Genomic DNA, 57671 nt, shown 5'->3' with positions numbered 1-57671 from the left:
TGTCCTTATTGCCTTCTTCCCAGACTTCATACTGGACATCATTTGCGTCGCTTACTTTCTCATCGCCAAATGTCACTAGCGCCTTAAACGGAACGGCATCTCCCGCATCTGCTTGTTCAGCAACCTCAAGTTTTACTTCAAGGATTTGAAGAGCCTCTTCATCGTCCTTTTTTTCATTATTTCCACAAGCTGCAGCGAATACAACTACAAACATAAAAACAAATAATGATTTGATCGTTTTTTTCAAATAACTCTCTCCCTAAAAATTTTTCATGCACTACCAGCCAGTTATAGTGTAATACAAAATTGTGTGAGAAGTATGAAATAATGGGTACTATTTTTCGTCATCATCTATTGAGATAACTGGAAAGCAGAAAAAAGATTGCCTTACATACCCTCCATCAGGCAGAAGAATAAAGAAAACATTTAGAAACTGGCTAATCTTACATCAAATTTCCCTGTGAAATTCATTCGTCATTCTATAAAATATCGCAATTTTTCAAGGCTGCAAACAACTCAAGCATTGCAACAAATGCTTCACATTTGCTCCTGAATAGATGTTCTCCATCAAAATACAATCGTCTTATTTTGATGGACAATAATACGATCTTCTAAATGCCATTTAACAGCGCGGGCTAGTACGCTTCGTTCAATCGAGCGGCCTATTTTTTTTAGCTCATCGACGCTGTTGCGGTGGTCAACCCGCATTATATCCTGCTCAATGATCGGCCCTTCATCCAGGTCGTTTGTCACGAAGTGGGAGGTGGCTCCGATTAATTTTACTCCGCGTTCATATGCTCGTTCGTACGGACGCGCCCCTACAAATGCCGGCAAAAAGGAATGATGGATATTAATGATTCGATTCGGATGTGCTGCTACAAAATGAGGCGTCAATATTTGCATATATCGTGCCAGTACAATAACATCAATATCATATTCCTTTAAAAGCTGGAGCTGCTTTGCTTCTACTTCTGCTCGATTTTCTTTGCTGGCAGGAAGATAATAAAATGGGATTTGAAGTGATTCGACCACCTCTTTCGTATCTTCATGATTGCTAATCACTAAAGCAATATCTGTCATTAGGTCGCCGCTTTGCCATTCCCATAGAAGCTCCAACAAACAATGCTGCTCCTTCGATACTAAGATCGCTGTTTTTTTCACATTTGGTACATAAGTCATTTTCCAGTCCATATTAAATGTGTCTGCAATAGATTCAAATTGTTGCTTTAACTGCGGAAACGATGTTTTCAATTCCGGACATTCAAATTCAATCCGAATAAAAAAGTCCCCTCCTTCTGGGTCAAGGGAATATTGACTAGATTCAATAATATTTGCCCGGTGTTCTAGTAAAAATTGCGACACACTTGCGACAATTCCTGGTTGATCTGGACAGTTTATTAGTAGTCTTCCTCTATTTTTCTTTTTTTCTTGAAATGCTTGAATTGCTTGAATTGCTTCCATATATTTTTTCATTTGTGTAATACCCCTTCAACTGTGTAATTTATTTATTATACTGCAACAGTGCAAAAATGAAAATAAAGTGAACTAGTTTGCTAGAAGAGACAAAGAAAAAACAGAAAAAGAGCATGCACTTCTCTGGATGTTGTTCATCCAAGATGATGCATGCTATTAAGCCTTAAAAGCGAGGGGGAAGGGGTTTTCTACAGTCAAATCAATTTTTAATCAATTTATAGTGACAATAGAATAAAAAAATCGTATCAGATTAAATCTGATACGATTTTTTTAAGAAAGAATAGTTATACAACTGACATATAATGATCCAAAAATACTTCTCCTAATTGTGTGATCGTTGTACCAGCCCTTCCTTGGCGAACGTGTAAAAGTCCAAGTGTTTGCAGGACTTCCATCCGAATCCGAAGCTGCTGTTCTGATAACATAATCCCCTGTTTATCTAAAATTTTTTTCAATGTCATTCTTCCAAATGACATGCGTTCTTTTTTTCCTTTTTTAAAAGCTTCTAGGATTTTGATGCTTTCTACTAAAAACCCATGTTCCTCGATTTTTGCAATAATATCCTCCGCTTCTTGTTCCGACAGGAGTTGATTATTTTTATCTGGTGCTGGAATTCGCATATATGGAGGCAAAGCATCCAAATCTATGACATTTTTATTTAAACACGATAAATACGTAATCGCATTATAAAGCTCTTTTACATTTCCAGTCCAACGATAGTTTTTTAACACTTGCAATGCGTTAGGTAAAATGGTTAGATGGTTTCTATGCAAACGTTTTTTGATCGCTTCGATGAGCGGCTCGAAATCCTCTTGTCTCTCTTTCAATGATGGCAGACGAATAGAGAATGAGGCAAGCTGATAGAAAAATGAACGAAGCAGCAGTCCTTTATCCACCAGATGCTCTAATGGCTGCAAGCCGCTTGTAATAAGCATGAACTGGTTTCTTTCAGATCCATTCTCTTTTGCAATGTTTTGCTTCTCAATCCATTGGCTAAGCCGTTTCTGGACAGAATGAGGCATTTCTTCAATCTCTTCCAAATAGATTGTACCATGCTGTGCTTGCTCGATTAATCCGATTGTAATGATGTCCTCATTTTCTTCTCCGAATAATTCTGTTTCTAGTTGAAGAGGCGGCAAAACAGAACAATTCAGGCTCATAAACGGCGCACCACTTTGGTTTGCTTCACGATGAATGGCATGTGCCAACATTCTTTTTCCAGTGCCGATTTCTCCTTGCAAATGGATGACATGCTGAGTATGGGCAAAATTTTTTGCCAACTGAATGACTTGTTTCATCGCTTTGCTCTCGGCGACCATCTTAGAAAAACTATATTCCGCATTTTCATTAATTGTCTTCACTTGAATCGTTCTTTTTGTCGTCAGATTGTAGGAAATCTGAGACAATGATACTTGCGATTTCATAAACCGTTTAAACAAACTATTATGGTCCACTTCACAGTGAATAAACTCGGCAAGCTGAATAAACGTATCAATATCCAAAAGGCGCGGGCCAATATCAATTACTTTTTTAAAGTATTGCGGCACTAAATGACTTTCGCCAGGTGTAATAATGCAATCAACATCTTCTGGAATCGGATGGACTAAATCATAAATATCATATTTGTGTTCAAAAAAAGTAGACCGCAGCGATTGTACGGTTTCTTCAGCGTTCGTCCTCGTATCGTTAATCACCAAAATCTTTTGTCCCGGCGGCATATCCATAAGCGCTTTCGTATTGGCAAAGTTAATATCACGCTTCGCAACAATCGATGGGCAGGACGCTGGGATAAAATGAGATGCGATGCCTTTAATCATTTCATTTGATAAAATGACAATTTCCCCAGGTTTAATGAGATCCATCTCTAAGTCTTTCATCGTTAAAGGGGAGACGATAATCAAGTCCCCCATTACTTCTTTCACTTGTTTTGAAATAATTGTTAAATATTCTTCCTGGATAGAAATAATATGAACCTTTTTCTTCAAAATTCACGTCTCACCTCTACTCTCACCTTACTCCGTTTCGACTAGATGGCAAGCAACAAAATGCTGTTCTTTCACCTCTCTGAACACAGGCGCAGTTTGCTTGCATATGTCTGTTGCATATGGACACCGTGTATGAAAGGTGCAGCCGCTCGGAGGATTAGCTGGGCTCGGAATATCACCCTTCAACAAGATTCTCTCTCTTTTCACTCTTGGATCGGGAATCGGAACAGCAGAAATTAACGCTTTTGTATACGGATGCATCGGTTCAGCATAGAGCGCATCACGGCCAGCTAATTCTACCATTCTGCCAAGATACATCACCCCGACCCGATCTGAGATGTGCTCAACAACACTTAAATCATGGGCGATAAATAAATAGGTCAAGCCGAACTTTTTTTGCAAATCCTTCAATAAATTTAAAATTTGCGACTGAATAGAGACATCGAGTGCTGATACAGGCTCATCGGCAATAATAAGCTGAGGATTGACAGCAAGTGCTCTCGCAATGCCTATTCTTTGCCGCTGCCCGCCGCTAAATTCATGAGGAAATCGCTCAGCATGATAAGGATCAAGTCCGACGATCTCTAATAACTCATGAATTCTTTCGAGCCTTTTATGTTGCGCCATTTCATGGACAATCAAAGGCTCTCCGACAATATCTTTCACTTTCATCCGCGGATTTAGCGACGCATATGGATCTTGAAAGACCATTTGGAATTGCTTTCGCAGCGGTCTAATTTCATCTTCGCGAAGATGGGTTGTTTCTTGTCCTTGAAAAAAAATTTGTCCCTCCGTTGGCTCCATCAGCCTCATCAACATCCTTCCTGTTGTTGACTTGCCACAGCCGCTTTCGCCGACAAGACCGAACGTTTCCCCTTTATCAATATGAAAAGAAACACCGTCCACTGCTTTCACATATTGCTGCTCTTTACTAAATAATTTCTTTTTAATAGGGAAATATTTTTTTAACTGCTTAACTTCCAGCAACGGTTGGTTCATGCGCTTCTTCCTCCTCATACAGCCAACATCTACAAGTATGCTGATCATTCAAATGCTTCAGCTCTGGCTCTTTCGTCCAACAAATATCTTTCGCTGCTGAACACCTAGGGGCAAACCTACATCCCTTTGGCATTTTACTTGGGATTGGAACATTGCCAGGGATCGATGTTAAGCGTGATACTCTTTGGCCTAGCTTCGGAGTCGATCCTAACAGCCCTTTAGTATAAGGATGCTTCGGATTCTCAAAAAGCGTGAACACATCCGTCTCCTCTACAGCTTTTCCAGCGTACATGACAACGACACGGTCACACATTTCGGCCACTACACCAAGGTCGTGGGTAATAAGCAAGATCGCTGTTTCTCCAGTATCTCGCAAATTGCGCATTAAATCTAATATTTGTGCCTGAATGGTGACATCAAGTGCTGTCGTTGGTTCATCGGCAATTAATAGCTTCGGATTGCAAGCCATTGCCATCGCAATCATGACACGCTGTCTCATCCCGCCTGATAATTGGTGGGGAAATTCATCCACAATCTCATCTGGACGCGGAATCCCTACTAAACTTAACATGTGAATTGCATGGTCTCTCGCTTCCTTTTTATCATAGCGAAGATGCAAACGAATCGCTTCTTCCAATTGCTTTCCGATTCGGTAAACAGGATTTAACGATGTCATCGGCTCCTGAAAGATCATTGCAATATCATTGCCTCTGATTTTGCGCATTTCCTTTTCACTTAGTTGCACGAGATTACTTCCCTCAAATAAAATGTCGCCCCCGACAATTTTACCAGGAGTATCTTTCAATAATCTCATAATCGATAAAGAAGTAACACTTTTCCCACAACCTGATTCTCCAACTACACCCAATGTCTCGCCTTTTTTTACAGAAAGAGTTACTCCATCAACGGCCTTTACGACACCTGAGTCACTATAAAAATATGTTTTCAAGTCGTTCACTTCTAATAGATTGCTACTCATAAAAGCACCCCTTTCTGAAGTTATCAATCTTTCATTTTTGGATCGAGTGCATCTCTTAAACCGTCCCCCAGCAAATTAAATGCTAACACTGTCACAAAAATCGCAAGCCCAGGGAAAAGCGTTACATGTGGGGCTGTATTCAAATAATCTCTGCCGCCGCTTAGCATCGCACCCCATTCTGGTGATGGCGGCTGAGCACCTAAACCTAAAAAACTCAAGCTGGCCGCTGTTAAAATCGCTGTGCCAATACGCATCGTGAAATAAACGATAATACTAGAAACTGTTCCTGGAAAAATATGCTTCCATATAATCCTTCTATGTTTTGCTCCAATCGAACGCGTTGCTTCCACATAAAGCGTAGATTTCACTGTCAACGTCGTGCTTCGGACAATTCTCGCAAAGATTGGAACACTGAAAATCGACACCGCAATAATGACGTTGCCGAGACCTGGCCCCAAAATAGCAATAATCCCAATAGCAAGAAGAATACCAGGAAAGGCGAATAATACATCGCACATTCTCATAATCAAACTATCAATCCATTTGCCATAGTAGCCGCTGATGACGCCGAGGATCGTGCCGATAGAAGCTCCAATGAAGACGGAGACAAGACCGACAAATAAAGAAATCCGCGTTCCTTCAATAATGCGGCTAAAGATATCGCGGCCATATGCATCTGTTCCAGCCCAATGGGCAAGACTAGGCCCAGAAAGCACATTGCTATAATCAGGCTCTGATGAATGATAAGGAACAATGTAAGGTCCAATAATAGCTAAAACGATTAAGAGCAAAATAAAGAAAAAAGATGCCAAGGCAAGCTTTTGCTTTTTAAATTTACGCCAAAACTCTGAAAGAGGTGTTTTATTCTTCTCTGGTTTTTCGCTTAATACAAGTGTTTCATCTTTGTTCATTTGTATTTCTGTCATCACTTCGACCTCCCTACTCGTAGCGTATTTGAGGATTTAAGACACCGTAAAGTAAATCAACAATTAAATTGATTAAAATAAATTCCAAAGCAAACAGAAGCATTTCTGCTTGAATAATTGGATAGTCCCGATAAGCAACAGAATCAATCAATAGTTTACCGAGGCCCGGCCAACTAAAAACCGTTTCAATCACAACAGAACCGCCTAACAGAAAACCAAATTGCAGACCAGTCATCGTTACGACTGGAATCAGCGCATTTCGCAATGCATGTCCCCAAACAACTTTGTTCTCTGCAAGTCCTTTTGAACGTCCTGTCCTAATATAATCCTCATTCAATACATCCATTAATGACGAGCGGGCAAATCTAGCAATAACTGCCGCTACACCAGACCCTAATGTGATAGATGGAAGAATGTAACTTTTCCAAGAATCGAGGCCTCCGGTTGGAAACCAGCCAAGCGTAACTGCAAATAATTGAATCAACATCAATCCAAGCCAGAAGGAAGGCAAAGAAATACCGGAAACGGCTCCAAACATTCCTACATAATCTTGCCATTTGTTGCGTTTTGTCGCGGAAACAACCCCAATGATAAGTCCAACAATGACTGCCCACACCATGCTCCAAACTGTTAACCAAAAGGTCGGCATAAAACGCATTCCTAATTCTTCCATTACAGGTCGTTTCGTTTTTAAGGATGTGCCTAAATCACCTTGTAAAAGGTTTTTCATATAATGTACATATTGCTCATGCATCGGTTTATCGAGACCAAGTTCTTTTCTTACAATCTCAACGTCTTCTATTGTCGCATCTTCGCCAGCTACAAGACGTGCCGGATCGCCTGGTATCATATGGACAAATAAAAAGATCAGGATGGAGACCAAAAAGAGAATCGGAATAATTCCGAGTATTCTGCGAAAAAAGTAACGTAGCAATAGCTATCCCCCCATTTTGTCAGAAAGAGCGCTATCGTCATAGCGCTCTATCATGATTTTCCTGCTTTTCGAGAACCCCGCTCTTACGCTGGCTATGCCAGTCGTTTAGCACAGCTTCAAAGCAGCACTTCATTTTCACTTTATCCCACATCTAACTACTCTAAAGGTGAGTAATGAGAAGTGAGAAGTGGGAAGGGAACTTCTTATCTCCTCTTCCTTCTATGTTGGATGGTTCGGGCCAACAGGGCTTCTTGAATCAACATCGCAAGAAAAAGTAGTTTACTTTTTCGAGGACGCCTGCGGCTTTAGCCTTTTTTCCAATTCCCATGAGCGGGGGATGAAGCCCCCCTACTCATGCAAGTTTTACTTTATTTCAATGTTTTCGACACTTAAAGAACCATCAGGCAACAAATAGATGCCATCTAAATATTCTTTTTTGCCGGCCATCGTATTATCTACAGATAAGAAGGCCCATGGTGCATCGTTCCACAAAATTTCCTGTGCTTCTTTATATGCAGCTTCTCTTTTTTCAGGTGCAGCTGTTTCGATTGCCGCTTGGATTAAAGATGTTGCTTTTTCATCATCATAGTAAGAAACGTTAAATGAATTTGGCGGAAAATTCTCTTTGCCGCCTAACAATGGACGGAATCCCCAGTCAGCATCTCCTGTTGATGGCGACCAGCCAGCATAATATAGTTCCACTTCTGCGTCTTCTGGATTTTGAACAGACCAAACTTTATCTGCCATTGTTCCAGATTCCATCGGAACAACTTCTAATTTGATATCTATTTGTGCTAATTGCTGTTGTAAAAATTCCATTGCTTTAACAGTAGAAGAGCTATTTCCGCCCCAAACTTTTGTTTTAAAGCCATTTTCATAGCCAGCTTCTTTCATTAGCTGCTTCGCTTTTTCAAGATCGAAGTCATAAATCTTTTGTTTGGAATAGAACTGGGTGTTTGGCGCAATGATTGAATCCATCGGATCACCGTAGCCGTTCATAACGACTTGAATGAAAGCTTCTTTATCAATCGCATGGTTAATCGCTTTTCTTACTCTTACATCGTTAAATGGTTCTTTCATCGTGTTCATTGCCAAATATCTCACGATGATAGATGGATTGCTTTCCACTTTTATCCCGTTTTTGCCATCAATTTGATCTGCTTGTTCTGTAGGAACAGGATAAATAAAGTCCGCTTCACCTGTTTGAAGCATCGCAACACGCGAGCCATTTTCGGAAACAGGTTTGAAAGAAATAGAATCGACTTTAGGCAAATCTTCTTTCCAATATGCATCGTTTTTTACAACGGTTAATTTCTCTCCGGGATTCCATTCTGAAAAGACGAATGGCCCAGTTCCAACCGGATGACGTGCAACATCTTTGCCATTTTCCTCAAGAGATTTCGGACTATGCATCATCGCCGCCGGGTGTGCAAAGTTATTAACCATTGCACCAAAAGGCTCTGATAAAATGAACTTCACTGTATGCTCATCAACAACTTGCGTTTCCTTTACTAATGCAAAAAGACTGTAGCGTTTTAATCCATTATCAGGATTAGACAGCCGATCAATATTCGCCTTTACTGCTTCAGCATTAAACGGTGTACCATCATGGAAAGTAATGTTTTCTTTCAGTTTAAAAGTAAACTCTGTCGCCTCATCATTTGCTTCATAACTTTCTGCCAATACAGGCACGACCTTCATCTCTTCATCAAAACCGACTAAACCTTCCATCATTGTTTTTTGCGCCGAATAAGAGAGTGTATCATTTGTATCATGCGGATCCAGGCTGACGAAATTATCTTGGACCGCAATCACGATATCTTTTCCTGTTTTTTTAGCTGGCTTCGATGTTTCTTTCTTCCCTTTTGAATCTCCACCTGAACAGCCTGCTAAACCAAGACTAGCAATAATGATAAGTGCTATAATCGACATCCAAAGCTTTTTCAATGACATTTCCCCCTCTAAGTTATGTTCAAAAAATCTGAAATTAGCGTACAAAGGAAAGTTCAGAAAGTTTTCGAACACCCTCTTTAAGAATTTTGTGTTTCTTACAAGTACGAACAGCATGTGATGCTTTCGCTCTCTTTATAGAAGATGCTTTTACGCATGATCTAATTGAAAACTAGGTTTTAATTGCCCAATTATTTCTTGGCGAGCATTTTTAAGTTGTGGATAATGATATGTTTTTAATTGTTCAAGCTGCTCCTCATTGAGCATGCCTAGCTGTTTCAGCACTTCAACTGCAACCGGATATGTCGCTCTCCCCCCGCCATCATCAATTTTGATGGCAATGCCAATTCCTGTTTCTAGATCACCTATGCAGTAGACAGCTTCCGCTCCAGCTTTGCCAATGGCTTTTCCAGCAGCGACTCTCATATAATCAGTACAAAATCGATCCGTACCGCCAACCATTTCAGGAGCTGCCATCATCGCCTGTGTAATTCGCTTTGCTGCTGCTGCTCTCTTTTCAGACATTCTGCTAGGATTGGCTAATTTTGCATAGCAATAAGCAACCTTTTCAAGTGGTATCCCATGGACAGGAACGCCACAACCATCAATGCCAATTTCAATCTCACTTTTTGGAATTTCCGCTACATCACTAATTACTTCTAGAATTCTTTGCTGAACTGGGTGATGAAGCTGATAGTAATCTGCTATTGATTCTTTCATATAAGCAGCCGTTGCCAACATGCCGCTATGCTTCCCCGAACAATTGTTGTACAACGCTGTGACAGGCTTGCCTGCACGAATTAACGCTTTATAAGCGTCTTCCCAGCGTGGATTATGTACGCCGCATTGTAAGTCTGTTGTCTGAAGACCTGCTCGTTCTAATATAGAGACGACACGATTCGTATGCTGATCCTCTCCGCTATGAGAAGCACATGCTAACGACAAATCCGCTTCATTGAAATGAAAATAATCAGCAGCACCTGTTTCGACAAGTGGAATCGCTTGAATCGGCTTCATAGAAGAGCGTGCATAGACCTTTTTTTGCACATCGCCTTTAGAATAAAGCAGCTCTCCTTCCGCATTGACAATCGCAATATGTCCTTTGTGAATACTTTCAACCATGTCTCCTCTACAAACTTGCACCAATGTCTCTGCTTCCAACTCTATATCCCCCAATACTATCTTGCTATTATTTTTAATTATCTTAAAACATATTACAACCAATTACAACCTATTATTTTTAAAAAATATTGGATAAAAGTGAAAGAAAAGAAAAAATCACCTATTTATCAACAAATTTAACAACCTATTAGAACCTATTAAAAATTGCATTGTATCGCTTCTTCACTTCGTAATCATGTCAGATGTATCAAGCATCAAAACGGCAAAAATGACAATCTATTGAACATGTAAACAGCTATATAGCTAATCGGAGCATATCGGAGCATGTAGCGACTGTTCTAATCGAAAACAAGATTTTATTTAAAAATTCTAAACGTTATGATAAAATGAATGAACAACCATTCATTTATGGCGGAAATGTCGAAAATACTAGAAAAGGAGAAGAGGAAATGGGGCAATCATTGTCTTTATTTAGGTATATTTTTCGTACCATCGCACTTGCTGCTCCAGGTGGAGCATTGATTAGCTGGGGAGCGGTTTTCTTTACCATTCATTATGGAGCAATCCACACCATTATTTTTTCCACTATTTGTGCAGCTTTAATGGGAATTGTTATTTCATCATTGAATTTTCGGCGCTTCGTCCAGCCAATGAAAAAAATCATCGCTAACATGAACGAAATGGCAAACGGCAATTTATCAAACACGCTTGACGAGGAAACGGTAGGAGAACTAAAGCCAATTGCAAAAGCGGTAAATCATATGAGCAAGACATGGTCAGAACTGTTGGATAAAGCGAACGAAACGACTAGAGATGTGATGCTGCAATCTTCCAATTTGGCAACGGTTGCATCGGAAAGCAATGATATTTTTCAACAAGTTTCAGACACGATGAATCATGTCTCAACATCTGTCACGACGCAATATCGCGGGGCTACTGAAAGTGTACAAGCGATGGAGGAAACAGCAACAGCCATCCAAAAAATTGCCGGAAACGCGAAAACAGTCGCTGATTTATCAAAAGACACGTCCTCCCAAGCAGAAAAAGGAAAGCACGCCTCTCAACAAGTGATAAGGCAAATGGACGCTATTAGCCAAACCGTACAACACACCTCTAGTTCTGTCCAACACCTAGGCATTCACTCTCACAAAATCGTTGAAATTGTTCAAATCATTAGCGGCATCTCTGAACAAACATCTCTATTAGCGTTAAATGCAGCGATAGAAGCTGCTAGAGCAGGCGAACACGGAAAAGGCTTTGCCATTGTCGCCTCAGAAGTGAAAAAACTGGCCGAGCAGTCTGAACAATCCGCTTCTGAAATCGCCGACCTTGTAAAAGATGTCGATCAAAACATTACCCTATCTATAGAAACGATGACACAGCTTGAAAAAAACGTAAAAGAAGGAATGGACATTGTCCAAACAACCGACGCCATTTTTAATCATATCGCCCAATCTACAAGCCGAGTTGAAAACGAAATATTAGAAGTCTCATTAGCAGCAGATGCCCTCTCGGCAAACTCAGAAGAAGTCGTCGCTGTATTAGCAGACATGAGCGCCTCATCAAAGCAAGTTGCGGCAAGCTCCAATGACATCACCGCGATTATCGATACACAATTAAACGCCATTCAGGATATTTTTAAATCGGTGCGTTCTCTTGAAAATCATGCGGCTCAATTACGAGCGATTTTGAGGAGTTTGACGAAGTAAGATATGGGTGTGGAGAAAAATGAAGTGTTTTTCTCCACCTGCTTTTTATTCTGTAGCTGTTTATTTCCTCGGATAAGATAACTTGCCCGTTCAACTTATAAATCGACGCAATTGGATAACTTCCCCACTCCCTTCTTTTCATTACTTAGCTGTATTTAAATAAAACTGAACAATCTCAAGAAATATTGTTTATTGGCAACACGCATGTGAATAAGTAGCTCGCTTAACATTTCCAGACATTTTCTCATTTTTACCCATAAAAAATACACCTCTTCAAAGGTGCTGCTACTCTCCGTTATTAGTCAAAAGCATTTTCTTAAATTCCTTCAACTGCTGGCCAGTAATATCATGCTCCATCCCATACTGTTCAAACAACTGTTTTTTTGCTTCGGCATCATCTGGGATAGCGCCTAGGTTTACCCAGACGTTATTGTAATAATAGGCTTCGTTCTCGTATAGAATGAAGGATTTATACTGAACGGATTGTAAGTGTCCGACAATATCATCCTGCTGATTCCATTCAAAACCAATGGTAGGCATTTTATCACCTCTATAAATTCTATAATGTAATCTAATATTGATTAACAAGCAAGGCGGGCGCCGAGTTCCAATCTCGTATTTGAAGTGGAATGAAGCAGGTGAAGACTGAAAACCCCAGTATTCGAGCGACTTGCCCGATGACCACCGAAAACAGCAACGCTTGAAGAATACAAATAAACATAATTATATAACTTAGTCGTTGCTGAACCTCCCCCCTCTTTAATTAGAAATCCAAGCTCTTGATTATCATGAATATCCCCAATAAAGCTATTTACATTATTGGAAAGTTCCATGACATATTTCTTATATCCAGTACCGTTATTATTAAAATTAACGTTGCCTATTAACACATTTCGATTCGAATCACTGACAATACCATCAATCCAATAGTAACAATTTCCCCAAAAATCCTCTATCCCACGATATGACAATTGATGCTTGCCTGTCGTCTCTCCGAAAGATTTATTGCCATACCGATTTGTTTTACCTGTATCTACGACTTCTGAATTTCCTTCCACGTAGCCACGTCCAATTTTCGTTTTAGAGTCGAAGTGTCCGTATTCTAACAGGTAAAGCAATTGCACAGCATGAAGTAAATGATAATCGACTAACCCCCAACCTTTACCTCTTTTCTGTGCCTCAGTTCTAAAGGTGCTAATAGTCTTTTGGCCAGTAGGGATAACACTAGTCCTACTCATTAGCTTACCACCACTAGAAAAACCTAAGTAAGCACCGTAGTATCTTTCATCTACTTCCTCAGCTATACCATCGCCATCCCTATCTCTATAGAAAGCTGGATGCACTGTAAATCCGTCTTTTGGTCTGTCTGAAATCCACCATCTAAACGTCCTTTTTCCTTTAATCGTTCCAACTTCCCACTTCCACCAAAACTTTTTTATCTCTACCATCACTTGTCCATCAGAGCCAATCAAATTTGCTGGTGTACCATCTTCTTTTTTAGTAGAGTCATTAGGATGAAGATAATAATTCACTGTAATATTATCACGCACAACACACCTTCTCATTTCACTCCAAATTGGATATTTATCAAACTCAGAGCGAGGGATAGTGGTGTGTGGGATTGGTTTTAATTCTACCATTCAATTTCACCTCTCATTAGAAGAGTAAAACTATATAATTGTTTTCATCCAGAGTCATTTGGAAAATAAAATTTTTTTGTTCCCTATCAATGCTGCAATTTTCATGACACCTTATTATCCCAACAGCATTTCCTTTAACTCCTTCAACTGCCGGCCAGTAATATCATGCTCCATACCATACTGTTCAAATAGTTGTTTCTTTGCTTCAGTATCATCTGGGATAGCGCCTAAATTTACCCAGCCGCTATTGTAATAGTAGGCTTCACCCTCGTATAGGATGAAGGATTTATTTTTATTTTTAGGTTCGATTAATAGAACGGGACGAAACGCTCTTGAAGCCACTATACTTGAATTACTAGATGCGCGACTTTCTACGCTAGTACGTCCCCTGATTACTCGGAGTCCATTATGATCTGAGGTTGAAGTCCAAGAAAAAACATTTTTCCAATTCCAAACATTATTATCTCCTGCTTCTATTGTCCCGTTTAAATCAGAATTAACAATATATTTATCCCATTCATTATCTTTATTTCCAGTTGAGATGCCGCCAGTTAATAGTCGTGATGTAACGGTAAAACTTTTGTCCATCGTATAATCTATGCTAAAGTCTTTTAGTAAATATTTCCCATCTAGATTATCATTGGAGGTTAATTGTATGTGCATCACGCCATTGAATTCTACTAAATCAAATGGCCGTGCTCCTTTTAAAGAGTGAATGTCTCTACTATTTATCGGAACAAATGATTCACCATTTAAAATTTTACCTCTTATTACATACCCTTCATTTTCTTTATCAGAACGCTCTCTCCAGAATACATAAAGTCTATCATTATACACATACGTTTTAATTTCTTGAATGCTATTTCTGTTTGAATTGTAGTTTAGACTATCAGAAAGTAGCTTCCATTGATTACCTGAAAGCTTTTTACAAACAAGTGATTGTGAACCCTCCATAAACTCGTCAATAAAGAAAACATACAACTCATTTTTATATACTACTAATTTAGGTCTAAATGTATGTTTTTCAGTATCTAAATTAAGAGGAGATGAGAAATCAGCTGTTTTCCAACTACCTCCACTTAATTTCTTCCCTCTAGTTATAGAAGTTTGATTGTTATTCCTTTCGTTCCAAAAGAGATATAACTCATCGTTAAAGACAATAGAGTCTACAAACGCATTTGCTTCAAAGGAATTAAGCCTTACGCCATCATCTTGGTGCCAATAAATTCCATCATATTTTTTAAAACGGAGTCGCTTGTTTTCTCTGAAAAAAATATAAAGAATGTTGTTATAAACACAAACAGACTTAATTTCTGAATGCATAGTGGGATCATAATTTAACGGAGAACCTAAATTAATCCATTTATTTTTCACTAATTTCTTTGCACGTAGAATGGATCTATTTGACCATTCACTCCAGAAAACACAAAGTTCACCATTAAATACAACAGGAAAACACTGTCCGGGATTGCCATTAGGATCAAAATTCAAACTTTCTCCATCGCTAGCGTCTACCCATTTGGTACCATTAAACTTCTTGACCCTTAATAATCTTTTATTGAGTCCTCCGTCAGTAGCTTCGCTAGTAAATACATATAATTCGTTATTAAAAACTATGCTAGAAAGATAGGATACGTTTTCTTTAATATCATAGTTTAATAATTTCCCATCTTGTAGGATATAATTCTCTGCAAGATAATCTAATGTTAATCCACTCCCTGAAGCAATCCCTTCACTATTCAACGTATCCCAACTAATACTATGCTGGATATTCCTATCAGCAATTAACTTCCACCTGCCAAGGTGGTCTCTATCTACACAAATAAAATAAAAATCTCCACTAGGTTCGGCTGAACTTTCAGGAGGAATAAAATCACTTGTCCCTTCACCTAAACCACTGAACACTCCAACCTCATTTGATTTTGCTTGATAATGACAGCGAATGCGTTTTCCTATTGTTAAATCTTTAGGATCAATTACTTCGTCTGGATGTAAAGTTCGGATATTAGATGTTGTCATACTATTCACCTCTATTCTCTATATTCAAAGACTGGCCTAAACCCGTTAATGATAGATCCTACATAATTCAGATCAAATCTATTTAAAGCTTTTAATGATGATCTATCTCCTCTCGTAATTTTAGTGTTCTTAGAGTTCCCTGTAGGAGGATTTCCATCAATATAAATAAACTCGTCAGTCCCTGTAGTGTCTTGACACAGTGTCGAAGCAAGCGTCCAATGGAATACATCATCTAATGTTTTACCTTTTTGTACTTTATTTAAGGGGAAATTAACAATGAACCTGTCCCATTCATTATTTGTAGGCCATGCCCCGAAAACACTTCCGTATCTACCTCCACCTTCATATCCTCTCTTTGATTTATTCCCATTTTGATCTGCATAAGCCACCCCGCCTGTCAATGATCGGACAAATATTTTAGTTCTTCCATCAAACGGATCTGGTTGTAAATGTCCTTGCATAAGCATTTTTGTATTAAAGTAGCTCCACGATATTGATTTGATGGTAACTATTACTCTATCCGCAACTAAAAGTCCTTTAGCTACCTTTACAGCGTAAAAATAAAAATTATTACTGCGGTCGAGTGATTGGGGTATTTGAGTGTATGGTAGCGGCAGTTCGCTTCTACCCGCATCTCCGCTAAAATAGCCTTTATTATTAATGCCGTGAACTTTTATATAATCTCCAATCTGCATATCTTCTATTCTTTTACATCGTTTACCTGTTGTTGCTGGCTCTGCCATTCAATTTCACCTCTCTAAAAGAGCAATTTTATTGTAATTATTTAGAAACATAGACTGTATTGATCTTTCCGTCCCAAGAAATCTTATATCCTAAAAGCAATATTACGTACAGGAGCATAAGCTTTAGTCCCAATCAGCATTCCATTTACGATACTTCCATTCAAAATAGCCTGCTTACCGTTCCACCCAACAGAAGATACTGAAACATCTCTCCTTTGATAAAATAAAAAAACAACACTTGTGAATTTTAAGTGTTGGTGTACTTAGACTTATTTTCATAACTTCATCGTTATAATTTTTATTTTCATATCTTGTGAATGGTTATACGGTTTGTATCCATCAGGCATCTTATATCGGAATGGAGCAGTACCAAAATTAGCAGTCACTGTGATAAAATCTGTATTTGATCCGAATCCAGTGGCTAAAACAGGGAATTTTTCACCTTTTATTTCATGCAAATCCGTATGAGAAATTCCCATACGTTTACCATTTTTCCAGAACTCTAAATTTCCTTCGTCTAAGTTTAAGAGAGTGCTTACTATATCCCCAACTTCACAATCCTCTCCATAAGCGGCGCTCCCTGGATATTTCCTACCGCCAACAAATGGGTAATAGGCTCTAAAACTCTCATGAGTAGTTACAAAGGGAGGATGCAATGAACCATCAAGTATCCCAATATACGCTGGAAATCTGTCTGGTGTGTCACTTGTACTATCAAATTTTACTTCCCAGTACCATTTACCTTTATCTTTTCCTTCGGTCGCTCTTATTGATTCTTTGGGCACACCGCCTCTTATTTTCACAGTCAGATTCTCATTCGACAATACAGGGCTGCCCTGCACATCATTTGGATTCCACGTAACTTCCTTCACTTCTATTCACCATCCACATAATTAAAAGTATACGTACCACTATCATTAAACTGAAAAGTCAACGTTCTGCTTCCAGCATCGTAGCTATAATTATATTTCTTCGTATCAGCAATAACATTGTATCCCTGCATCGTTACGACAATTTTTAGTTTATCGTTATAAGCCACATCACTAAAAGCATCCCTTGATAATAAATAGGAAAACCTCATATCATTGCTTTCCCCACGTAATTCTCTTAAATGTGCATTACTAAGTTTGTTAACCTCATCTTTGTTCATTCCCTTTTGAAGAAAGTCGGTAACACTATTAACATTAACTACAATCCACTTTCCTTGTTTATAAGCATGATAAGAAGCACCGCTATCAAACGAAATGGCTAGTAATGCTTGTCCATTGCTTTTTGATTCATTGATCAATTCCATTTTATCAATTGATTCAACGCCAGCGATGACAATATCACCACTAGCTTTAATAATTTGAGTATGCGGTAGCGCTGTTAATGTCACATCATTATCTACGCTTAAATTACCAAAATCAACATAGTCATTTAAATTAATCTCTTCACTTTCAAGTAACTCATAATCTTCTTCGACTTTTTCAATTGAGGTTAACACATACCTGTGATTTTCTTTTAGCTTCATATGACCGTCAAATTGCACAAACCGTTTATCGTAATCAAAGTTCTCTGATTCACCGTTGTTATATTCTGCTTCATAGTGAGTAACGCCTACTTCATCCCCAACATACTCCAGCACTGAAACAGCAACATCTTCTATTTTTAAAGGCTGCTCTAATGTAATCGTATGTTCATATGGGGCTTCAATATTAAGCTTAGTAATCTTTTTAAGATTGCCTCCAATGGTCACATTTGGAATACTTTTAACCTTATTTACCATCTCATTTAATGTGTTGTATGGATAAGCAATAACTCCTTTACCCATCAAATTGGATGCTAACGTGGTTTTTATCTGCTGAATTTTTGACAGTATTTCTTCTCTAGTGTCGTTATTTTGTAATGGTAAGCCAATAGTGCTTACGACACCTTGTTTAAAACTATTGGCAAGCTGAAAAAGCTCTGATAAAGCATCTCTCACATTCTTAGATTTCATCTGACCATTAGGATCTGAGTATGATACTTCTTGAGATTCAGGAGATTCATAGCGTCCTTTTTGAAGCATTCCTTTTGTTTCTGCATTGATATCCAAAGGTTTTTCCTTAAAATCTCTAATCTCACCGCCTTTAAATTCTCCCGAAAATTGCCAAGATGAACCTGTATAAATGTAGATGGTCGACTTATCTTCTTTGGCTTCATCAGATAAAACGATAACCATATCATTTGCTTGCATGTCTTTAATCGTCATTAATTCCCCAAAGCTAGCAACACTTTGTGTAAAATTACCGATGTTTGATAAAGCGTCTATTTGTGCTTGCACATTGCCTGTAACGCCTTGAAGCTGATTGATTTCTTCAATAGTCGCCAATAAGTCTGACAAAAGAGCGACAGATAATTTATTATTTCTAAGTTGAATTGTGTCATTGTCAATTTTTTCTTCAAGGAATCCTAGCATATCTTCATGATGAACCTTGATACGACCATCAGATTCCCCAATAACGCCATTTTCTTCTAATGATGATATCCTCTCCAGTACCGATTGAACATCGCTTGTATTGACATCAATTTGCGCTTTTTTATCAGCTGAAAGGAATTGCTTTTGGCGAGTTTCAATAACATCGTCAGCACTGATTGGGCCTTCTCCATTCCCTCCTATCACTTGTCTGAATCCCATTACCTCACCACCTCGATCTGGACCTCGGCTTCATCATCGCTTACAAGATGAATGCTTTTAACACTTTTTACTGGCCTTGACTCGTAAGCGACGCCTTTTTTTAATTTAATATTATCGACATTCTCAAAGGAAGCTGCTTTATCTAAAGCAAACACGACATTGCCAGGACCGTAATTGATAATATCGATTCCGCTTTGCGCTTTTTCGAATTCAAAGATTGTTTCCTCTGTTGTAACAGTTGCCCTTTTTACCTTGCCAGCGTCATAGATTTTCAATCATAACCTACTCCTTTCTTTATCTAATGTGTTGCTAATCCATCTCTTAACTTATCCGCTTTATCTATTTACCTATCTACATAATTAAAACTGTATGTGCCCGCTTCGTTAAAATTAAATACCAACGTCTTACTCTCAACATCATAACGATATTGATATTTTTTTGTATCTGCAACGATATATTCACCTGCATGGGATGTATATATTTTTATAGAAGAACTGCTAGCTTGATCATCAAATGAAGGCCTGTTGATCAAAAATGCAAACCTTAACTTATCACTACTCTCACGAATAAGATGGTATTTGGTGCCGTTAATCTCATGAAGATTTTTAGCATCAATACCATTTTTATAAAAGGCATGTATATCAAAGATGTCTAGCTCTATCCATGATGATTCATGAAGACCGTACCAAGTCCTGCCCTCGTCAAAGCTTAGAGCAATAAGACATTCTCCTAATTTCTTTGTATCAACTTGCCAATTGATCTCTTCTATAAACTTAACACCGCTTAAATCAACATCGTTTTTCTGAGTGATAACCTGTGCTCGAGGCAGCGCTTTCAGCTGTACATCCTCTTCCGTTGCACGTAAAAATTCGAAGTCAACAAAATTGTTCAAGTCGATTTCTTCACTTTCAAATAATGCGTAATCTTCTCGCTCCTCAATGGAGGTGAATTCATATTTATAGTTTTCTTGCAACCTTAAACGACTGTCTAAGGTTACAAATTGATGATTGGAATCAAAATGAACCTTGTCTTCATTGTTAAATGTGACAGTATCATGCAAAACGCGATTTCCAACATATTCAAAGACAGAGACTGCAATATCTTTCATAAGGAGTGAGTGGTCCAATTTAATGGTATATTGAAAAGGTGCAACAATATTAACTTTTTCCAGATGTTTCAACCCTAAGTAATTGGTAGAAGATTTGTATTTCCTTAGAATCATTTTAGTTCCTGCCATATGATCATCTCCTACTCGTGATTGATATCAATATAAAATGTCGGCAGATCGATGCCGATTGTATCATTCTGCAGTTCTACCTTCATCATAAAGTCAACGTATTCACCTGGTTCGATAGATGCAAAGGATAGTTCGGTTACATCATGAAGTGGATTTGTCGTATAAGAAAGTTTGACTTGTTCGTACCCAAACCTATCTTTAAATTGCTGCACTGTCACTTGGATGTTTTTAGCTGGTACTGTGTTAGGATTGTAAATTCTCAGCTGCGCTCCATTCCTATCGCATAGTTGTTTCATAAAATTTAGGTCAACACGGTCTAAATGTTTACCTTCATGATGTAGTTCTAAAAAGGTTCCATATTGGAGTACATCTCCGCCATAAAAGACACCTGTTAAGGAATCAATTACCTCCTCTCCTTTTAAAATTTCAATTTTTGCATTGATATGAAGGGAGTCTAGTTTAAATTGAACCCCTATTTGCTGCCCATCAAGCGTCTGTGATTGATATAACTTTTCTTCTATATAAACGTTTACTGTAGAGCCAGGGTCAAGATTCGTAACGGTGAGCAAATCAGATGATGTTAGCGTTACTCTTTCAACATCAATAGGGAGCAACGCACCTGTTGCTCCCTTTGCTACAATTCCTATTTTTTTGGAATCTAGTGTTGCACTATCAATTAACTCCCAAGAACCGTTCTTATATGCACTAAAATGATATTGGCCACCATTTTTAGATACTCTCCACCTTGAATATTCAGTTTCAGTAGTATCGGCCGTTTCTAAAAATTCCAGTCTTTCTTTATCATTCTTCCAAACAAGCAGACCCCCAAAGTCGCTTTCTCTTATCGGGACATAGTCAGCATCCACTTCCATGATGAAATTTTCCTGCTCTGGAGTTTGCATGAGCAGAAATACATCATTCATATTTCGATTTAGTCGTGCAAATCCCTTTCTTTCTTGCCATGTTACAAACTTAGAAGGGGATGCTATCCATTTCGGATCAAGCTGTTGATTGAATTGATCTTCAAAGATCAATCCACTTGAATGTCTATACAATCGCAAGTTATCACCTCGTTTTTCTCCAATTCCAGCCACTCCAAAAATACGGTCTCCCCATTATCAGCCAAATTCGTTTCCGTTCTTCTGACGGTAGTTTCGGAAGTTTATTCACGATCATTGGGTCTAAATACGTGTAGAAAAAGGTAATCAGGTCAGCCCAAGTTGGTTGTTCAAGTTGCAACGTCAAGTTTGGCGGTACCCATTCAACTCCGCTAGGTTTCCCTAAATGCAATGAGTGTGTTGTAATAAATTGAGCCAAATGAGGGTTGTCCAGCTTTACAGCAGCCGTTGGTGAGTCCTTTCCTAAATGATAAATTTGTTTTAAAATTTCGAATGTCGAAATAAACTTCCCATAATCGGGTTCGTCAGGGTCAGTGATGAAGCTGCGGTTTATCATTCCCTTCTCTGTTGGCAGCAAAATACTGTTATAAACCGCAGTAATTGCACTTCGTTGCGGCTTGTCTAGATAAGCAATCCGTTGGGTTTCCGATTGCGCCCATGCTGGCATCTCCTTATATAGGTCGAATGATGTGAATACTTGACCATTCTGAAGAGAATGAGAGTAGACATTTAAGGATTTGTCAAAGGTTCCCCATCTGGGAATCGCTTGTTTTATGAAGAATGCCGTAGCGAATTTACCCCATGTAGGAGACAGTAATTTCATCTCATTTTCAGTCATTAGGTTCCCATAAATAGGCCTGCAATTCATCAGTTGATCACTAGTTTCTATTGATGATTGCTCTAGTTCGTTAAGAATAACAGCAATATTTGTGGACATTCTTGCCGATAAAGGAAATTCACGATTATCAAGGTTTTCTATCGTTACTAACCCACTTGCCGCACTTTTTTCTACATTCATTCCTAATATAAATTCCTTAAAGCTATGCATTCCCTTTTCACAATGCAAATCAAATGCAAATAATTTACCATTTACCTTCTCGACTTGTTCCATTTGAATTCCGACAGTATCCTTACGATCTGGAATTACTAATTTGTCAATTTGAATGAATCGATCAGGTAGTCTTACTTTAGAAGACTCTCCAATATTGACTTCTATTTCAGGTATTTTATCCACTGCGGATATCTCTACTATTTCGGTATCGTGTTCGAACGGAAAGTTAATTTCATTTAAGTTCTCGATGGCTACACTTTCGTGATGGTTAGCACCTATCTCTTCCCATTGTTCGATTAGCACATCTTCAGAAATCTGTAGCGTTTCCTCGTATTGCGTTTCTATCTTCGTTTCCAGCTCCGCATTCGGTAATGCTGAATCTGCCGCACGGTCGATTTCCATCTTGATTTCATTGGGTATTTTAGTTTTTACGCCTTTTTGAATATAAAGAAGGGCATGAGACGTTTGAAATGGATGCTGCTCGATGATTTCAATGTGCTTATCTGAAGGAAACATTGCTGATGTCCGACCAAGGTTGAGTTCATTAATGTTATCCTTTTTCTTAAATGTCATTGACGATGCTACGACAATGTCAATCTCTCTTTCAAGTTTAATCGGCGAAAACCTTTCAATATTTGTTTCAAACTCACAGTGAGGATCAACAGTGATTAGAAATTGCAAATTCAATTCTGACCATGTTAATTGAGGCCAGCATTCAAATGCATATCTTCTAGTCAGTGTGCATGGTTTGGTAGAAATTAGGTACCGCCTTTGCGGTTTTGGTTTCCATGTAATGGCGTAGCGATGATCTTCACACTTATTCGTTAGAATGCCATAGCGCTTATTTTTGAACTGGAGGTCACAAGAAATGGCATATCTCCCTTGCGACCGGGTGGTAAAGGTAAGTGGATAAAAAGTCTGTTTCACTTTCGCCACCCCTATCAACTTAGTTAACCTTTTTTAGAATCGCAATTCCAGAAGGATGATATGGTGTCAAATTACTTAGTAAAAATGGTGTTATCGGAGTAGTCGGTGCATGGAACTGGTACATTTGACTAAACCCATAAGAGGCCACAACTTCATCTCCTGATTCAGGTGGAGTGTCCATCGTGATTGCCTTCGTCTCAAGGTTAAAAACATATTTGGTCACTTGTTGACATCCGACTGTTAAGTTAAAATCAGTTTTCGGCCGATGCGGTGTATGGAACACTCGTCGTGATCCAGTCCCTGTTCCAATAAACTCAAGCTTTACCTCTTCTTCCACTGTCAATTCATCAAACTGGCTGAGTGACTTTACGTGAGTTGCATACACATCATCCACCAGCCCAACCTTGCCGTCGTTTGGATGAGTGATCGCTAGTCTGGATAAGTGGTAACTGTCAGTATATGCTGATGGATTGTATGAAGCATCTCCATTAGCAGTTTCAGCGCTAATATCATGAGTAATGAATGAGAAATAATGTCTCTGATAATAGATGCCGCCAATTGATTGATGCAACTGAACACCGCTATTCCCATTTGTAGTATGTTCACCATAATCAAGATTTGATTTGCCTAATGTTTTTGCTTTAATTTCATCTTGTGACGAACAGCCCCCAAAAATAGCTGTATTCCTCATTGGTTTATGATCGCCGCCGAATAACCACAATCGACCGAAATAAAATGGCGCAAAGAAAGCTTTATCTGCATTTGCACCTCCATCAATCCGAGCGAACAAAATGACTCGGTCACGATTCATGTTCCCCCAATGCTTGAATAAAGAATCACGTTTATAAGCTCGTCCCATATCAGCTTTGTTTGCTAGCAGTGATATAACTGTCGGCGGCGATGGCATCATAAATGTATAATGATCAAAGACTGCATCCATCATCGATGTTGGAGAATCACCATCGAATGATTTTGCTGTCTGAACGTCGATTAGTCTACCAAATGCTTCATCAACAGGACTGTCAACAGGGGCAAGGAAATGATAAGTAAAAACGGTCATGCTTACGCCTGGTTCGATTGCGTTATCTGCTGCCTTATAATCAGCCGTAATAACTGTACTCGCAGGAACAGGATTGTTAAACGTGATAATCCCTTTCTCCGCATCAATGGTGTAGTCATTTTCTGTTAAGTGCACTGTATCTAGGAACAAATCAAAGAAAGTTGTATCTACAGGGTAGATCGGTATTTTAAATACAGTTTTTTCTCCATCCCCTACGCCAATTTTTCCAAGTGGAGAATCTCTTGGGATCATTTGATGATCTCCATATTGCCGATTGTCTTTGTTATAGCCAATTACTAATCCAAGTTTACGTATTTCATCATCTGACCCTTGTGATTCAAATAATCTAACTTCTGCATAGTTTTTCCCGTTATGCAAGCGCTGTTTAAGCCTCAGATTCCATCCGTTCTTCTCTAGCTGACTGCCTAAGTCTTCCCCCATCAGGACAGCAGGGATTTCCCTATCGTACCATGCCATTATTCCACACCTTCTTCCATCATAATTCCTAAACCAGCTGGTCTATACGCTGTACCAGGACGCTTCGTTATCGGTGAAACCGCAGTAGGTAGAATAAAGCGGTAAACATCAAATAGGTCTGGACAAGTTTGAATTCTATTTCTCAATTTCGTTCCATTTCTGAGTGAAAGGCTGTTCATTAAAATGGACTTTTCTAAATAACCCCGTGGGCCTTCCTCTGGATGCATAACGTAAGGAACTGTTGAATGAACTTTATTGCTATATCTTGATGGATTGTGCTGATAATTGAATGGACTCGTATTAAATTGGTTATATGCATCAGGATACGTTCTGCCTTTGTTGTCACGAACGGGTGGCATACTATTCGGATCTGCACTCCACGAGAAGTAATGAGCTTGATACTTAGAACCGAATTTTGTCTTATGAACAGTGATGGAGTCAATACCATTTCCTGGATAATGCTGATACCCCTTTTTAAGCGGCATCATTGATAGGTCGCTTTGTTGGCGAAGTCTCGTTGTACTGTTATAATCGAAGTTCTCAGATTCGGTATTGATTGCAGTCCCAGCGAACATTGCTGACGTGCCTTTATCATTTTCATCAAATGGAGTAATTTTCCCCCAATACCAGGGAAACGAAGGGACATTATTCTTATCATACGCACTTGCAGGATCAGCTTGCGCTACTAAGATAAATCCATCTTCTGAATCAATCCATCCTTCGTATCGAATCTGGCTATCCGGCCACCAATTCGCTTCATAAACGGTGCCTTTTCCGTCAAATTCCGTTTCAATTTGGTATTTGTCACTCACTTTTTCTAATGTAGGTACTCTAGTATTCACAATAGTGAATGGTGATTGATAGACTGTTGGATCGGATTCAACAATCTTCACTTCCTTTTGAGCAGGGCATCCATTAGATGAAACAGGCAAAGATTGAACTCTCGTTTCTATCACTTCAATATCAAGGGCAGCACGCCGTAAATCATTGTCCCAAACAATTGAAATCGCGTCGTTATCTGCAATGCTTGGCAATTTCTCTGCCATATACATAATAATCTGTGAATATCGTTCCCTGCCTTTAGCAATTTTTGATATCCATGGGGCAAAACCTTCTAACGGACCTTCTGCATCAAGCAGCTCTGCAGGTATTTCAGGTCTTTTTATTGAAAAACCCGCACAGCGAGCTAAGCCGTAGTACATCCCATAGGGCGATTTGAAGATCGCATGGGTAGCGACTTCAATCGCGATCGGTTGATGATGATATGCATTTATTGCACTAGTGCTGGGATTCGGACAAGGGCGCGGTTGAAACCAATCTAAAGCAATCACTGCCTTTTTAAATGTTAATTCCTTCTTCCAGCCATATTCAGAGATGGTTTTTTCAACATCTTCCAATAAGCTTCCTTCTGTCCAAACTCCTCTGATGTAAGGCATGTTTTGACCTCCTAATCTCTTAAAAATTGTAAGTTATACCAAACACTTTTGGATATACCACTTTTATTGTTAAAAATAAATTTAATTTCTGCACCTCTACTAACAGGAATAACAGCCATAAAAAAAACACCTTCAGGAAGTTCCTTGGTGTAAATAGTTTCTAAAATGAGCTCATCGTTAACTTTGAGACTCCAATAGTCTTCATCATTGTACTTGTTGCAAGCTACTGCGATGCCCGTCAATTCAGCATCAAACGGCATCATATAAGAATCGCTGATTGCCTCCCCTTCATTTGAAACCTCAAATCTATTTCCTTTAATATAAGGAACCGGCATTGATGGAAAAAACGGATATTGCAACCTGCCATCAACCATATAAGTAGAGTTAAATCTCCCCAAAATTGTCATCTCCTACGCGTCGATCATATGAATCGTATTTATTGATCTTTCTCTAGCATGATTTTTACTCATGACATCTAACTTTGAGTTAACGCCATTCGATTCAACATGTATATTGATGATTTTATACCTTTGATATTCAAAAGTAACAATCTCTTTGTATCCAGTTGCACATATAGAAGTGATTTTCTCGATTAATCTATTTTTTCCGTATTGAAACATCACTTCATATAAGATCTTCCCATCTTTTATACCTGTCAGCTTTGTTATTCGATTTCTTTTCCATTCAGGTGTTAAATGATCAACATCAACATCTAAGCATGTACAGCAAGAATCTGAGTTTCCACTATTGTCTTTGCTTCCACTTCCAATTGTCTCTTTATTTAACCGCTTCAAAATATACACAATAGGGTCGTATAAATTCCTACTCTCAGGAATCATCATGCAATCGCTCCTTTACGGAAACTCTAATTCTATCAAATCAAAGTAACCTTGCTCTGAAAAAGTAGTTCTTATTGCTTTAATGTAGTAGCGTTGACTCGCAGTCGAAATATGATCCCGAACACCGCACAAATCATAAATTTCTAGTGCAGGATGTCCTACTGCAGAGACAGACATTGTTCGATAACGCTGGCGAAACTTTCTAAATAAAGCTTTTGCTGCTAACTCACGCTTTGCAAAAGTATCAGCCCAGGGAATGTTTATAATATCTTCTCGAACCTGGCCTCCGCAAAATACATCTCTAAACGTTTGATTATCAAAAGACTCATAGCGAGTGATTTTTGTTGTCTTGTCCTCGTTTTCCTGTTTGTCAACCTCTTCAGTTTCAACTTCTTCTTCAATTTTAAAAGTTAATCTGTTGTAAATATCGTAGTCCGTGATTTTATACCCTAGTTTCGTAAGATTGTGTGCCTCATCTAAAATATGAACTGCTTTGTCCACAACTTGGTCATATTGTGGAATTTGTTTTAGAATGCTTGAACCGTCATAACCCGTTTTGATATACGAATATGTCCCCTCTAGCAGTTTACTAACTGCACTTTCCCATGCTTCTGCTCGTTCAATTTTAAATTCTTTGATTTTATATCGTTCGCCAGTCGGCAGCAAAATTTGATCGGCAGTAATAGGAACCCCAGCTCGCTTATGTAGATCCACAATGATTTCCTCAGCATAATGATCCTTGTACGTAATCTCTTCAGGAGCAGTTCCTTCAATGATGCGTTTATATAATGACCTTCCTTGTACTGAAATAGTTGCAGATTCAGCATTTATTTGAATGTCATCGATATACCCAACTAATTGCGGCAACTGCTCATCCCCATAACCTAAGTGTATTTCTACTTTCGTGTTAGGCCAGAATATCTTTTTCCCATTCATACTAGCCCAAGGATTTCCCCACGGATTCCCACGATTAAATATCTTATTAATAACTGCATCATCAAGCTTTTTAGGATCGTAATCAGGAGAAAGCCACCCCGATGTGTTGTCAGCTGAAAAACGAAAGCTCATAGCCCGCGCTTCGGCATCTCGGTCAAGATCAACAGAAAAAACGCGATCAACTCTCATTCGTTCTCCACTATTGGGATTTATGATAAAAACACTGGCACTCGGCTCACGCTCTGCAACTTGATGCCTCATCGATAGAAACTGAAGGAGCTGGTGGTTTATTGGCCTCAATGCCCTACACCTGCCTTAGAATCAGACAAAAATGTACATTTCACCAAATACAAATCGTGTCCTTTTTTTATCGTTTGCACATCATCGGTTTTTATTATTCCTCCATATAGACCTTCGTTGCTTTTTAAAATATAGTAATTCAAGATTTTGTCCATAAAGTGTTGCCAATTTTTTGTCTCTTTTATTATACAAGTAAATTCTTGCTCACATCCTCGAATACTAGAAGATTGGTAACGGTCATACCCATTTAAAACTGGAATAGAGTTGACAGTCTGCAATCCTTTAGGCATTGTGGCCTGTTCAATCATCGCTATTTCACTACATAGATGAAATTCTGTAGCATTGATATGACGAATTTTCGCAACATCACCTTTTTTATATCCTTCCGTTTCAAACGTATAGGTATGTGCACCGCTATCAACATAATGATAGTATCGAGTCCATGGCCAATCTGCTCTCCAGCGCATTTTTTCAACACCATCAATTTTAAATAGCAAATTGGCCTTTGGCAACGCACCGTCAGGATTCATCTCAACATTGCAAAAAAAATCAAAAGCAAGCCACCCAGGGTAAACATGGTGGTAGGTAGCCTCATGCTTTTTTGGAAACTCAATCACTTCTGGTTCATCAACAAAATTTACGAACCTTCTATATAACTGCCTAAATTGATATTGTTTATTTAACATCAGACTCACCTCTACAATTTCCTAACCGCCTCTCCGAATAAATCATCAGCAACAACTGTTTGTAAAGTTCGACGAAATTTATAAAAATCCTCAGCGTTTTCTAATTTATCAATGTTTACCTCGAAATTCGCATTTTCAATTACAACCGACTTACTAGTTTCTTGGTTATATGTGCTGTTTTGCACCTGCTGTAAAAAATGTGGTTGTCTTTCTATTCTTAAATTTGCATGTGAAGCAAAAGCCATTTCGCTGCTTGGCATTCTTGAAATAGAGAGCCCTAAATGGTTTAACATACTAAGGCTTTCCTTTATTTTGCCGGCTATTTTTGCGATGCCTTGACCCATTATATTCTCACTGAGAGGCTCTCTTCCATCTTCCACGACAGCATCTCCAGAAACGGTAAGTCCTAATTGCCCGATTGCATCAAAGCCATCTTTCACTTTGTTTGCCATCGCTTTCGTTGCATTTTCGATTTTAGGCAAGTACTGTTGCATTCCTATTTCTAACCCTTCGCCAATGAATTGGCCATATTCAAAGAAGACCTTTGAAGGAGATTTAATTTTAAAAAGTTTCTTAAATTCTCGTTTTATGTTTCCACCTATATTGGAAACGGTATTCATTACACTTTTCATCTTAGATTTCATTCCATTAATCAATCCGTTGATAATGTGTTTACCAATCGAGGCAAATTTTGTACCAAATTTTGATAATGATACTACCGCTTTGGACATTTGTTTTGATATGGCAGTTGGAATAGCCTTTAATACTTTGTTTATCGTCTTCAACACATTGTTCCAGGTCTTTGATATGATCTTATAAACTGCATTCATTGCAGTAGAAACGGTCGTTTGTATTCGTACCATTCCGCTCACTAAATCTTCTACAATGCTAGCGACTGTTGTGAGAATAAATTCTTTGATGTTTACCCATATGTTCGAAAGAAACGCACCTATAGCTGAAAAAACTCGTTCTGTTACTTCTTTTATCGCGTCCCAATTAGTAACGATTATATAAACTAAGCCAATAATTAAACTAACGATTAATGCAATACCAATGACCCAAGGATTCGTTAACAATCCAGCAAGGTTGGCAATAGCGCCGCCTACTTTTCCAAGTATCCCTGTCACACTTGACAATCGAGTTACCAATTTCATTACTTTTTCTGGAAAATCGAGCAGCTGATTCACTTTATCTATAAATGAATCTAAAGCAAAGATCGTTTGAATGATGTCATTTGCAAAAACACCAATTGTGAGAATGACATTTTTCGTTTCACTGTCAAGGTTGGAAAATGCCCTCGCTAAATAGGCTACTACCTCAAACGCAACATCCTTTATTGGATTTGAAACTTGATCTATCTCTTGCTTTACATCGTTTAATACAGCTGTCATACGGGTAAAAGCATCATTTACACCGTTATTTACTTGGTCAGCATCTGCCTTTACAGAAATAGCAGTTGCTGCAAGTGCTGCGGAAAACTTGATGAATTCGCTAGGAGCAAGTTTTACGATCATCAGCCATGCAAGCATCGCTTCTTTGCCAGTGATTGCCTCTTTCTGCATGAATACAGCAGCTGTAGAAAAGCTTTGAGAAGTACTCGCCAACTTCAACATAGTCGAAAGCATGCTGCTCATGCTGCCTTCTGCCGAGATGATGGTTATACTTAGCCCATTCAATGCAGCTGCTGCTTCTAACGTTGGAGCTGCTAAGCTTCTGAAATGATTATTCATTGCCATGCCAGCCTGCTGGCACTTTAAGCCGGCTTCAGCCATCATTGCTGACATTGCGACGACATCTTTCAATTGAATGTTCAATTGTCTCGCGATATTGGCTGTATATACGAACGTCTTCGCGATTGTTTCCAAGACTGTATTCGTCTTCATCATTGCTGTTGAAAGCTCATGAGCTGTTTCACCAGCCTGCTTCACTTGCAATTCGATCACTTGGATCCTATCAGAAAGCGCTTCAGCAGTACCCGTAAGATCGGTGCTGCCTGCTGCTGTTCGGTTAAACATATTAGGAAGCTCTCCCAACATTTGTTCAGCTCCCATGCCGGACATTTCTAAAACACCAAGCGCATCAGCTGCCTCTTCTGTACTATTTGCTGCAGATGCGCCTATTCCACTGGTGAATGATTGCAGTGTCACTAATTTGGTCGTCATTACGCTTGATGTTGCTGCAACACTAGACATCATGTCATCAAAATCTGCACTTGTTTTAACAGCTAATACACCCACTTGTTCCAATTGTTTGGAAATCATTGCTGTCTGCTGCATCGTTTCTCCAGAAAGGTGGAACGATTCGCTTATTTTAAGTCCCGCTATCGAGGTGCTTGCCGCAACTTGAGACAATTTTTGAGAAAAGAGATCCAAGTCCTTTATTGCTTCATTTGTGTTAATAGCAATGGTTCCAAACAGCTGAAAAACTTCTCCAAACATACGCTACTTCACCTCTCCTTCGAAAAGCTTTTTAATGTTCGCTGCGATTGATTCGGCTTCCTCTCTTGTTGTCGGATCAGAAAAGGTGGATTCATCCACTTTTTTCTCTCCAATCCCTAAATGATGCAAGTATTGTTCAAAATTCATATCCTCTTGTGGAGGATTCACTAAGTAAGCAATCATCGCTGCGCGAATATCTTTTTGCTTTTCTGCTTGTGACTTTTTCGCCAAAATCACTTCAGTAAGTTGAAGTGTCCGAGCATAAGGCAAGTTCAGTACGTATTCATCTGTCCAGCTGTAACGCATCTGGATTTCATCGATTGCCGAATAGATAGCCTCTTCTATTTTTTCTTGCGAAGGTTGCTGATCAGCACTGTTAGTGCCTTGCCACTGTCCAAAAAACGCTTCATACCTTCATCTTCCAGCACCATTTCCATAATTTCGGTCATCACATATGGCGGCATTTCCCGAAATGCATCTCCGCTTACGCCGATTAATGATCCTAAAAATTTATTCAATTCCTTTTCAGTGCTTTCTGATCCGACTAAACGCATAAAGAGGTTGAAGCCTGCCTCCTTCACGTCGTCCTGTTCTTCCACATTCAAATCAGCAAATGCCTCCGCACCAATTTTTCCAAGCATCGATAAGCATGAAAAAACGTCCGCATTTGTTAACTTACGGACGTCGTACTCTTTTCCTTCTACTTCGATTGTTTTTGCTACTCGCATCATTTTTTCCATAAAAATCACTCCTTGCCAATAATATAATTAAATTCGTAAACAGGGGAACGTCTATTGTCATTCGTTACAATGACAGTAGAAATCACTTTCGATTCTGATAAAGAGATTGGCTTTGTGTAAACACTACTTGTTAGTGTAGGACCAGCCTCTCCCGGTTTATCGTTTAACACATAGTAAATTTTTGAATTTGGCTCAGTTGTTATCAGTTTGATACTTTGTGTTCCATGATAATTACCCTCAGGTGGGTCTGCTTCAGGTGCAATGATGGCGCCATCTAGTCTGTAATCATCAAGATCACCTATCTCATCTTGTTTAGTACATCCACATGGATCAGGCGCACCTTCAAATCCAGCCAACTCCTCAAGCGGATAATAAATGCAATAAGGGACATCGTAAGGATTTTCAGGGGCAAAGTGGCCAACAAATTTTACTTTTAAGACAACGTCTTCCTTCCCTGTTCCCATATTGATTTCTACTGGATCAACAGCCATTGCATTTCGAATTCCAATAATAACAGGCTCTTTTTTCCCGGTAATATTGCCAATCAACGCAACATTTCTAAATTGCGATGGAAATACCTCTCCTTCATGTCCTACAACTTCATATTTTCCATCTGGACAAGTCTTGAAGACGGAACCAGGAAGTGCAGCCATAAACGACTCTTTTGTCATTTCCATCAAATTCACTTCAATAGATGGAACCATCTTTGTCAACCACCGCATCCCAAGCACAGGACCTAACAAGCCATCAGGTTCTGCAACATGCCATTCTGTTTCTAAGTTAAATTTATTGCCGCCTTTAGTCGCTCCAAGGGATGTACCCCATTTGCCAGGATCAGGAGATGAAAAATCAATCATCACCATTCCTGGCCCAATCGCTAAGTTTTTAGGTGTATCTTTTGTAATCCCTGTCAGCATTTGATATGCCATAAAAAAATCCCTCCTCAAATAAAGTGTACTTCTATCAGTGGGGTTTCCTCTCATTCTCCACTGATAAGAAGTAGAACAAAGACTAAGATCGCAGGCGTCCTCGAAAAAGAAAACCGCTTTTTCTTCGTGCGATGCTGATTCAAGAAGCTTTCCTTATCCTGCCGGCCCGAAACAACCAGACATTGATTAAAACAAAAGGAAGAGATAAGATCAAAGTCCTCTCTTCCCGTTTCTCACTTCCCATCACTTACCTCTAGAGTAGTTAGATGTGTGAAAAAAGGTCCGTTCTAAAGTGACGAACCAAAAATTTCATATGAATGTGCACGATGCCTGGGTTATCAGGTATGACAACTTTACTTTCGCGAAAAATACCAATTCCTATTGCTTGCAATCTTTTAAAATGCAGCGCTTTTTCAATGCTCTTTACAATCCAGTCTGCCAGTACGATATCGCCTCTATCTACATATACATCAACGTGATAGATCATTCGATCGTTAATGCCAGGATCTTCCTGAACGTTTGATTGTGTGCCGAGTATGATATAGGGCATGGCGAACGCTTCTGGAGCAGCACCAAACGCGATCCTTTCTGCAACAGGAACGTCGAAATGGGATTGGACATGCTCATCCGTTGTGATCAGCTCATTTAATTTACTTAAGACGTTGATCATGTTTTCTTACCAGCAAGCAAGTCTTTTATTGTCTGCAACTGCTCTTCTTTCACAGGATGAAAAAAAGGGCGGGCAGCCATGCTGCTCGTTCCATATTCTACAGATGGAGCAATTTCGCTATCTGTTCCGATCGCACTGATGAGCTGCTCTTCGTCATCGTTTATCTGATATTGCATGCTGCTTTTAAGTGCTTCGAATTGAGCTGCCGTCGCTTCTCCTGCTGTAGCTCTTTGCGTTTTACTTCCAGAATGTTCCCGTGATAGTTTCTTCTGTGTTTCCTTTACAAAATGGATAGATGCTTTTTTGAGCCTTTCCTCCATTTCTTCTTTGATCCCATTGATGGCTTTTGAAATATCATTTTTATATGTGATATGGAAGCTCATGCTTCATCCCTCCTCTTTCGCAGCACTGGAATTTCAAGATGATGGCGTTTAAGTGAAGGTTCGAACCAACCAGTTACTTCAAATAACTGATCGCGAATCGCCACTTGATCCCCTTCTTGAATATCTACATCAGGTAAACAAAAGATCACATGATCGGCTTCGTAGTTTTCTCTTTGCTGTTCAATTTTTTGTTGATTACCGACGCGGGCAGAGCTGACGCTTGATAGACGGCAAGGAGTGTCTGCAGCGATTTGCATGTCAGTTTCTGTCCATCCTCCAACAGGATTCTTCACTCGTTTTTTTCGGACTATCGCCATTGTCTCATTTAGCAAGCGTTGGAAACTCATAGGGCAACAGCCGCTTTCACACCAATATAACTGCTCAATCTATCAAGTGTCGTTCGCACGAACACCCTTTTACTATCGACATCCTCATATACCGAGCCACGGACATATTGATAGTCTCCTATCTTCTCGCTCTTCAGATCGACTCCGTCTGCAGTCTCGTTGTTTTGCATGATAAAAAAGGCGGACAAGTCTGCACAGACGCCGCGAATGACAGCCATCATATCCTCAAAATGCTTGATTTCATATGCAATTTCATATCGCCCTGGTCGAAGCCCTTCCACGATGCGATAAATGAACTCGTATCTACTTGGATGAACTACGACGTTTTTTCGCGTATCTCTTATACTGATAATGGAAGCAGGCTCAAATGTGAGCCATGCCTTACGGTCAACCTTCATCGTTTCCGTCATTGGATTGGCAGGTTTACAGCCTAAATAGGCGTGAATCATGGCCGTCGATTCCGCAATGACTTGTTCGAAAACTTCATCTGGCAGATCAGACTTGATTCGGCTTCTCAGTTCCACTGCCGTTATATACATGATGAATCTTCCTTGTTCTCGGCTTGCAATTTCTTTGCTGTCTGTTTAGCGGCGGTGCGAGATTTTTGTTTCTTTATTTTTTTCCCTTCATTACTTGTTATTGCATCCGTCTCTGTAAAAGAGCCTGTAATTGCTTCGTCTTTATCGGCAAGTTCAAAATAATGAGTAGCTAATAAAAAAGCCGCGGCTTCTTTTTCTAATTCTACGACCTGACCTTTTTTAATTCCGTTATAGCTGCCTATTTTCGTTAGTTTTAACTTTTGCATCTTCCTTTGCTCCCTATACTGTTTCTAATTGACTTGTATCGACGTTTTTAATGACTGCTATTGCATCCATTTCTTGAATGATCACATCGTCATCGACATGGACAACGTAAAAACGTTTATCCTCCATAATGGCTTCTCTGCCTTCGGTTGTTTTTCGAATCCGAATATCATACGTATTTACCGCAATAAAGTTTTGCGGGTCGGATAAAACGATCATATCATCTGGCATTTGCGGAATTTCCACAATTTCATAGCCAAGCGGCGTATTTACTTGGGCGCCGGCTGCCAGCAGGGCGTTGTCACCAGCGCCAGTCGCACGATGTGTCATATATTCAATGTATTTCATGCGATTTAATGGCGACATCAACCACCGCAAGTTCTGGCCGCGATATTTATTTGGCAGCGCATTGACAGCGCCGAATAGTACTGTTTTTCCGAAGCCAACACCATGATATGGGGAAGCATTCATATCAATTAGATGAGCGCCCGACCCTGGTGCCAAGATTTTCTTCCGCCATCCGTCATTAATGGAAATAAACGGATCACTTGAATCTGTGTCGCCATTCCAATGTAAATCTTCAATATCGATGCCAAATTGCGTTGTCATCATTTCCATGACAACATCTTCAAAGTTTTCCCCCTCAATATTTTCCCGCAGCGTTTCCTCGGTGATTTCCCAAGGCAAACGGATTGGAACCGTACTATATTCAATTTTTGCTGTTTGAACATCAGCACGGTATCCATCATCGGTGTTTTCCGTTTTCTTTCGCAGCAAACGGCCGCCAATCGCGATTTTATCAATTTCACCTTTTTTCTGCGTACGTTTGACTTTGCGATGCAACTTGTTAAATGGCGTCGCTTCATATGCCATTCGCAAAAATTTATCGGCTTGATATGGATTCAAGTAGCCTGCCCCAGGGGATTTCAAATCACCAGTTGTGATCGTTTTTAATATTTCTTGATTCGTCTTTGCCATCACGTTCTTCCTCCTTCTTTACAGTAATCCAGACCATACGGATGTTTCTTGGCCTTCTCCTGATGTATACATTGATTTTTTAATGCCTTTTAATCTCTCCATACGCTCGATGCGCTCGTTAATTGGCGCCATTTCTGCTTTCATCACAGCTCGTAATGCGGCCGTGAGATGTTCTTTTTTAATCTCTTCTGTTTCATCTGGTGCGCCTATTTTATCTTCAAGCATTGTTAAGCGCTCCTGAATTGGTTCGAGCGCCTCTCTAATAACTGCTTGCAATTGTTCCTCTGTCAAAGCGATTACCTCCTCTAATGCTGTTTTTTTAATGGCATTTTTACGTTTTTCCTCATCCTGTTTCGGTAATGCTCCGTGCTTTTCGATCTCCAGAAATGCCGCCTCCATCTTCTGAGCAGCTGTAACGAGACGGTCGAAGTTCGGAGCTTTAGAAGACAGCTCTTCATTATAAATAGCTGCAAATGCAGCGAACTCCTCCCTGCAAGCAGAAGATACATTGTCAGCATCATCTTCCTCGCTTTTTGAAGTGGAAAGAACTTTCTTGATTCCTTCTACAATAGCAGCGACAATGCTTTTCTGTTCTTCCTCGCTTTTCACGACGCGTTCACCAAAGCCCCCCATGCTAAAAGAGGTGATTTCCCCTTTTTTAATCCGATGCCAAGCATCATCATCGATGACATAAACGGAAGCGACCCATGAGCCCTTTTTTACGAGCTGGTTTCCGACATAATGATCCGATTTCGCAACGTATGACTCGATTACCTCGCCATACCCGCTGGCAAAATTATGGGCTAAGTCTACATTGCGGGCATCTTTCATAAACTGATGCGCTGTCTTCTCGATTTCATCTGCGGTCATGAATTCTCCATGGCTGTCGGGAACATTGGGTTCGTAAACAACACCAGTGACGAGCCGTTTCTCTTCATCGTGCTTCAAGATAGAAACTTGCTTTTCTATCGTTGGATCTCCTTCCGCTTTTATAATGGCAAAAGTGCGGCCATTTGCACCTTTGTCAACGAGCGAAATATGACTAATCTGGACATTCCTTAGTTCTATTGCCATCACGATCACCTCCTTTAAAAGCTAATCATCATCGCTGTTATTTGCATCATGCTTAATCACAACATCTTTTCCTGTTCGTTGAAAGGAGGATGGCATGTAAAATAGATCACCTTCAGGGTAGCGCTCATAGCCAATATTTGCCCGCGCTTCATTTGGCGACAAGAGGCCGCTCGCAACGCCTTTCACATTGTATTCCAGCTTTTTGTCGTCATCATCGAGATCAATTTCATTCAGCTCGAATTTCCAATCTAATCGATCGTGAAACAATGAAAACAACTGCTGATTTAAGCGATCCTCTAATATTTCCTGCCCAGGCTCGATGACAGATCGTTTGTAAATTTCGTTCATCTCCCCAGCTGTACTGCCTCCCAGTCCCCCGACAATCGGCCAGCCAATGCGATATGGCGGCACACGATGCGCAACACAAATTTCAATCGCATTATCATGGCGATATAAACGGAAGGATGCTTCTTTTACGTCTGGCGTTATTTTTTGAAAATTAGCCTTGACGGGACTGGACGTATTCCCTCTCAAAGGCAAAATCGCGAGCTTATGGTGCTGTCCTTTGACTGAAGAGCTGAAAAATGCTTTTAATTCAGCAGACACTTTATCAGATACGCCATCAACGCCTTCTAACGTTAATACGGTATCAGGTATTGTTTTGCCGCTGAAAAATTCTAAGTTATAATCCCTTACTGCCTGCGAACCGGCAATCGTGCCAAGCGCCGTCACATAGTCAGGGACACCATAAAAGCTTGAGCGGCTATTGTACTTGCGGATAACCAATACTTCGCCAGCAGCCTGCTCATCTGACACATGCTGAACAGGCTCACCTGTTTCCATATCAAAATGCTGCTCAGTGCCGATGCGCTTAAACCAGCGATATGTACCATCCACATGCAGAGCAAAGCGAATGCCATCGCGGTGCGCCCTCACTGTATGTCCTGGTACATGATACAATTCAGCAGGTGTCCCATCGCCATAGCGAACGATTTCGATGATGCCCCATCCAAGTGTTTCATAGTCATCCCAAAAAGCGCGCAGCAATTCTAAAAAGGTCATATCATCATTTGCACGACGCGTGAATTCCTTTAACATTTGATACTGTGCTTGATTTGGCTGCGCAATTTCCTCTTCAGGGGCAAAATAAAATCCCATTCCGGCGATATCGGCAACCTTTGCATCGATACAAGCACCATGAATGGGATTTTCTTCTCTCATCCTTAACAAAGACTCTAAAGAATATAGAGGCCTGACAAGCCCTTTTTCCATATACAGGTTCGAAAAGGCGTCCGCTTGCAGCTGTTTGCTTTTCGGCTCTTCCCTTTTCGCAATATGAACGTTGTCGACAATCACTTTTTCTCTCATAATATCACCACACTATCTATGACGTTTTCTTTTTTGGAAACAATGGTGTTGATGAAATATCGATCACTATCCATATGATGATCGTTTTGTTTGACAGGCTTATCTTCGCCGCGCTCAGCCGCTTTCGTATCCCATATATAGGACGCAAACTCTCTGAACGTTTCCTGGCAGCAGTCATTGTATTTGATTTTCCCTTCACTTAGTACAGTCGCCACGTTGCGAATACCGTTTTCGACATCATTGACGGCACGGATGACGGCAAAACCATCTTGCTCTAACTGGGCTATAAACGAAGCGGCTGAAGGATCAACAATGATGCCGTTCGGATTGATTCCTTTTATAAATGCTTTCAGATCATCGCTATATGCTGCATCCGTCTTCTGGCGCTTCTTGTCCCTGCCGCTGTAATGATACTCCTTCACTTTGTACCAAATGCCTTTGTGCAATCCCCAAAGCCCGAAAGTGGTCGGGTTTTGCGTACCATAATCAATGCTGACATAATAGGCTTTATACGGCCTTTCGATTGTTGGAACAACATGCTTTTCCTGATCAAACATGTCATAAATGACTCCTTCCGCAAGCACCCACAAGCCTAAAATAAACCGCTGATAGAAGATGCCGTTATACATGCGGCGATAACGCCTTTTCGTCTCTTCAGCTAATGAAAGGTTGTCATCCATTGTAAAATGAAGATGAATTAGCCGCTTCTCCGTTTTTTCATCGAGCCATTTTTCCTTAAACCAATGATAAGGGCCTTCAGGGTTGCAGTTAAACCAAAATTTGGCCCCTTTTACTGAGCAGCGGGCTGTCGCCTGTAAAACAAAGCTTTCTGGCATGAGCGCCACTTCATCGAAAAACATGCCAGCGAGTGTCATTCCTTGAATGAGGTCTTGTGAGCTTTCATCCTTGCCGCCGAAAATGTAAAAGTGATTTGTTGTACCTTGAAATGTGATCGATAACATGTTATCCGCCCGCTGGTCCTTTACTTGATAGCCGCGGGATATGAGCATCCGTTTCAACGGTGCAGCCACATTTCTGCGAAACACGCCGATCGTTTTTCCAGCCAACCCGAAATGTTCATCTTGAAAAGTTTCCATCGCCCACATCACAAAAGAGAGCGACATGACAATCGTCTTGCCCGCTCGTACAGAGCCGTCGCAAATGATGCCATCTTTATCGTTGACAGGAGAATGCTTCCTCCACCATGTTAATACTTGCAGCTGTTTTTTAGAGAAAAGACGGAATTTGAATGGTGCAGGTTTTCTTTTTTTATTCATCGCTATCGCTCCAAACTTCCTCTGTCTTCCCGTCTAAAGCATGAAGAAATCCATCGTCCTCATAGTCTGCTTTTTCATCGTTTAGTTTATGATGAGCAATTTTCAACTTTTCAGCTTCAATTTTTCGTTTGAACGCATCAGGGAACAGATCGAAATAGAGAGACAATTTCTCCAGCGCCTTCATCTTATCGGCAAGCTTAATCGACACACCGTATTTATTTTGCTTTATTTCGGTAATAATCGTACCATCAACAGCTGAAGGCTCCTTTATATCAACGTATTGCACAAGCTTCGTCACCGGCTTCCCATCTTTATCCTTTAGCGGACCAAACTCATCCATCGCTTGCACTTCTTTCTGATGGAAGCTCATATAATCGGTGATATCGGCAAAAGCAATTTTAATATATTTGTCGAGCACATCGATCGCGCTAACTGCTAGTTCATTCGTCATCTTTTGTTTCATCCGCTTAATTTCTTTCAAAACGTTCGGATGTTTTAACAATTTATTTCCGGTTACATGGGCACTATCTACCGCATATCCAGCCTTGATTGCTGCCTGTGTCGCATTAAAATTTTTCACATAATAAGTGCAAAAGAGCTTTTGCTTGTCTGTTAATTGTTTCGGAGGGAATTCTTTTTTCTGTGCATCCCTCGACCACTTTTCACGGCTTTTCCTGCTTTTTAATGTTCCCAGCTTCACATTGTGCTTCTCTGCTAATGCTTTTAACGTCAGCTGAGATGTTTCCCATTCTTCTCTTATTTTTTTCCAATTGACCACTTCACATCACCACCACCTCCGGCAAATTTTGCTTGCGTTATGTAAAAGGTGAGAAGTGAGACCACTTCTAATCTTCTATTTTTGTAATAGGGTTGTGAATGAATCAAGCTACCGAGACTTTTTTACTGATCATTTTTACCCTTCACTATATGGTGGCATTCGTAAGACAACCGTAAAAAAATCTCTTTTTTTAAATAAAGACCAATCCCCATAAAAAAACGACAGCTGCAATCGCTGCCGCACTCTAATTCTCTTTTTTCACAGAAAAAAAATCAACGGCGAACGTCCGTTGATACTTGATTTATCTCGCTTTTAACTTTTCATATACGAAGCGCTGTTTGATTTTTAGTTGGTTGAAATTCATATCAACTGCAAGATGTCTCAAACCACTTTCAATAGCATTTAGTACAAAACTTCGTTAACTTTTTCACAATATTTGTGCTGCATGCATACCCTCACCTAACAACTAAGCAATGCCTGGTTTCAGCCTTCTATTTGCGCTTGAGTGTTATTATTTTGAGATAGTTGATCAATTAACAAGTCAATGATTAAGAAAAAACCAATTCTAGAGATTTTATCATTTCGCTTCGTATCTGCCGAGTCAGTGTAGCAATATAAGTTATTCTTTGTATAATTGGACAGCGTATTAGATTGGAAAGACGTCATACTAATCATGTTTGCTTTTTTCATTTGCACTTTTTTCGCTGATTCAATGATTTTTTTCGTGTTTCCAGACATGGAAATGAATATAACCAAATCATTTTCTGTTACAAAATTGGTGAATAATTCCGATAAATTATAATCCTTAATAAAGATACATTGTATGCCAATCGATAAGAGTAAATGTTCCAAATAATAGCCTGCAGCTTTACTCGTTCCTCTGGCCATAATAAAGACATTTTTTGACGAGCGAATCATCTGTGCACAATTTTCGAGAACATTCGGATCAACTAATGAAATCGTTTTAAAAATACTCTGTTGCAAACTATCTTTGTAAGAAGTTTTATGATTCACTGTCTCGGTAATTTCATCTTTGAGAAGACTGCTTAGATGATATTTTAATTCTTTAAATCCACTATATCCCAATTTCTGAGAAAGGTTAATAATGACCGTTTTAGAAACAAACGTTGCTTCAGCCAAATCACTAATTTTCAAATAAGGAATCAATTCTGTATTTTCTACGATATATTTTAAAACTTTTTTTTCACTCATTGTCATATCATCATAATTTTCAAGATAGTTGAGCATAAAAAGTTCCCCTCTTTTATATTAAAAACGCTTTATACGTAAAATTTGTGAGCGATAAAGTGAAACTTCCATCAGTGGGGGTTTTCTCTCATCCCCTACTGATAAGAAGTAGAACAAAGGCTAAGATCGCAACGTCCTGTTGCAACGCCTTTGTGACCGACATCCTGTCGGCCCGAACCAATCGGACATTTGACTTTCAGTTATCCCCCACCTAGACTTCTGGATTACTCTAACTCCCCGAGGTGGGGGTCTTACTGCCAGTTAGATGTGGGATAAAAATTTTAATAACTGAACGATTGTATGGGTTTACATATTATTGGAATATATGATGCCATTCTATGTCATGCAGCAATTGTAAACTAAATGTTTTGTGTGGTTATCATTTCTTTTTATCAATTAAAGTATATCACATAAAAATAGAAACTAGCTATGGTGTAAATATGGAAAACAAGGCTTTTGCACGCTATCTTGCAAGAAAAAAGCGAGGGAAGAAAAAATATGTTTTTCTTCTCTCGCTTTTATTTTAGGAACACTTAGCCATCATCATTCATCTTTATATTTTTCAAAAATCGTTTTGGCTGTCTGTTTCGCTCTACCAGCTTCTAATTCTGCTAATGTAACGGATAAGCCAATATAATTTCTTGGATCGATCATTTCTTTCACTTCTTCTTCTGAAAATTCACTGGCAATCAGTTCATTAGCTCGCAGATTTGTATAGAAATCTTCACCTTCGGCTGCTGTTTTCATTGCAATTTCGTACATTAATGAATGTGCTTTATCTTTTCCTAGTTTTTTAGATAATTTCATCATCACATACTCACTGTTATCTAAGCCTTTGTTGCGCATGACATTATGAAGCATGCGCTCTTTATGAACGACGATCGTCCGTGTTAATTCTTCACAGCGCAATAAAACCTCGGTTGTTAATTCTAATGCCTCTTCTAAAATACCATCAAACAACATATATGAGCTGCTGTCGCCTTCATAAGGACGTACAGCTGAATACATTCCTACAGCAGGCAAGGAGTATAGTTTTTGTGAATTGGCAATGATGCCTTTCGCTAATTTAGGGTTAATTTTATGCGGCATCGTACTGCTGCCAACTGTCCCTTTGCTAAAGCCTTCAGAAACCTCGGCAATTTCCTCTAAAGTTGTACTATACACTTCTTCCGCCATTTTATGGCAAATATTAGCTAAAAGGGACAAATTCATCATGTATTCAATTTTATGTGTACTAATATTTCTAGAAGGGACTTCCATTGGATACATGCCTACGAGTTCTGCCACGCGTTTTTGTACTTCTATCCCTACTTCTGGCATCGAACTGAAGGTTCCAACAGCACCGCCCATCATGATTTTAAAGACTCTCTTTTCTGCTTCTACCATGCGCTCGTAGCAAGCAATTAAATCACTAATCCAAACAGATACTTTATAGCCGTAAGTAATCGGTATCGCATGGCGGCCATGTGTACGGCCTGGCATGACAGCATCTTTATTGTCTAGCGCCAATTTACTAAGGTTTTCAAGGATTTCACCTATTAATTGCATATACTTTTTATGGACATTTTTCACCATATAAAGTTGGGAACTTTGTTGGATGTTTTGCGTTGTAATGCCATAATGTACATACTTGCCACTATCTCCTGGGCATGCTTTTACTAACACTTTTAAGAAAGGGACGAAGCCATGCCCAATTTTTCTATAAATGCGATCCATTTCTTCAAAATCAATATTTTCAGTTTTAGCGGCCTCTTTAATATCTTTTGCTGCCGAAGCAGGAATAATACCGGCCTCTGCCTGTGCTTGTGCTAAGGCTGCTTCGAATAATAGCCATGTTTTATATTTTTCTTCTTGCGAGAAAAGCTGCTTAATTCCCCGATCATCAATTGTTTTGCTTTTGGAATCATAAAATGCTCTCACTTTGTTCGACCTCCAGCATTGATAGCTATCTTAATTTTTCATCGACTGCATTTTTTACAAACTCAACTTGCGGCCCATATACAATATGGATATGCTTAGCTGATGGGAAGAAAAATCCTGTACATCCCGATGTTTGTAATTGATCTTTGTTAACGGCACTGACATCCGCTAAATCAATCCGCAATCGTGTAATACAGTTGTCTACGTTTGTAATATTCGCTTTTCCTCCCAATGCTTGAACAACAATGTCCGCAATTTCACCGTAACGTTTCTCTCTGATTAATTTGTTATCAAGATTTTGTTGTTCTTCTCTACCAGGAGTTTTGATATCAAACTTAATAATTGCCCAGTAAAAAATGAAATAAGTGATAACTGCTAATATCGTTCCAATCAGTACTAAGAAGATCCAATTTGAATGTTCATATAATAATCCGAAAATAGCGAAGTCAAAAATAGTCCCGCGGATGTAGCCAATTGCAACACCTGCGAACGACAATAGTACTGCTCCAATCCCAACGATACAAGCGTAAACAACATATAATAACGGTGCTAAGAATACAAAAGTAAATTCTAATGGTTCTGTCACGTTTCCTAATACTGCTGTTAACACCATTGTAATTAACATGGACTTAACAACAGGCCTATTTTCCTTATAAGAAGCTTTATACATCGCAGCAGCAATCGCTGGGAATAAGAATAAAGTAACCAACATTTGTTGTTGCGCCATAAATCTTGAAAGCTTCGGCATTAGTTCCCAATATTCACTGTTCGGCCCTTGATTAAAGAGAACCTCAGTCATTGCTGGTACAACACCAACATACGTTTCACCATTTATGACATAACTGCCGCCGGCTTCTGTAAATCTAAACAGAACGTTCCATACATGGTGAAGTCCGAATGGGATGAAAAGCCTTTCACCTGCAGCTGTAAAAAATGGTCCAACACTACTGAGAAAAACGACCGAAAGATGCATTAATATACCGACAAAAAATGACCAAATAAATGGAAGAATAAGGCCAGCGCCAATCATGATACCGATTGTAATAATTGGTACAGATTTCTTCCCTGAAAAGAAGGCAAAAGCAGTGGGAAGCTCTAGGTTATAATAACGATCCGTAGCCCATGCGGCAATCAATCCTGTCAGAATTCCTCCTGCCGCACTAATATTCATTGTCTGGATCCCTAAAACACTAATTTGTCCAAATTGCGTCATTACTTCAGGATCCGCCATCTTACCTGTAATCGTCAGCCATACATTCATCGTGATAATCAACGTTAAATATCCAGCTGTCGCAGCAAAAACGGAAATACCTTTATCTCTTTTACTCATACCATAGGCGACACCCATTGCAAACAATAAGGGAATATTGTCAAAGATGACGCCGGCGATCGTTCGAATACTAGTAAGAGTAGTATTTACAGCATCATTACCTAAAAAAGCAAACCTTTCAATCATATACGGTTGAACGAGTGCACCGCTTATTCCCAATATCATCCCAACTGGCGCTAGAACACCAATTGGCAAAAGCAGCGTTCGTCCAAACTTTTGAATCGAGTCACTCCATTTTTTCTTTTTCATGGTGGCCTCCTTGCTGATTATTTACATGTTCATCTTATCAATGAAGTACAATATGTAAAAGCGCTTCCGATTCTTACTTTATTACATAGGTAAGATAAAATGACCTAGGTCATTTTGTGGGTTAAAATGGTTGGTTAGAATTAGCTTTTATTTGATCATATTTGACAAACTTATCAATTTATCGTAATAATTTCCTTAAAGAAGACGAAGAGATTTTTTCTACCATTAAATTATAAATCAATTTACCTGAAGAAAGGATGGTATAGTTGAATACAAAGATCGTTACAAAAAAAGGTATTATGAAATTACTGAATGATTGGTATGTCGAAATGCGTTCACATCATATTATTACCGCAAAAAAATTGAAAGTAGAAATTGACACAAAAATAAAAAAGATTAAACCTACTCAAAAAATATTGAATTATTATTCTTTATTAGTATTCCGCTTCAACATGTTGATAGGGGAATATAAAAGTGATTTAAATTCAAGTATCGACATTTCAGCGGAAACGGATCATTCCATAAAATATTATTATCATTTCTTTACATTTATCTATACGACGGAGATTAGTAACTATAGCGAAGCAAGGAAACACCTGGAACAAGCCGAAAAATTATTAACGTCCATCCCTGATGAAGCAGAAAAAGCAGAATTCAACCATCGGACATCCCTCTTCTATTACTATATTGGACAAGAAGCCGCTGCAGTCATACAAGCTACAAAAGCAAAAGAGTTTTTTACTAATAGACCTGGCTATGAAATCAAACTTGCCGCTTCTAATAATACGATCGGAATGGCGTGTATTCGTTTTAAGCAATTTAAAATTGCAGAAAGACACTTCATTGCCGCTCTCCGTATCTTAAAAGAACAAAAGGACGATTCGTTCTTGTCACTAATCTTAAAAACGAATTACAATTTAGGATTACTCTATGCAGAACAGAACCTCTCAGAATTAGCAATCCGATACTTATCTCAATCATTTGAAGACGAAGAAAAAGACTACAAAACGATGTTTTTATTGGCTCGTGAGTATTTCAAAACTGGAAATAAAGAAAAAGCTTCTATATATATTAAACAAGGATTAAAAGTTTGTGATAAGGAGTACATGTACCATTTTACGATTCTAAAGACGTTAAATGATTACTTACCTGTAGAGCAGTTAGAGGAGGTAGTAAAAAAAGCGATTCATTATTTCAAAGATAAAAATCTATGGACTTATATACAAGATTATGCAAAAGAACTAGCTATTCAATTTTACCACTTAAGTAATAAGAAAAAATCTTCTCAATACTTACAGATGAACAATGAAGTAAAAAAAATATTGGAAATCATGCTCCATCAAGCGATGAATGGGAACATATCCAAAAAAGAAAGATGCCTTTAAAAATGAGGTGTCAATCATTTTTATTAGAACTATGTTGTCCTATTAAAAGTGATATTAGTTGTTATATAACGTATTGTTAACGCATATTGATTGTGATAACATACTAATCATCAGAATTGTCGAAAATGGTGAAATAATGAATATTTTGAAGTTGATGAGCTCGGGGTTTTTATTAAATATCATCATTTATTTTTTTATGTTGGGAATAAAAAGGGGTAAACAAAAGGCACTAAAAGCGTTATTCATTTCTACAGCCGCTGTACTATTATTTTCTTTTCTTATTGGAGGCTGGACAGGGATGGGAATTGGAGTCATAAGCCTCGGAATGTTCATGGCATATTTAGTTGTTCTCGTGTTTGTAAAAATCATCAAACGAAATCCTTTGTAGCAGGTCAAATTTGCTTGCTCATAAAAAATCGTCCTCGCTTAAAATGTAGTAGTGGTCACTTCATTTTACAAGCTTGGACGATTGTTTTTGTATGTTTTTATAAAGGAAGTTATTGCATCCTTGGAAACAATGAAGCGCTATATTTCACATGCTCCTCCAGACTGTTGGATAACCTTCGCGGATATATCGTTCCCAAGCTGACATGCTGCTTCTATTGACAACCCTTGTACCAATCCACTGATAAACGCTCCTGTATGTGAATCACCAGCGCCTATTGTATCAACGACTTGCACTTTTTCAACAGGAATGATGCCTGCATGATTTTTATCAACGAAATAACAGCCTTTCTTGCCCATCGTGACAACGACAGCTTCTCCAGTTACACCTGCAAGTTCGTTAGCTGCTTCTTCCACATCATGATTTGGAAATAACGCCATTAACTCATCACGATTGCAGTGAACAATTGTTCCAGCACTTAACATACAATCCAGTACGCTCTTAGATAAAAACGATACTCTAGGCCCCGGATCAAAAATTACCTTCGCATGCGGTGCTTTTCGGTTTTTAATCTCTGTTGCCAATACTTCACCTGAAGCGCCTTCCAACTCGTAGCCAGATACGTAAATAAAATCGTAGTCTGCTAGATGAATGAGATTGAACCATTCCTTTTTCCAACATGTCTCAATGCCGGGAACAGTAAGAAATGTCCTTTCACCATCTGCTTCTACAAACGATATATTCCACCCGTTATCTTGTGATGGGTCTTCTAACATCATTGGTATGTCTTTTTTAGACAATTGTTCCCTAATGATATCTGCATAAGGACCTTTGCCAATCGGAACAAATAAAGTGTTTTTCAAGCCAAACTGTTGAATGACTTGCTGAACATTGTACGCACACCCTCCTACCATTGTTGTCTCATGATTTCCATAGACATCTTCGCCCGTTTGCGGCAGTCTTTCTACCCGCACAATGATATCTATTACAGCTGCTCCAACAATTAAAACATGACTATTTTGCGCTTGATTTTGTACCATCTCCATGGCCCTCCTTGTTGAAAAAGAGCTGAACAATAACAAAGCAAACATAACTACTGATGAAAGCTAAAAGTAAACCTAAGCTATTATCTTTGAAAATGCCTTTCGCAAATGGTCCACTAAAGAAATCTGTGTTCGTAAAGAGAAAACCGATCGTTATCCCGAGAAACCAGCTAATAACGCCATTTCGGTTTACTATATGAGCGCCATTATTACTTAGCAATGCAATGTCATATCCATCTTTCCGATTAAAATAATAATCAGCAATAAAAACCGCTGCCCACGAAGCAATGCCAATCCCAAGCAACCCAAGGAATAGTTGGAAATTATATAAAAAATCTTGAGAGATAAATAATACATATATAGGAATCAATATCATAATAGCACCGTGTATCGTTAATGAAGTTCGATCAGATACACGAATATTTAATGTTTCTAAATTAACCCGAGCCGATTTAAGACTAATAATACATTGTGGAACTAAACCACCAACTGCCGTAATAAAGTAAATGACTGTAATCCATGATGGCAAAGCTTGTCCAATTACATCAATAGGGTTTGCGGAGACAGCAATGTCTGGCACAGATGTGCTTAATAAAATGCCAACGAACATAATGACAAATAAAGGGATGACCGCACCTAATACAACGCTATTCATCACACTGGCGTTTTTACTATTTGGTGATTGGTAGGCACTATAATCGGCACCTGCAATCGACCAGCTAATCCCCGTTCCAGCCATAATGATGGAAACGGCTGGCAAAAAGCCCGTTAACCAGCTGCCATTAGGCATCGTCATTAATTGATGCCAGTCTGTCTCTGGAATAAGAATGACAAGAATCAATAATGTTAATCCACCAAAAACATACGTAAAAAAGGTTTGCAGTTTCGCCAATTGATCTTGATTCAACAAACCTGAAAATAGCACTAACGTTGCAAAAACAAGTAAACAAATGACTGTAATAATATGATTTTGACTCATATGAAGCACATTAGATAGGGAATTCAAAATCAATGTCCCTGTCACAACATTGACAGAAAGCCAACCAACTAAATTTAACCATCCTAGAAAATTCGGAATCCAGTTCCCTTTCATACCAAAAGCTGCCCTAGAAAGTTTAAACGTTGTGATCCCGTTGTTTTTTCCAATGATGCTAATATAGCCTACCAATACAAAAGAAAGCGCTGCAACCAAAGCTGCCAAAGCAGATTGAAGAAAGCTTAACTGAAAACCAACTATCATTGCTCCATAGACAACACCTAGAATCCCAATGTTAGCAGCAAACCAGATGAAAAATAAGTCTTTTGGCTTACCATTTCGTTCGTTCATTGGAACAGAAATAAACTCTTTTTTTGATTCCATTCTAATGACCTCCATGTAATTTTTTTCTAGATTGTAATAAATGGTCTGCATAATGATTTAAATTTACAGGGTTGCTTTCATTGATTTGTTTGATAAAATCATCCTCTATTTTTGAGAAGCCTTGTTTAGCTCCACAAATAGCTGTTGCCATTGCTCCGATTGTATCGGTATCGCCGCCAATATTCGCGCATAATAGCGCACAGTTTTTAACTGTTTTGGCGTAATACGCAATACTTAACGCTGCTGGCACCGATTCGCTCGTCAATACCCCACAGCCGATAACATCATAAATATGAGCAGCAAAAGCTTCTTCATCATCAGCGTATTTTTCTGCATATGTGATCCCTAGCTTTAAACGTTCCTTTAAAGAGGCACTAAATGTATCTGCACCATAAGATAATGATTCATCGTACACTTTCATCACATAGGACATGACTTCATCCCAACTTTTTTGCTCGATAGCTGCACTCACTGCTCCCGCTATCATCGCAGCTCCAGCGATCGCAACGTCTGATGCATGAGTAACCTTGCTGATTCGCCAAACATAATCGATCAAGGCACTTGTTTGATTGGTATTAAATAAACAACCTATTGGAGCAATTCGCATTGCAGCTCCATTCGTTTCTGCTGTTGCAGTAATAGACGATGGATCTTCGCCGTTTTTTACAGCTAATAAAGCCGCTTTTGAACTAGGGCCTAAAATATTGTTATCAAAAGCATGAATGTTGTTAGCCCATTCAATTAACTTAGATGCAATTGTTTGCTCATCTGGCTGGAACTGCTGCTCGATCAGTGCGTCTAACACTAACAGCGCTTGTGTCGTATCATCCGTGTACTGTCCTTTGGAAAAATTTTTCGCTACATCATTCGATTCAGGTCCATCTAAAAACGTCTCAATTGTCCCAAAGTAAGATTTTACTTTTCTTCTACTCCATAATTCAGATGGCATTCCCATTGCATCTCCAATTGCCAATCCGTATAGTGTGCCTAAAATATGGTCTCGCATGCTATGTCCTCCTTGTTGTCCATTCCCGAAAATCAAATATTGATAACAAAATTAAAATCAGCATCCTTGCTATAGACTACATTGACTTGTTCAACCGTTCTCCCCTGTTGATCCATCACATTTCCTTGGACATTCAATAATGGCATTGGAGTTGTTAATTCAAAAATATCCATTAGTTGTTCATTTGCTAACATTGCCTTGACATTTAAGCGAGCATGATCAGGTTCTGTTTTATATTCATTTTTTAATGTTTCATATAATGACAGCGTGGAAAAATCATACTTGTCCAGTCCTGGGAAAATATCTAAACTTAAAATAGACGTATCCAACGTAATCCACTGATTTTTATTATGTTTATGAAAACCCCGCAACCGGACTAATTTTAAGTATTTTCCACTTTGTTCTTGATATACTTCATGCTCGATTACCTTTGTAATCGGGATTTGATTTGTTTTCTTTGCGTAGGTAGAAAACCCACTAAAATTCCAAATATTTTCCCGCACAGCCCGCAAGCGGACAAACGAACCTTTTCCATGAATCCTTTCAATCATTCCTTCGTTTACCAATCCCGCCAATGCTCGTTGAACAGTTGTCCTCGTCACATCATATGTTTTAATTAATTCACTCTCAGAAGGCAGTCGATCCCCTTCTCGATATTTCCCTGATAAAATTTGTGATCTAATGTCCTCCTCAATTTGAAGATAAATTGGGGTAAAGCTCTCCCTATCCACCCCCATAACCTCTCCTCCTTCACTTGTTTATAAAATCTCCACAACTCGTATACTTGAGTAGACAAGTTTGCATAAATTTGATAACGTTTGCAAATCCAGCATATTACTTCCGACATAAGTTGTCAATAGCAACAATGCTGTTTTTTACTACTATTTTCTGGGAACTGAACGATAACTTTTAACGATGGATTATAGCTAATAACGTACCTGATTGTACATTATATAAGTGTAAAAGATTACGAGAAGATTTGAGTGGAACTTGCAGACAGGGAGAAAATAGGTGCCCCATGATAGATAAATTATTTATTGAAGATAAGAAAATCGGAGTGGAAGGAAACATAAAAAACTAGGGGCTGGTCGTAAACTGTACCCTATAAGATAGACACTTTAAAAAAAGTCTATCCTATAGGGTACTTTTGTTTATAATGAGAAAAAAGATGTTGGAGTAGAGTGAAATGACCAAAAGATATTTTACGAGAAAGGAACAAAAACAGCTCAAATGTAATCCGAATGTGCAAGCAGTTAGTGAGAAAGCAATCACATATACGGACGAATTTAAGCGTCATTTTATTGCGGAAAATGAAAAAGGTAAATTACCAAGAGAAATTTTTGAAACTGCTGGTTTAGATGTTGAATTAATTGGTATAAAACGAATCGAATCTTCAGGAAAACGTTGGCGAGCTGCTTATCCTAAAGCAGGTGTAGAAGGTTTACAAGATACACGTAAAACAAATTCAGGTAGACCTTCTGAACGCGAATTGACATTGGAAGAGAAATTGAAGCGATTAGAGGCGAAAAATCGATTACTTGAAGCAGAGAATGAACTGTTAAAAAAGCTCGATCTACTCGAAAGGCAGATGTTGAAGAAAAATAAAAATCGCTACGGCACTAAAGTTTGAACTCATCCATCACACGATGAAAAAGTATAAATTAAAGCGTTTAGTCAGCTATTTATGTGATGTGATGGGTGTATCTCGTTCTGGCTATTACAATTATTTTTTAGAAAAATCAGCACAGAAACGTGTGGCGCAAGAACAAGCAGATGAAGGGGTAAAGGAAATCATTTTAAAGGCGTATCATTTTCGGGGGCGCAAAAAAGGTGCACGTCAAATTAAAATGACGTTAGAAAATCAATACGGGATTACGTACAATCTGAAACGTATTCGCCGCATAATGAAAAAATATCAGATTATCTGCCCGATTCGAAAAGCGAATCCAGCTCGACGTATGGCAAAAGCGACAAAAGAACATCGTACATGTCCAAATGAATTACAACGCAATTTTAAACAAGGTGTGGTCGGGAAAGTGTTATTGACGGATATCACCTATTTAACGTATGGAGGCAGTAAACGCGCTTATTTATCAACGATTAAGGACGCCGAAACGAATGAAATTTTAGCGTATGAAGTGTCGTCTTCGTTAAGTATCGACATTGCCCTTAATACGCTTCATCAATTGAAGAAACACCACCATTTAACAGAAGATGCTTTTATTCATTCGGATCAAGGATTTCATTATACCAATCCACAATTCCAAAAACTTGTGAAGAAAATGGGGTTAAGACAATCCATGTCACGTCGAGGAAACTGCTGGGACAATGCGCCACAAGAATCATTTTTTGGGCATTTTAAAGATGAAACAAATATCGAGGAATGTGAAACGTTAGAAGAAGTCAAACGAGAAATTAAGAGTTATATGATGTATTACAACCATTATCGAGGGCAATGGCATTTGAAAAAGCTGCCGCCTGCAAAGTACAGACAGCAGCTTCAACAAGTTGTCTAGCTTTTTTTAAAATGTCCTATACAAAGGGTACAGTTTATCGTAAGCCCCGGTTTTTATTTCTTTCCTTGTATCAATGGGAGCATATTTTGTCTTAATCTATTTACCACTACCGCCATTTCCTCACGAGTGATGTTGTCCTGCGGACGAGTGCCGTCAAAGTATCCGTTAGCGACAGCTTCATCCCAATCTTTTTTCGCCCATGCAGATGGCTGTGATTTGTCCACTGTTGGTTCCTCCTTTGGCACTGTAGGGGTTGCGATGCCGCTTTTCTTTTTTAGTCCAAACGCTCTTGCCAAACCGTTCACATGCCCGCGAGCTACTTTGTCGAGCCATGCAGTGCTTTTCATTAGTGCGGCATCACTAGCATTGTCAATAAAGCCATTTTCCGTTAAAACGGCATGCATTTTCGATTCACGAAGAACATGAAAGTTCGCTTTTTTCTTGCCGCGGTTTCTCATGCCAATGAGTTTGGCAATCTCTTCATGGATCACGTTGCGTAATTTCGCTGTCGAGGAGCTGTCAGAAAGCTTGTCATAAATATAATCTTCATAGCCCGTTCCGCCTCCAGAGTTAATATGAATAGAAAGGAAAAAGTCGGCTCCCCAAGCGTTAGCCATATCTGTCCGCTGTTTAAGCGACAGTGTTTGATCGCCTGTACGGCTCATGTTGATTGATACGTTTTGGTATTCATTTTGCAGCATATTACGTACACGATTCGCAATTTGCAGTGTGACATTTTTTTCTTTCAAACCATTCCCAACTGCTCCTGAGTCAGTACCACCATGTCCAGCATCGATAAAGATTTTCGTCATTTTATCCACCCTTTCCGGTATTTGATCATATTTGGTTAAATTGTACTTCTCGATCACATTCACTACTTTACTGACGTACGCAGGATCGGTCGCATAGCCAGCGTCTTTCACAGCTTGAACAGCTTTTCGATAGTCTTTTTCACCGACGACTGCTCGGTATAAATCCCGATTCCATGACACACCGTTTACGTATTTGTTTGCTAAAGCTTCGATGCTTTCGCGCCAGCTTGGATATTTGCAGAAAGCTGCGCTTACGTTGATTTTTTCTCCATTAACAAATTCTGTCGTTAAAATCGTGACAGACTCGCCATTGTATGCTCCTTTAATCCCGAACAAATTATTCCCTTTTTGCGCCAATTCTGATTTACCAGAAGCACTTTCAAGAATCGCCTGCCCAATTATCAGCGAGGGGAGAATATCATTCTCTATGCCGATCTCCTGTGCATGAGGGGCAATCTCATCTATGAAACTCACTTTTTCACCTCCTTTTGATTCAGCATTTCAATCGCTTGCCGAATTTGACTTGGAATCGGTAGTCCAATACGCCCGCCGTTCTCTGTAATCGAGAGCAGCTCATTGATAATGTAAAACACAATGACCGCCATCATTAAGAACGGCTCTTCTCTAATGCCCGATTCTATCAAGACAATATCTACTAAATTAGCAACCGCAACCATGAGGAAAATCAATACTTTCCTCGCAATCCCTACTAGGCCGACTTTTGATCTCAGCCTTCCTTCCACAGCTGATGCAATGAGTCCTGTTACGTAATCGATGATGACAAAAGCCAACAAAATCTTTAGCAAAATACTCCACTCACCCCATAAAAAAGAGACAGCAGCCGCACTAGCAGCTGCCACCGTTTTGACGATATTTTCTAGCATTGTGGTTACCTCCTGTAAGAATAAAGGGACCCGGAATGGCTCCAAAAAAAATACACCTTGTTTAAGGTGTGGGCTTATTGTGATTCTTCTTTCTGTTGCTCTTTTTCTGCAATAATTTTCTTTTTAATGGCTGCGATCATGTCAGCTTCTTTAACCTCGAAAAGCATCTCTTCAGGTTTGATTCGAAACAGTCGCTCTTTACCATCTATAAGAGCAGTGATTCTTCTACCATTGTAATGTTCCTCAACTGATCTTGTAGGCTGTCCAATGTTAGGGTTCTTAAATTGTATATTGGAACGAGTAATAATTACATTCATTATTCTACTTCCTCCTTCATCTCTTTTGTTTCTATTATTTCATCTACTTCAAATACATATGTTTCTCCTAGCCAGCTTTCTCCTACCTCACGTTCAACGCCTTTTACATACCACTCTTGTACGTTGTCATCGTTTCTAGTTCCAATTACAAGTACATTATATTCTCCAGCTTTTTCACATGTGACATTGAGAATACCACCTTGAACTTCTCCAAATGCATGAGCAAAGTGTTTATGAGCATTTACCCACACATCAACATTTGCATTAAGGTGTTCAAAGTAGTCAGGTAATTGGTGTTCGATTACTTGTCCATCTTCTGTTGCTTTTATTGTATAGCGATACAAAGTATCCCCAGGGGTAGGAGACTCCACAGCACCATGCCTTATAACGTGTGTTGCTTTTTTATGTGGTGCTGGATGAGGGATTTCGAAGTTTTTTGAACCTTGAACGGAAAAATTACCTGGTACTATCCATTTATTTGCCGAAATTGGGTATGTTGAGCCTAAAACCCCTTCATATTTATTAAGTGAGCGAGAACGGTAACCCAAAGCAACACTTCCAGTCCCACTAACTTCTGCTTCGTCGCCTAAAGCGAGGGTAGCGAGGTCTGTTGCTTTTGTATCCCTACCTATAGCTACTGAAGTTGATCCTGATGCAAGAGCATCCATTCCTAAAGCTATAGAAGATGTTCCTACAGCTTGAGCTCTATATGACAAAGCTACAGATCCATTAACTCCATCTGCTTTTGATTGAAGTCCTATTGCAATTCCCATATCTTGTTTTACTAAAGCTCCAGCACCAATTTCTACATTACGAGAGGATATTTTATCATACACCTGATTAACCGTACTGGCTGTAGCCGCTTCCGTTATACTTGTACTACCTAAACTACTATTTAATTGAACGACACCTTTTCTTGAAGTTGTTGCATCAATCAACTGTTCTGCTGGTACTTTCCCATCAATTCCAAGTGAAGCTACTCCATTTGCTTTTCCCTTTTCAGCTAAGGGAATAGCCCCTACTTGACTAGCTGTGACGCTATGGGGATTCATTTTATTATCTAAATGTACAGTAACTTTTTCATTTACTGCTTTAACCGCACTTGGTGTTACAGCTTCCGCTGTACTTGTGCTATTAATATCATCAGACAGTTGAACGTGTCCACGTTGTGTCAATGAAGCGGTTGTTTTTGCATGTTTTTCTATTTCTTCTTCCACCCATTTTCGCGATGGCATGGCGATGGTCGGGTCAATTTTTAATTGGACAGATGCAGCGTTTGTTACCTCGATAATCATGCGAACATATAGGTCTTTTGCTGATCCTTCCGTTAGAATCGGCTTATACGTTTCAGGATATTTCCCTATTGCAATTAAATTGTCTTCATCATCAAATACTCCGACCTCTCTAACATTGAATCCTCCTGCATTTGAAGGGATAGTAGCCTCCAGAACAATCCAGTTCGGATTCTCTAAGTCTGTGTCGATAGAACCAATATGCCCACGCCAAACCTCGTTGCGAAGCGCTGTTTGATTTTCTATTGGGTTATAATGCATCCCATTGCCATCACCAACTGCGAGATGGGTCATTACCACTTTTTCACCAAACACTTGGGCATTAGCTATTTTCGCCTTCCCAACATTCGTGAGAATCGTATAATAATTTTCTGCCACGTCATTTCTCCTTTCTATATAAAAAATTTTAAAAAACTTAACAACATTCTTGGAGTTAAATATCTTATCCTCTTGACTGAAATCAATTGACTCCTACTATCATGGCATCTCGTTCATCTAACTGCTTTAAGAGATGGCAAATTGAGTAGAGGGAAAAGTTAAGAACTTTTCGCCCCTCTCCCACCACCGTACATACGGTTCCGTATACGGCGGTTCAATTTATATTACAGTGTGTACTTTTAGATAATGGTCTAAGGCAGAGGGGATTCCCCTTTGCCTTAATTGCTTGTTGGACAATGCTTTCTGTACAACCTTCGAACACATTCCGAAGTTTATCTTTCATGCATTCATGGTGTAGAAACACTATAAATTGTTCAGCCCTTCCTGATTTTCATCAGTGTAGAGTCGAAGGAGGTCGGCAAAAGCCTTCCTCCGTCCGCTCGATTAAACGGATCGTACAGTTTTCCCGTAATCCGCTTTCCTTTATGTCATCCTTTGGATGCAACTTTAGATTCTAAATCTGGAATTAATGAGATAAGATTTACAAGTTTGTAATCCAAATAAAGTTTAGACTCATGAAGTCTTTTCCAACCCATGTTTCGCCATCTTTTAAATCTGTGGCTCCATATTCGTCTTACTATCCAACGTTGGAGTTTGTTGAAGAGCTTCCGTACATGAGCCTTTTCGATAATAGTTGCCCCATCCTCTGATGACTGGATTTATACTCTCAATTAGCTCAAATAAACTTAAAGGAATCCTTCGTTTTGTACGGTTA

Annotated in this window: 55 protein-coding genes and 2 pseudogenes (1 of these 57 running past the window's edge); 5 read left to right on the top strand and 52 right to left on the bottom strand. The window is 39.2% G+C overall.

The genetic code is table 11. From position 1 onward, the window contains the following. From J2S08_RS12990 to J2S08_RS12950, 9 genes are all read right to left on the bottom strand, one after another. Positions 1–247, bottom strand: partial view of a FixH family protein gene (locus tag J2S08_RS12990; protein WP_307230159.1) — the 5' end (the start) only. Its footprint begins 497 nt before the window's first position; 247 of the gene's 744 nt are visible here — the first part of the coding sequence; it begins with the start codon at positions 245–247; its stop codon lies off the left edge, out of view. A 320-nt stretch (positions 248–567) separates the two neighbouring features. Beyond that, positions 568–1473 carry a formyltetrahydrofolate deformylase gene (purU, locus tag J2S08_RS12985; protein ID WP_307230158.1) on the bottom strand — a complete coding sequence of 302 codons (906 nt, stop codon included), beginning with the start codon at positions 1471–1473 and terminating at the stop codon, positions 568–570. Positions 1474–1757: 284 nt separating this feature from the next. Next, complete coding sequence (locus J2S08_RS12980) at positions 1758–3458, bottom strand: sigma 54-interacting transcriptional regulator (RefSeq protein ID WP_307230156.1); 1701 nt, start codon at positions 3456–3458, stop codon at positions 1758–1760. Between the two features lie 27 nt (positions 3459–3485). After that, the gene (locus J2S08_RS12975) at positions 3486–4457 is read right to left on the bottom strand and encodes an ABC transporter ATP-binding protein (RefSeq protein WP_307230154.1); all 972 of its coding nucleotides are present in this window, start codon (positions 4455–4457) and stop codon (positions 3486–3488) included. Then, entirely contained in the window at positions 4432–5436 is a 1005-nt protein-coding gene (locus J2S08_RS12970) for an ABC transporter ATP-binding protein (RefSeq protein WP_307230152.1), read from the bottom strand. Before J2S08_RS12970 ends, J2S08_RS12975 begins: the two co-directional genes overlap by 26 nt. Before the next feature lie 23 nt (positions 5437–5459). Next, on the bottom strand, positions 5460–6347 hold the full coding sequence (locus J2S08_RS12965; RefSeq protein WP_370875687.1) for an ABC transporter permease subunit: 888 nt from the start codon (positions 6345–6347) through the stop codon (positions 5460–5462). A gap of 28 nt (positions 6348–6375) precedes the next feature. After that, complete coding sequence (gsiC, locus tag J2S08_RS12960; protein ID WP_307230148.1) at positions 6376–7296, bottom strand: glutathione ABC transporter permease GsiC; 921 nt, start codon at positions 7294–7296, stop codon at positions 6376–6378. A gap of 363 nt (positions 7297–7659) precedes the next feature. Beyond that, a complete protein-coding gene (locus tag J2S08_RS12955) occupies positions 7660–9249 on the bottom strand; it encodes a glutathione ABC transporter substrate-binding protein (RefSeq protein ID WP_307230146.1) in 1590 nt (529 codons plus the stop codon). 147 nt (positions 9250–9396) lie between these two features. Further along, the gene (locus tag J2S08_RS12950; protein WP_307230144.1) at positions 9397–10407 is read right to left on the bottom strand and encodes an asparaginase; all 1011 of its coding nucleotides are present in this window, start codon (positions 10405–10407) and stop codon (positions 9397–9399) included. 347 nt (positions 10408–10754) lie between these two features. Here J2S08_RS12950 and J2S08_RS22760 point away from each other — a divergent pair. Together J2S08_RS22760 and J2S08_RS12945 are read left to right on the top strand one after the other, a co-directional pair. Then, positions 10755–11123, top strand: a pseudogene (locus J2S08_RS22760) (hypothetical protein); the annotation flags it as partial. 6 nt (positions 11124–11129) lie between these two features. Next, entirely contained in the window at positions 11130–12077 is a 948-nt protein-coding gene (locus tag J2S08_RS12945) for a methyl-accepting chemotaxis protein (RefSeq protein WP_442320908.1), read from the top strand. 285 nt (positions 12078–12362) lie between these two features. Here the strand turns inward: J2S08_RS12945 and J2S08_RS12940 are convergent, their stop codons facing one another. From J2S08_RS12940 to J2S08_RS12780, 33 genes are all read right to left on the bottom strand, one after another. Further along, positions 12363–12617, bottom strand: coding sequence for a hypothetical protein (locus J2S08_RS12940; RefSeq protein ID WP_307230140.1), 255 nt, complete (start codon positions 12615–12617; stop codon positions 12363–12365). Positions 12618–12658: 41 nt separating this feature from the next. Beyond that, the gene (locus tag J2S08_RS12935) at positions 12659–13717 is read right to left on the bottom strand and encodes a hypothetical protein (RefSeq protein WP_307230138.1); all 1059 of its coding nucleotides are present in this window, start codon (positions 13715–13717) and stop codon (positions 12659–12661) included. A gap of 114 nt (positions 13718–13831) precedes the next feature. Then, entirely contained in the window at positions 13832–15736 is a 1905-nt protein-coding gene (locus J2S08_RS12930; protein WP_307230135.1) for a hypothetical protein, read from the bottom strand. A gap of 11 nt (positions 15737–15747) precedes the next feature. Beyond that, entirely contained in the window at positions 15748–16479 is a 732-nt protein-coding gene (locus J2S08_RS12925; RefSeq protein ID WP_307230134.1) for a hypothetical protein, read from the bottom strand. A 275-nt stretch (positions 16480–16754) separates the two neighbouring features. Beyond that, positions 16755–17351, bottom strand: coding sequence for an SPRY domain-containing protein (locus J2S08_RS12920; protein WP_307230132.1), 597 nt, complete (start codon positions 17349–17351; stop codon positions 16755–16757). A gap of 2 nt (positions 17352–17353) precedes the next feature. Continuing rightward, positions 17354–19138, bottom strand: coding sequence for a hypothetical protein (locus J2S08_RS12915; RefSeq protein ID WP_307230130.1), 1785 nt, complete (start codon positions 19136–19138; stop codon positions 17354–17356). After that, positions 19138–19413: a hypothetical protein gene (locus tag J2S08_RS12910; protein ID WP_307230129.1), complete on the bottom strand. Its 276-nt coding sequence runs from the start codon at positions 19411–19413 to the stop codon at positions 19138–19140. The genes J2S08_RS12915 and J2S08_RS12910 overlap by 1 nt, the downstream gene beginning before the upstream one ends. A gap of 68 nt (positions 19414–19481) precedes the next feature. Continuing rightward, positions 19482–20375 carry a hypothetical protein gene (locus tag J2S08_RS12905; protein ID WP_307230128.1) on the bottom strand — a complete coding sequence of 298 codons (894 nt, stop codon included), beginning with the start codon at positions 20373–20375 and terminating at the stop codon, positions 19482–19484. Positions 20376–20386: 11 nt separating this feature from the next. Further along, positions 20387–21436 carry a hypothetical protein gene (locus J2S08_RS12900; RefSeq protein WP_307230127.1) on the bottom strand — a complete coding sequence of 350 codons (1050 nt, stop codon included), beginning with the start codon at positions 21434–21436 and terminating at the stop codon, positions 20387–20389. A gap of 4 nt (positions 21437–21440) precedes the next feature. Further along, positions 21441–23252, bottom strand: coding sequence for a hypothetical protein (locus J2S08_RS12895; RefSeq protein WP_307230125.1), 1812 nt, complete (start codon positions 23250–23252; stop codon positions 21441–21443). A 19-nt stretch (positions 23253–23271) separates the two neighbouring features. After that, positions 23272–24789, bottom strand: a complete 1518-nt coding sequence (locus tag J2S08_RS12890; protein ID WP_307230123.1) for a hypothetical protein — start codon at positions 24787–24789, stop codon at positions 23272–23274. Then, the gene (locus J2S08_RS12885) at positions 24789–26225 is read right to left on the bottom strand and encodes a hypothetical protein (RefSeq protein WP_307230121.1); all 1437 of its coding nucleotides are present in this window, start codon (positions 26223–26225) and stop codon (positions 24789–24791) included. The genes J2S08_RS12890 and J2S08_RS12885 overlap by 1 nt, the downstream gene beginning before the upstream one ends. Positions 26226–26236: 11 nt before the next feature. Then, on the bottom strand, positions 26237–26623 hold the full coding sequence (locus J2S08_RS12880; protein WP_307230120.1) for a Low copy number virion structural protein: 387 nt from the start codon (positions 26621–26623) through the stop codon (positions 26237–26239). 12 nt (positions 26624–26635) lie between these two features. After that, positions 26636–27067: a hypothetical protein gene (locus J2S08_RS12875; protein ID WP_307230117.1), complete on the bottom strand. Its 432-nt coding sequence runs from the start codon at positions 27065–27067 to the stop codon at positions 26636–26638. Positions 27068–27079: 12 nt separating this feature from the next. Continuing rightward, positions 27080–28300 carry a M48 family metallopeptidase gene (locus J2S08_RS12870; protein ID WP_307230115.1) on the bottom strand — a complete coding sequence of 407 codons (1221 nt, stop codon included), beginning with the start codon at positions 28298–28300 and terminating at the stop codon, positions 27080–27082. Then, positions 28297–28986: a hypothetical protein gene (locus tag J2S08_RS12865; RefSeq protein ID WP_307230113.1), complete on the bottom strand. Its 690-nt coding sequence runs from the start codon at positions 28984–28986 to the stop codon at positions 28297–28299. Before J2S08_RS12865 ends, J2S08_RS12870 begins: the two co-directional genes overlap by 4 nt. A gap of 11 nt (positions 28987–28997) precedes the next feature. Next, on the bottom strand, positions 28998–31424 hold the full coding sequence (locus J2S08_RS12860) for a phage tail tape measure protein (protein WP_307230111.1): 2427 nt from the start codon (positions 31422–31424) through the stop codon (positions 28998–29000). A gap of 3 nt (positions 31425–31427) precedes the next feature. Further along, complete coding sequence (locus J2S08_RS12855; protein WP_307230110.1) at positions 31428–31730, bottom strand: hypothetical protein; 303 nt, start codon at positions 31728–31730, stop codon at positions 31428–31430. Between the two features lie 35 nt (positions 31731–31765). Continuing rightward, positions 31766–32164, bottom strand: coding sequence for a hypothetical protein (locus J2S08_RS12850; protein ID WP_307230108.1), 399 nt, complete (start codon positions 32162–32164; stop codon positions 31766–31768). A gap of 5 nt (positions 32165–32169) precedes the next feature. After that, a complete protein-coding gene (locus tag J2S08_RS12845; RefSeq protein WP_307230106.1) occupies positions 32170–33093 on the bottom strand; it encodes a chitobiase/beta-hexosaminidase C-terminal domain-containing protein in 924 nt (307 codons plus the stop codon). Between the two features lie 262 nt (positions 33094–33355). After that, positions 33356–33763: a hypothetical protein gene (locus tag J2S08_RS12840; RefSeq protein WP_307230105.1), complete on the bottom strand. Its 408-nt coding sequence runs from the start codon at positions 33761–33763 to the stop codon at positions 33356–33358. Further along, positions 33760–34146 carry a hypothetical protein gene (locus J2S08_RS12835; protein ID WP_307230103.1) on the bottom strand — a complete coding sequence of 129 codons (387 nt, stop codon included), beginning with the start codon at positions 34144–34146 and terminating at the stop codon, positions 33760–33762. Before J2S08_RS12835 ends, J2S08_RS12840 begins: the two co-directional genes overlap by 4 nt. Next, on the bottom strand, positions 34143–34493 hold the full coding sequence (locus tag J2S08_RS12830; protein ID WP_307230101.1) for a phage head completion protein: 351 nt from the start codon (positions 34491–34493) through the stop codon (positions 34143–34145). The genes J2S08_RS12835 and J2S08_RS12830 overlap by 4 nt, the downstream gene beginning before the upstream one ends. Then, positions 34490–35032, bottom strand: coding sequence for a hypothetical protein (locus J2S08_RS12825; protein ID WP_307230099.1), 543 nt, complete (start codon positions 35030–35032; stop codon positions 34490–34492). Before J2S08_RS12825 ends, J2S08_RS12830 begins: the two co-directional genes overlap by 4 nt. Beyond that, positions 35023–35298 carry a hypothetical protein gene (locus J2S08_RS12820; protein ID WP_307230097.1) on the bottom strand — a complete coding sequence of 92 codons (276 nt, stop codon included), beginning with the start codon at positions 35296–35298 and terminating at the stop codon, positions 35023–35025. Before J2S08_RS12820 ends, J2S08_RS12825 begins: the two co-directional genes overlap by 10 nt. A gap of 13 nt (positions 35299–35311) precedes the next feature. Further along, positions 35312–36274, bottom strand: coding sequence for a phage major capsid family protein (locus J2S08_RS12815; RefSeq protein ID WP_307230096.1), 963 nt, complete (start codon positions 36272–36274; stop codon positions 35312–35314). A gap of 18 nt (positions 36275–36292) precedes the next feature. Continuing rightward, positions 36293–37348 carry an XkdF-like putative serine protease domain-containing protein gene (locus J2S08_RS12810; RefSeq protein WP_307230094.1) on the bottom strand — a complete coding sequence of 352 codons (1056 nt, stop codon included), beginning with the start codon at positions 37346–37348 and terminating at the stop codon, positions 36293–36295. Between the two features lie 21 nt (positions 37349–37369). Then, positions 37370–38716: a phage portal protein gene (locus tag J2S08_RS12805; protein ID WP_307230092.1), complete on the bottom strand. Its 1347-nt coding sequence runs from the start codon at positions 38714–38716 to the stop codon at positions 37370–37372. Further along, complete coding sequence (locus J2S08_RS12800) at positions 38713–39993, bottom strand: PBSX family phage terminase large subunit (protein WP_307230090.1); 1281 nt, start codon at positions 39991–39993, stop codon at positions 38713–38715. The genes J2S08_RS12805 and J2S08_RS12800 overlap by 4 nt, the downstream gene beginning before the upstream one ends. Next, entirely contained in the window at positions 39986–40771 is a 786-nt protein-coding gene (locus J2S08_RS12795; RefSeq protein WP_307230089.1) for a terminase small subunit, read from the bottom strand. The genes J2S08_RS12800 and J2S08_RS12795 overlap by 8 nt, the downstream gene beginning before the upstream one ends. A 483-nt stretch (positions 40772–41254) precedes the next feature. Further along, on the bottom strand, positions 41255–42019 hold the full coding sequence (locus J2S08_RS12790) for a MurR/RpiR family transcriptional regulator (protein WP_307230087.1): 765 nt from the start codon (positions 42017–42019) through the stop codon (positions 41255–41257). A 543-nt stretch (positions 42020–42562) separates the two neighbouring features. Next, on the bottom strand, positions 42563–43939 hold the full coding sequence (locus tag J2S08_RS12785) for a class-II fumarase/aspartase family protein (protein WP_307230085.1): 1377 nt from the start codon (positions 43937–43939) through the stop codon (positions 42563–42565). A gap of 25 nt (positions 43940–43964) precedes the next feature. Further along, positions 43965–45518: a PTS transporter subunit EIIC gene (locus J2S08_RS12780; protein ID WP_307230083.1), complete on the bottom strand. Its 1554-nt coding sequence runs from the start codon at positions 45516–45518 to the stop codon at positions 43965–43967. 266 nt (positions 45519–45784) lie between these two features. On the opposite strand from J2S08_RS12780, the gene J2S08_RS12775 reads away from it, so the two are divergent. Continuing rightward, a complete protein-coding gene (locus J2S08_RS12775; protein WP_307230081.1) occupies positions 45785–46903 on the top strand; it encodes a response regulator aspartate phosphatase in 1119 nt (372 codons plus the stop codon). A 58-nt stretch (positions 46904–46961) separates the two neighbouring features. Next, positions 46962–47291 carry a hypothetical protein gene (locus J2S08_RS12770; RefSeq protein ID WP_307230079.1) on the top strand — a complete coding sequence of 110 codons (330 nt, stop codon included), beginning with the start codon at positions 46962–46964 and terminating at the stop codon, positions 47289–47291. A gap of 137 nt (positions 47292–47428) precedes the next feature. Here J2S08_RS12770 and J2S08_RS12765 read toward each other — a convergent pair whose 3' ends face one another. The 4 genes from J2S08_RS12765 to J2S08_RS12750 are packed head-to-tail and all read right to left on the bottom strand — an operon-like array spanning position 47429 to position 51434. Beyond that, positions 47429–48328, bottom strand: coding sequence for a PfkB family carbohydrate kinase (locus J2S08_RS12765; RefSeq protein ID WP_307230077.1), 900 nt, complete (start codon positions 48326–48328; stop codon positions 47429–47431). Further along, positions 48303–49691, bottom strand: a complete 1389-nt coding sequence (locus J2S08_RS12760; RefSeq protein ID WP_307230075.1) for a purine-cytosine permease family protein — start codon at positions 49689–49691, stop codon at positions 48303–48305. The genes J2S08_RS12765 and J2S08_RS12760 overlap by 26 nt, the downstream gene beginning before the upstream one ends. A gap of 1 nt (position 49692) precedes the next feature. Then, positions 49693–50697, bottom strand: coding sequence for an ADP-ribosylglycohydrolase family protein (locus J2S08_RS12755; protein WP_307230073.1), 1005 nt, complete (start codon positions 50695–50697; stop codon positions 49693–49695). 32 nt (positions 50698–50729) lie between these two features. Further along, the gene (locus tag J2S08_RS12750; RefSeq protein WP_307230071.1) at positions 50730–51434 is read right to left on the bottom strand and encodes a GntR family transcriptional regulator; all 705 of its coding nucleotides are present in this window, start codon (positions 51432–51434) and stop codon (positions 50730–50732) included. Between the two features lie 449 nt (positions 51435–51883). Here J2S08_RS12750 and J2S08_RS12745 point away from each other — a divergent pair. Further along, a protein-coding gene (locus J2S08_RS12745) for an IS3 family transposase (RefSeq protein ID WP_370875684.1) occupies positions 51884–53213 on the top strand; the annotation gives its coding sequence in 2 pieces (ribosomal slippage) (positions 51884–52293 and positions 52292–53213; 1332 coding nt in all). Positions 53214–53266: 53 nt separating this feature from the next. On the opposite strand, the gene J2S08_RS12740 is transcribed toward J2S08_RS12745, so the two are convergent. From J2S08_RS12740 to J2S08_RS12715, 6 genes and pseudogenes are all read right to left on the bottom strand, one after another. Further along, entirely contained in the window at positions 53267–54025 is a 759-nt protein-coding gene (locus J2S08_RS12740; RefSeq protein WP_307230278.1) for an N-acetylmuramoyl-L-alanine amidase family protein, read from the bottom strand. Between the two features lie 48 nt (positions 54026–54073). Then, positions 54074–54499 (bottom strand): annotated as a pseudogene (locus J2S08_RS12735) (glycoside hydrolase family 73 protein); the annotation flags it as partial. Continuing rightward, positions 54496–54909: a phage holin family protein gene (locus J2S08_RS12730; protein WP_307230068.1), complete on the bottom strand. Its 414-nt coding sequence runs from the start codon at positions 54907–54909 to the stop codon at positions 54496–54498. The gene J2S08_RS12730 and the pseudogene J2S08_RS12735, both read right to left, overlap by 4 nt. A gap of 74 nt (positions 54910–54983) precedes the next feature. Beyond that, positions 54984–55226, bottom strand: coding sequence for a hypothetical protein (locus J2S08_RS12725; RefSeq protein ID WP_307230066.1), 243 nt, complete (start codon positions 55224–55226; stop codon positions 54984–54986). Next, the gene (locus J2S08_RS12720) at positions 55226–56896 is read right to left on the bottom strand and encodes a phage tail-collar fiber domain-containing protein (RefSeq protein WP_307230064.1); all 1671 of its coding nucleotides are present in this window, start codon (positions 56894–56896) and stop codon (positions 55226–55228) included. The genes J2S08_RS12725 and J2S08_RS12720 overlap by 1 nt, the downstream gene beginning before the upstream one ends. Positions 56897–57505: 609 nt before the next feature. Beyond that, positions 57506–57619 carry a group II intron maturase-specific domain-containing protein gene (locus J2S08_RS12715; RefSeq protein ID WP_307230276.1) on the bottom strand — a complete coding sequence of 38 codons (114 nt, stop codon included), beginning with the start codon at positions 57617–57619 and terminating at the stop codon, positions 57506–57508. Between the last annotated feature and the right edge of the window lie 52 nt (positions 57620–57671).

Source organism: Bacillus chungangensis, from assembly GCF_030812995.1.
Taxonomy (GTDB): Bacteria; Bacillota; Bacilli; order Bacillales; family Bacillaceae_C; genus Bacillus_CF; species Bacillus_CF chungangensis.
Note: the sequence above shows the minus strand (reverse complement) of the source record. Positions and strands in the feature narration are given on the sequence as shown.

Bases quoted from the DNA above. Each gene is read 5' to 3' on its own strand.
- purU (WP_307230158.1), bottom strand. From the start codon at position 1,473: ATGAAAAAATATATGGAAGCAATTCAAGCAATTCAAGCATTTCAAGAA.
- J2S08_RS12975 (WP_307230154.1), bottom strand. From the start codon at position 4,457: ATGAACCAACCGTTGCTGGAAGTTAAGCAGTTAAAAAAATATTTCCCT.
- J2S08_RS12970 (WP_307230152.1), bottom strand. From the start codon at position 5,436: ATGAGTAGCAATCTATTAGAAGTGAACGACTTGAAAACATATTTTTAT.
- J2S08_RS12965 (WP_370875687.1), bottom strand. From the start codon at position 6,347: ATGAACAAAGATGAAACACTTGTATTAAGCGAAAAACCAGAGAAGAAT.
- J2S08_RS12955 (WP_307230146.1), bottom strand. From the start codon at position 9,249: ATGTCATTGAAAAAGCTTTGGATGTCGATTATAGCACTTATCATTATT.
- J2S08_RS12945 (WP_442320908.1), top strand. From the start codon at position 11,130: ATGAGCAAGACATGGTCAGAACTGTTGGATAAAGCGAACGAAACGACT.
- J2S08_RS12940 (WP_307230140.1), bottom strand. From the start codon at position 12,617: ATGCCTACCATTGGTTTTGAATGGAATCAGCAGGATGATATTGTCGGA.
- J2S08_RS12935 (WP_307230138.1), bottom strand. From the start codon at position 13,717: ATGGTAGAATTAAAACCAATCCCACACACCACTATCCCTCGCTCTGAG.
- J2S08_RS12930 (WP_307230135.1), bottom strand. From the start codon at position 15,736: ATGACAACATCTAATATCCGAACTTTACATCCAGACGAAGTAATTGAT.
- J2S08_RS12925 (WP_307230134.1), bottom strand. From the start codon at position 16,479: ATGGCAGAGCCAGCAACAACAGGTAAACGATGTAAAAGAATAGAAGAT.
- J2S08_RS12915 (WP_307230130.1), bottom strand. From the start codon at position 19,138: ATGGGATTCAGACAAGTGATAGGAGGGAATGGAGAAGGCCCAATCAGT.
- J2S08_RS12905 (WP_307230128.1), bottom strand. From the start codon at position 20,375: ATGGCAGGAACTAAAATGATTCTAAGGAAATACAAATCTTCTACCAAT.
- J2S08_RS12890 (WP_307230123.1), bottom strand. From the start codon at position 24,789: ATGGCATGGTACGATAGGGAAATCCCTGCTGTCCTGATGGGGGAAGAC.
- J2S08_RS12885 (WP_307230121.1), bottom strand. From the start codon at position 26,225: ATGCCTTACATCAGAGGAGTTTGGACAGAAGGAAGCTTATTGGAAGAT.
- J2S08_RS12875 (WP_307230117.1), bottom strand. From the start codon at position 27,067: ATGATGATTCCTGAGAGTAGGAATTTATACGACCCTATTGTGTATATT.
- J2S08_RS12865 (WP_307230113.1), bottom strand. From the start codon at position 28,986: ATGTTAAATAAACAATATCAATTTAGGCAGTTATATAGAAGGTTCGTA.
- J2S08_RS12860 (WP_307230111.1), bottom strand. From the start codon at position 31,424: ATGTTTGGAGAAGTTTTTCAGCTGTTTGGAACCATTGCTATTAACACA.
- J2S08_RS12855 (WP_307230110.1), bottom strand. From the start codon at position 31,730: ATGCGTTACAGCTGGACAGATGAATACGTACTGAACTTGCCTTATGCT.
- J2S08_RS12850 (WP_307230108.1), bottom strand. From the start codon at position 32,164: ATGGAAAAAATGATGCGAGTAGCAAAAACAATCGAAGTAGAAGGAAAA.
- J2S08_RS12845 (WP_307230106.1), bottom strand. From the start codon at position 33,093: ATGGCATATCAAATGCTGACAGGGATTACAAAAGATACACCTAAAAAC.
- J2S08_RS12840 (WP_307230105.1), bottom strand. From the start codon at position 33,763: ATGATCAACGTCTTAAGTAAATTAAATGAGCTGATCACAACGGATGAG.
- J2S08_RS12835 (WP_307230103.1), bottom strand. From the start codon at position 34,146: ATGAGCTTCCATATCACATATAAAAATGATATTTCAAAAGCCATCAAT.
- J2S08_RS12830 (WP_307230101.1), bottom strand. From the start codon at position 34,493: ATGAGTTTCCAACGCTTGCTAAATGAGACAATGGCGATAGTCCGAAAA.
- J2S08_RS12825 (WP_307230099.1), bottom strand. From the start codon at position 35,032: ATGTATATAACGGCAGTGGAACTGAGAAGCCGAATCAAGTCTGATCTG.
- J2S08_RS12820 (WP_307230097.1), bottom strand. From the start codon at position 35,298: ATGCAAAAGTTAAAACTAACGAAAATAGGCAGCTATAACGGAATTAAA.
- J2S08_RS12815 (WP_307230096.1), bottom strand. From the start codon at position 36,274: ATGGCAAAGACGAATCAAGAAATATTAAAAACGATCACAACTGGTGAT.
- J2S08_RS12810 (WP_307230094.1), bottom strand. From the start codon at position 37,348: ATGGCAATAGAACTAAGGAATGTCCAGATTAGTCATATTTCGCTCGTT.
- J2S08_RS12805 (WP_307230092.1), bottom strand. From the start codon at position 38,716: ATGAGAGAAAAAGTGATTGTCGACAACGTTCATATTGCGAAAAGGGAA.
- J2S08_RS12800 (WP_307230090.1), bottom strand. From the start codon at position 39,993: ATGAATAAAAAAAGAAAACCTGCACCATTCAAATTCCGTCTTTTCTCT.
- J2S08_RS12790 (WP_307230087.1), bottom strand. From the start codon at position 42,019: ATGCTCAACTATCTTGAAAATTATGATGATATGACAATGAGTGAAAAA.
- J2S08_RS12780 (WP_307230083.1), bottom strand. From the start codon at position 45,518: ATGAAAAAGAAAAAATGGAGTGACTCGATTCAAAAGTTTGGACGAACG.
- J2S08_RS12765 (WP_307230077.1), bottom strand. From the start codon at position 48,328: ATGGTACAAAATCAAGCGCAAAATAGTCATGTTTTAATTGTTGGAGCA.
- J2S08_RS12760 (WP_307230075.1), bottom strand. From the start codon at position 49,691: ATGGAATCAAAAAAAGAGTTTATTTCTGTTCCAATGAACGAACGAAAT.
- J2S08_RS12755 (WP_307230073.1), bottom strand. From the start codon at position 50,697: ATGCGAGACCATATTTTAGGCACACTATACGGATTGGCAATTGGAGAT.
- J2S08_RS12750 (WP_307230071.1), bottom strand. From the start codon at position 51,434: ATGGGGGTGGATAGGGAGAGCTTTACCCCAATTTATCTTCAAATTGAG.
- J2S08_RS12740 (WP_307230278.1), bottom strand. From the start codon at position 54,025: ATGACGAAAATCTTTATCGATGCTGGACATGGTGGTACTGACTCAGGA.
- J2S08_RS12730 (WP_307230068.1), bottom strand. From the start codon at position 54,909: ATGCTAGAAAATATCGTCAAAACGGTGGCAGCTGCTAGTGCGGCTGCT.
- J2S08_RS12725 (WP_307230066.1), bottom strand. From the start codon at position 55,226: ATGAATGTAATTATTACTCGTTCCAATATACAATTTAAGAACCCTAAC.